Genomic DNA, 46,965 nt, shown 5'->3' with positions numbered 1-46,965 from the left:
GAGGGGTAGGGGAGTTGAATAGGCGAAGCCTATTTTTGATACCTGAATTTTGATACGGACATTTGTCCGCACCAGAAAAAGAAAAGACGGGAATGTCTGACAGAGCCGGACATTCCGAAAGAAATAAGATGAGGGGAAAAACAGCTATGAAAATGAACGGAGCGCGGATCCTGGTGGAAGAGCTGATCCATCAGGGCGTGAGAGTGATCTTCGGATATCCGGGGGGCGCAGTGCTTGATATCTATAACGAACTCTATCTTGCGTCTGACCGTATCGGACATGTCTTAGCAGCCCATGAGCAGGGAGCTGCCCATGCCGCTGACGGATATGCGAGAGCAAGCGGAAAGACCGGCGTGGTCCTGGCGACAAGCGGTCCCGGTGCTACAAATCTGGTGACAGGGATCGCAAACGCCTACCTTGATTCCGTACCGATGGTCGCGATCACAGGAAACGTCGCGGTAAACAGTCTCGGAAAGGATTCTTTCCAGGAGGTGGATATCGTCGGGATCACACAGCCGGTAGTAAAACACAACTTCATGGTCCGGGACATTAAGGATCTTCAGAAGACGATTATTGAAGCCTTCGAGATCGCGAATTCCGGACGTAAGGGACCGGTTCTCATTGATATTCCGAAGAACGTCCAGTCTGCGGAATACGAGTATGTGGAGGACTTAAAAGTCCCAAGTGTTGTAAAGAAGCCGAGAAAGTCCGAGTGCGGAGACATTGGTGAAGTTGTTGAGATGATCAAAAAGGCGAAAAAGCCGTTTATCTACGCAGGCGGCGGTGTCGTGGCAGCAGGAGCCCAGAAAGAAGTCCTGGAGCTCTCAAAACGGGTCGACGCGGCGATCGGTCTTTCGATGATGGGAATCACCTCCGTTCCGGCCTCCTATCCGCTGAATCTTGGAATGTGCGGCATGCACGGAAAATATCCGTCCATCAAGGCCCAGTCCGAATGTGATCTGCTTCTGGCAGTCGGCGTCAGATTCTCTGACCGCGCGACAGGTGACTTAAACGAGTACACAAAGAAATGTATGACGGTCCATATCGATATCGACCGCGCGGAGATCGGAAAGAATGTCAGTCCTGATGTGAGCCTCTGGGGCGATGTGAAGGAGATCCTTACGAAGATTCTGGAAGCGCTCCCGGAAGAACGGCATCCGGAGTGGGTGAGTGAGCTTGAGGGCTATAAAAACGAGATGATCCTCCCGGCACCGAAACCTTACGGACCGGAAGCCATCATCGAGGAAGTTCACAGACATTGTACCGAGGACACAGTGGTCGCTACCGACGTCGGACAGCACCAGATGTGGACCATGCAGTTCTACCCGTTTGAAAAGCCGCACACGCTTCTCACTTCCGGCGGTCTCGGAACCATGGGATACGGTCTCGGTGCAGCCATCGGCGGATGCATCGCAGCGAGAGGCAGAAGAACCGTTCTCTTCACTGGAGACGGAAGCTTCGGAATGAACTTAAACGAGATGGCAACGGCGGTGAGTCAGGAACTCCCGATCACCATTGTCATTTTCGACAATGATGTCCTCGGAATGGTAAGACAGTGGCAGACAATTTTCTACGACTGTCACTATTCCCAGACGATCCTGGACAGAAAGACGGACTTCCCGGCTCTGGCGAAAGCCTTCGGTGCTGACGGATACGCGGTCTACACGATGGAGGATCTAAAGAAAGCCCTTGATGTAGCTGACAAATCCCAGGGACCGGTTCTGATCGACTGTCACATTGATATGGATGAGAAAGTCCTGCCGATGATCCCGCCGGGACGATCTATTAAAGACATGATTGTGGAAGGATAAGGTGACCATGGAAAACAAAGTTGAAAAGTTTGCGGTCGCCATGATCGTAAACAACCGCTTCGGCGTTTTAAACCGCATCGCCGGTCTTTACGCAAAGCGCTGCTATAATATCGATAATATCTCCGCAGGTACGCTGGATGATCCGAATTATACGCGGATCACCATCGTCTCCACAGGAGATGAATATATGAAGGACCAGGTGGTCCGTCAGCTGGAAAAACTCATTGATGTCCGTGCCGTAACACTTTTGGAACCGGAAAACACCGTATTTGCCCAGCATATGTACATCAAAATGCACCTGACAGGAAGCCACAGAGGTTCCAGCAAACATCAGGTACTGGATCTGATCAACGAGTACGGCGGAAAAGTCGTAGACTTCGGTGAAGAGCATCTGACAGCCGAGATTACCGGAGACAGCAAAAAAGTTGAGTCTTTTATTGAAAAAGTCAGAGATTTTGGTATATTAGAACTTAGCCGGTCGGGAGAGATCGCGATCGGTTTAGGGATAGACAACACATTACGTGTCGATCACAATGAAGAATAAGGAGAAGAAAAACTATGGCAACCATGTATTATGAGAGAGATTGTAACTTATCACTTCTTGACGGAAAGAAAGTAGCTGTTATCGGCTACGGTTCTCAGGGTCATGCACACGCTCTGAACTTAAGAGATTCCGGTGTTGATGTAGTAGTAGGTCTTTACGAGGGCTCCAAGTCCGCAGCAAAGGCAAAAGAAGACGGCTTCACAGTTATGCTCACAGCAGACGCTGTAAAGGCAGCAGATATCATCATGATCCTTGTAAACGATGAGAAGCAGGCAGCTCTCTACAAGAAAGATATCAAGGACAACCTTTCAGCAGGCAAGACACTTGCATTCGCTCACGGCTTCAATATCCACTTCAAACAGATCGTTCCGCCGGCAGATGTAAACGTGATCATGATCGCTCCGAAGGGACCGGGCCACACCGTTCGCTCCCAGTATGTAGGCGGTAAAGGTGTTCCGTGCCTCGTAGCTGTTGAGCAGGACCCGGCTGGAAACTCCATGGAAGTTGCTAAGGCATACGCTGCAGGCATCGGCGGAGCAAGAGGCGGTATCCTCGAGACAACATTTAAGGAAGAGACAGAGACAGACCTCTTCGGTGAGCAGGCAGTTCTCTGCGGCGGCGTTTGCGCATTAATGGAAGCTGGTTTCAACACACTTGTTGAGGCTGGTTATAAGCCGGAGAACGCATACTTCGAGTGCATCCACGAGATGAAACTGATCGTAGACCTGATCTTCAACGCTGGTTTCGAGGGAATGAGATACTCCATCTCCGATACTGCTGAGTACGGTGACTATGTAAGCGGTAAGAGAATCATCGGCGATGAAGCTAGGAAGGCTATGAAGCAGGTATTAACAGAGATCCAGGATGGTACATTCGCTAAGAACTGGATTCTTGAGAACCAGGTTGGCAGAACAATGTTCAACGCAGCAAGAGCAGCACACGCTGATACACTTGCAGCTAAGACAGGCCGCGAGTTAAGAGCAAAGATGGGCTGGAAGCAGACACAGGATCTTGACGAGGCTAAATAGTCGCGATAGCAATGAGCAGTGCGAATCCGACGAGGAAAGATTCACGTTGTGCTTGCACATAAGTGAATCTTTGCCAGCGGATTCATAGGGCGAATGCCCGCGCACGAGCGGACACAAGTCCGCGAGTGTGGCACTGCGGGGCAGCGAAACCCTAAAAAAATTCTTCAGGGCCAGGCATAACCGCCTGGCTTTGGGTTTCATAAGGAGAAAAATCATGAATTCAGATAAAGTAAAAGCTGGCGTAGAGCATGCGCCGCACCGTTCCCTTTTAAAGGCAGATGGATATAACGACGAGCAGATGCGTCGCCCGTTTATCGGCGTTGTAAACTCTTTCAATGAAGTAGCACCGGGACATATGCACTTACAGACTATCGCCCGTGCCGTAAAGGACGGCGTCCTTGCAGCAGGTGGAACACCGATGGAGTTCAATACCATCGGTGTCTGCGATGGTATCGCCATGGGCCATGATGGAATGCATTTCTCTTTAAGCTCCCGTGAGCTGATCGCAGATACCATCGAATGTATGGTAAAGGCACACTGCTTCGACGCACTCGTATTCATCCCGAACTGTGATAAGATCGTTCCGGGTATGTTAATGGCAGCAATGCGTCTGAACCTTCCGTGTATCTTCGTATCCGGCGGTCCGATGCTCTCCATCAACCAGAGAGATTTAAATACTGTATTCGAGGCAGTTGGTGCCAGAAAAGCAAATCTGATCAACGACGAAGAACTCGCTGAGATCGAGGGAAGCTCCTGCCCGGGCTGCGGTTCCTGTTCCGGTATGTTCACGGCAAACTCCATGAACTGCTTAACAGAGGTTCTTGGCCTCGGTCTTCCGGGAAATGGTACGATCCCGGCTGTATACGCTGAGCGTGTCCGTCTCGCAAAGACTGCAGGTATGCAGGTTATGAAACTCTTAGCTGACGATGTTCGTCCGCGCGATATCATCACACCGGCAGCATTCGAGAATGCTTTAACAACCGATATGGCTCTCGGATGTTCCACAAACTCCGCGCTTCATCTTCTTGCAATTGCCCATGAGGCTGATATCACTCTTGATCTTCACATGATCAACGCGATCAGTGAGAAGACTCCGAACCTGTGCCACCTCGCACCGGCAGGACATCACCACATGCAGGATCTCCTGGAGGCAGGCGGAATCTCCGCAGTATTAAAAGAACTTCTCGATGCCGGTATGATCCACGGCGACTGCAAAACTGTAACAGGAAAGACTGTTGCTGAGAACGTTGCCCGTGCCGTAAACCGCAATCCGGAAGTGATCCGTCCGTTAGACAATCCATACACAAAGACCGGCGGACTTGCCGTCCTTTTCGGAAACCTGGCTCCGAACGGCGCGATCGTAAAGCGTTCCGCTGTAAAACCGGAGATGTTAGTCAACACAGGTACCGCAAAGTGCTTTGATTCCGAGGAAGAGGCGATCGCAGCGATCTACGCTGGAAAGATCGTTCCGGGCGACATCGTTGTCATCCGTTATGAGGGACCGGCAGGCGGCCCGGGTATGAGAGAAATGCTTTCTCCGACATCCGCGATCGTTGGTATGAAGCTTGACACAACCGTTGCTCTTCTTACAGACGGACGTTTTTCAGGCGCATCCTGCGGTGCAGCTATCGGACATATCTCCCCGGAGGCAGCTGCAGGCGGCCCGATCGCTTACATCAAAGACGGCGACAAGATCGCGATCGACATCCCGAACTATAGCTTAAAGCTGCTTATTTCCGATGAAGAGATGGAAGAGAGAAAGAAGACCATGAAGATCCGCGAGCCGAAGAAGCTGACGGGATACTTAAAGCGCTATGCGAAGAACGTATCCTCTGCGGATAAGGGTGCTATTGTTGAATAAGTAAATTTTTAAGGCGGCGGGCTTGTTTAGAAGCTGCGCCGTCTTTTTTGGATAACAGGAAATTCCTATGGAACATTCTGTTGTATAAAAGGTACTACGTGCCGATGATGCGCACTCGCGCTAAAATGTAGATTGCCGCAAACGACTGCGACCGGCGCGAAAATGTGCCAAGGCACATTTTTATTAAAGAGAGGAAACTATATGAACGAGATCGTATCAAACCTGCTCGTATACGGCAGCCTGCCGGAAGACTCGATCCTCTGGCAGCTTGCGGATATCTGTGAGAAATTGAAGGAGGGAACGGAGACGAAGGCGGCGCTGAGAACCCGTGTATTCCACCAGGTGAAGAATCTTCTGACGGTTGCCACAGACTACGCTTTTGACAAGAACTTATGGCACAATTACCTGACATTCATCCTGATCACGAATGAGAATCCGTTCAGCCTCGTCTGCGAGAAGATGGGGGCCCAGGAAGGAACGGTCAACAACTTTGTGACTCACGACTTCGACATGTTCAAGGAACTGTTCGATTACGATTTTTCCTGGCTGGAGAAAGAACTCTCCATCGATTGCTTCACACAGCTGACCCACTACCAGGCAATCCGCAAAAAAGAGCTGATGTACAATAAAAATGTCAGCGAGAAAGTGAGAACCTTAAGCGAGAAGCTTGAGACGGCCGAGTCAGGGGCAGATTTCTTCCAGTATGTGACAGAGTTCTACAAAGATTACGGTGTCGGCATGTTCGGACTCAACAAGGCATTCCGCATTGCTGAGAACAAGGACGGATCCATCCGCTTCCTGCCGATCAACAACATGGATACCGTTATGCTGGATGACCTCATCGGCTACGAGCTCCAAAAGAAGAAACTCGTGGAGAACACCCAGGCATTCTGTGACGGAAAAGCGGCGAACAACGTGCTGTTATTCGGCGACAGCGGTACCGGTAAATCCACCAGCATCAAGGCCATCGTCAACCAGTTCTACCCCCAGGGCCTGCGCATGATCGAGATCTACAAGCATCAGTTTAAGGATCTTTCCACGATCATCGCCCAGATCAAGAACCGCAACTACAAGTTCATCATCTACATGGATGATCTCTCCTTCGAGGAGTTTGAGATCGAGTACAAGTTCTTAAAGGCTGTTATCGAGGGCGGAGTCGAGACAAAGCCGGACAACGTGCTGATCTACGCCACATCCAACCGCCGTCACCTCATCAAGGAGACGTGGAAGGATAGAGAGGACATGGAACACAGCGAGGATCTGCACCGCTCCGACACCATGGAGGAGAAGCTCTCCCTGGTCAACCGGTTTGGCCTTTCTATCTTCTACGCGAAGCCGAACAAGGAAGGGTTCAACGAGATGGCAGTGGCTCTCGCGAGACGCGCGGGCATCACTCCGGAGGTTATGACTGATGAGGAGATCTGCTACGAGGCGAACCGTTTCGAGATGCGCGGTGGCGGACTTTCCGGCCGTACAGCGCAGCAGTTTGCGAATTACCTGCTCACGATCAAATAAAAACGACAGAATATGAGAAGACCCGGTATGGAGACATGCCGGGTCTTTTTTATGTAACGGGAAATTCCGAGGAATTCCCCGTTACATAAAAAGGCACTGACGTGCCAAAGATGCACACTCGCGCGAAGATGTAGATCGTCGCAAGCGACCGCGCGAGGCGCGAGAATGTTCCAAGGCACATTCTTTTTAACATGTTTGCTGTTAAAAAATGTTAAGAAAAGAAGATATAGTGCTAAAAATAGATACAAAGCTCGTAAAATAACGAAAAAACACAAATGATTTTGAAATTGTACACCTATTTCGGATTGGATTCGACAAGGGGGCAATACTATAATGTCTATATTCCTACCGGGGATGCTCAAAAAGAAAAATATCATGTCAGACGCCCGGCTGGAACGGGGAAAATGACCGAAAAAGAAACTTTATGTGTTACAGGAGGAGCATTATGGCAGAATTATCCATTGCGATTGCAGATGACAACAGACAGACTTTGAATTTACTTGGCGAAATTCTGGAAAAAGAGGACGGGATCCATGTAGTAGGAAAGGCGGATAATGGCGAGGATGCGTACAACATGATCGTCCGCACGAATCCGGATATTGTTCTCATGGATGTGATCATGCCGAGACTGGACGGAATTTCCGTCATGGAAAAAGTAAAAAACAACACGCAGATGAAGAACCACCCGTCTTTCATCATGGTGACGGCGGCCAGCAGCCAGGATGTGACAGAGGACGCGTTCCGGCTCGGAGCTAATTATTATATTATGAAGCCCTTCAACAGGGATATTATTCTGGATAAGATCCACAGAGTCTGTCGCGGTCGGATAAAAGCGGCAGGTGCGGTACATACGGATGTGAAGAAGGTACAGCCGTATCTTGATAAAGAGACCTATATAGAACAGAATCTCGAGACGGATGTGACCCAGATGCTGCATGAGATCGGAATTCCAGCCCATATTAAAGGATACCAGTATCTGAGAGATGCAATCATCATGTCTGTCAGGGATACAGAGATGCTGTCCTCTGTCACGAAGATCCTTTATCCGACCATCGCGAAGACCCACAAGACGACACCGAGCCGCGTGGAGCGTGCCATCCGCCATGCCATCGAGGTTGCCTGGGGCAGAGGAGAGCTTGATACCCTGAACAGCCTCTTCGGATACACGGTGAACGGCGGCAAGGGAAAACCGACAAATTCTGAATTTATTGCACTGATTGCAGACAAAATCCGACTGGATTACAAACGTATCTGAAAAATCTGAAAAAAGAAAAAGACCCACTTTCTAATTTCCGAGGGATGTGTTATACTGAATCTAATAGCGGGACATGGCATTTTTGCGGAATTTTCCCTGCCATGGAGCAAAAAGTGGAAGGATGGGTTATCATGAAGAAAATATTGTTTGTCGCTTCCGAGGCTGTACCTTTTATCAAGACAGGCGGACTTGCCGATGTTGTGGGATCCTTACCGAAATGTTTTGATAAAGAATATTTTGATGTGCGGGTCATGATCCCGAAGTATCTCTGTATCAAGGATAAATTTTTGAGCAATCTTACTTATGTAAATCATTTTTATATGGATTACCTGGGACAGAGCCGTTATGTCGGAATTCTTGAATATGTATATGAAGGGATCACCTTCTATTTTATCGATAATGAGAGTTATTTCTGGGGCGATAAGCCATATGGTGATTGGTATTACGACCTGGAAAAATTCTCATTTTTCTCACAGGCAGCGTTATCCGCACTTCCTGTGATCGGATGGAGACCGGATGTGATCCACTGCCATGACTGGCAGACTGGACTGATCCCTGTATATTTAAAGGGAAGATTCGGAGAGGGAGAGTTTTTCCGCGGAATCAAGTCCGTCATGACGATCCACAACCTGAAATTCCAGGGCGTGTGGGATGTAAAGACGATCCAGAGATTCTCGGGACTCCCGGACTACTTCTTTACACCGGATAAGTTAGAGGCATACAAAGACGGAAATATGTTGAAGGGCGGTCTTGTGTATGCCGACGCGATCACGACGGTCAGCAACACCTACGCGGAGGAGATCAAGACCCCGTTCTACGGAGAAGGGCTTGACGGACTTATGCGGGCGAGATCCGGCGATCTCCGTGGGATTGTAAACGGTATCGACTATGATGTCTTCAACCCGGAGACGGATCCGGATATCGTTCAGAATTACAACGCGAAAAATTTCAGAAAAGAGAAAGTGAAAAATAAACGCGCGCTTCAGGAAGAGCTTGGTCTCGCGAAGGACGATAAGAAGTTCATGATCGGTATCGTCTCAAGACTCACGAACCAGAAAGGTCTGGACCTGATCCAGTGCGTGATGGACGAGATCTGTACGGATGATGTGCAGCTGGTCGTTCTTGGAACCGGAGACGAGAACTATGAGAATATGTTCCGCCATTACGACTGGAAATATCATGACCGCGTATCAGCGCAGATATACTACTCCGAGCCGCTGTCCCACAAGATCTACGCGGCCTGCGACGCGTTCCTGATGCCGTCCTTATTTGAGCCGTGCGGTTTGAGCCAGCTCATGGCGCTCCGCTACGGAACGGTGCCGATCGTCCGCGAGACAGGCGGCTTAAAGGATACGGTATGGCCGTACAATGAGTTCGAGGGAACAGGAACAGGATTCTCCTTCGCGAACTACAATGCCCACGAGATGTTGAATATTATCCGCTATGCGAAGCATATTTACTACGATAAGAAGCGGGAATGGAATAAGATCGTTGACCGGGCGATGGCTGTGGACTTCTCCTGGAAGACGTCTGCCGGAAAGTATCAGGAATTATATGACTGGCTGATCGGATACTAAAATGATTTGGAAATACTGACATAAAAGAGGAAAACATGACAATGTGGAATGAATTTCTGGGAAACCAGATACTGATCAGTGCAGTGCTCGGATGGACAGTGGCACAGTTTTTAAAGACCGTGATCGATATGGTGATCAATAAGTCTTTTAATCCGGAGCGGATCTTCGGCTCCGGAGGAATGCCGAGTTCCCATTCAGCGACGGTCTGTGCGCTTACGACGGCATCCGGAATGAAGTACGGAGTGGGAAGCTTTGAATTTGCCATCAGCTTTGTTCTCTCGATGATCGTAATGTACGACGCGATGGGCGTAAGGCGGGAGACCGGAAAACAGGCAAAACTGTTGAATAGCGTTTTCTTTGAGAATATCCTGAATTTAGACGGAGTTTTTCTCCAGGAAAAACTGAAAGAATATGTGGGACATACGCCGCTACAGGTAGTTGCGGGAGCGGTTCTTGGTATCCTCCTGGCAGTGCTCACTGGTAAATTGTACTAAATTAAAAGAAAATTGTGTACAATTTTGACCAAGAAAAACGACGGAAATTTACAGAAATATGTGAAAAAATCACGAAACTTTTATAAAGGGATGTTGCAATTTTTGGCAACATCCCTTATAATATGTACAGGCCTTTTTTCCGACACTCGATTTTTTTTGTGCGATATTTCCAAACCGGAGTTACGTGATGGGGGAGCGGAAGTATTGCAGGGGAGCAAAGAGATGAGGGCAATATAGACATCTTAGTCTAAACTAAATTCTAGGAGGAATAACAACTTATGGCAAAGTGGGTTTATAAGTTTGAAGAAGGCAGCGCGGCAATGAGAAATCTTCTCGGCGGCAAAGGCTGCAACCTTGCGGAGATGACAAATCTTGGCATGCCGATCCCGCAGGGATTCACAGTAACAACAGAAGCCTGCACAGACTACTACAACAGCGGAAAACAGATCACAAAAGAGATCCAGGATCAGATCTTTGAGGCTTTAACATGGCTCGAGGGCGTGAACGGAAAGAAATTTGGTGATACCGAGGATCCGTTACTTGTATCTGTACGTTCCGGTGCGCGTGCATCTATGCCGGGTATGATGGATACCATCTTAAACCTCGGTTTAAATGATGTAGCAGTAGAAGGTTTCGCAAAGAAGACAGGTAATCCGCGTTTCGCATATGACTCCTACAGAAGATTCATCCAGATGTATTCCGACGTCGTTATGGAAGTTCCGAAGTCCTACTTCGAGAAGATCATCGACGAAATGAAGGAAGCAAAAGGCGTTCACTATGATACAGAGTTAGACGCTAACGATTTAAAGGAGCTCGCTGAGAAGTTCAAAGCTGTATACAAAGAGGCTATGAAGGGCGAAGAGTTCCCGCAGGATCCGAAGGAACAGTTAATGGGAGCTGTGAAAGCTGTATTCCGTTCCTGGGACAACCCGCGTGCAATCGTTTATCGTCGTATGAATGATATTCCGGGCGACTGGGGTACCGCAGTAAACGTACAGACCATGGTATTCGGTAACAAGGGTGAGACCTCCGGTACAGGTGTTGCCTTCACACGTAACCCGTCCACAGGTGAAAAAGGTATCTTCGGTGAGTACCTGATCAACGCACAGGGCGAGGACGTTGTTGCCGGTGTTCGTACTCCGCAGCCGATCTCTCAGCTTGAGAAAGATCTTCCGGAGTGCTACAAGCAGTTCATGGAACTGGCTATGAAACTTGAGAATCATTTCCACGACATGCAGGATATGGAGTTCACAATCGAGGAAGGTAAGCTCTACTTCTTACAGACACGTAATGGTAAGAGAACCGCTCCGGCTGCAATCCAGATCGCATGCGATTTAGTTGATGAGGGACAGATCACTCCTGAGGAAGCTGTTTGCAGAATCGAAGCAAAATCCCTTGATCAGTTATTACATCCGACCTTCGATCCGGCTGCATTAAAGGCAGGCGAAGTGATCGGACAGGCTCTTCCGGCTTCCCCGGGTGCTGCAGCTGGTAAAGTTTGCTTCACAGCAGATGACGCTAAGGCAGCTGGTATCGGCGGCAAGGGCGAGAGAGTGATCTTAGTTCGTCTTGAGACATCCCCGGAGGATATCGAGGGAATGCACGCTGCACAGGGTATCTTAACAGTCCGCGGCGGTATGACATCCCACGCAGCAGTAGTTGCACGTGGTATGGGTACCTGCTGTGTATCCGGCTGCGGCGAGATCAAGATCAACGAGGAGAAGAAGGAATTCACACTCGGCGGACATACCTTCCACGAGGGCGATTACATCTCCTTAGACGGTACAACAGGTAAGATCTACAATGGTGATATCAAGACTCAGGAAGCATCCGTAGGCGGAAACTTCAAGAGAATCATGGATTGGGCTGACTCCTTCAGAAAACTTGGTGTCCGCACAAACGCTGATACACCGGCTGATACAAAGAACGCAGTTAAGCTTGGCGCAGAGGGCATCGGCCTTTGCCGTACTGAGCATATGTTCTTCGATCCGGAGAGAATCCACAACTTAAGAAGAATGATCGTTTCTGATACAGTAGAGGCAAGAGAGGAAGCATTAAGCAAACTCCTTCCGTACCAGAAGGGCGACTTCAAGGCTATGTACAAGGCACTCGAGGGCAGACCAATGACAGTCCGCTACTTAGATCCGCCGCTGCATGAGTTCACTCCTAAGACAGAGGAAGAGATGGCTGATCTTGCAAAAGATATGGGCATCACTGTTGATGAAGTAAAGAAGAAATGCGACGAACTTCACGAGTTCAACCCGATGATGGGTCACCGTGGATGCCGTCTTGCAGTTACTTATCCGGAGCTTGCAAAGATGCAGACTCGTGCCGTTATGGAAGCTGCAATCGAAGTCCAGGAAGAAGAGGGCTATGAGATCGTTCCGGAGATCATGATTCCGCTCGTTGGCGAGAAGAAAGAGCTCAAGTTCGTGAAAGACATCGTTGTTGAAGTTGCTGAGCAGGTTAAGAAAGAGAAAGGCTCCGATATGAAGTACCACATTGGTACAATGATCGAGATCCCGCGTGCAGCCCTTACTGCAGGCCAGATCGCTGAGGAAGCTGAGTTCTTCTCCTTCGGTACAAACGACCTGACACAGATGACATTCGGCTTCTCCCGTGACGATGCCGGTAAGTTCCTTGATTCCTACTACAAGGCAAAGATCTACGAGTCTGATCCGTTCGCAAGACTTGACCAGACTGGTGTTGGCCGTCTCGTAGAGCTCGCAGTTAAGGAAGGACGTGCAACACGTCCGGAGTTGAAGTGCGGTATCTGCGGCGAGCACGGCGGAGATCCGTCTTCCGTAGAGTTCTGCCACAAGGTTGGCTTAAACTACGTAAGCTGCTCACCGTTCCGTGTACCGATCGCAAGACTTGCTGCTGCACAGGCTGCTCTTCATGAGAAAGGTTACAAATAGGATCTGACTGACGCGAAGCGTAAAGTTGAATCTTTATAAAATGTAAAAATGAGATCCCCCGGAAGTTTTTCTGGGGGATCTTTTGAAAAGGGAGAAGCAATATGAAGGTATTAAATATTGGATCTCTGAATATTGACCGTGTATACGGAGTGGATCACTTTGTAAGACCGGGAGAGACGATCAAGACGAGAACGTATGCGGAGGCCTGCGGCGGAAAAGGATTAAATCAGTCGATCGCTCTGGCACGTTCCGGGGCGGAAGTGCATCATGTGGGCGCTGTTGGAGCGGACGGGGGAATGCTCTTAGATGTTCTCAAGGCGTCCGGGGTACATACAGAAGGTACAAAGAGTCTTTCCGGAGCCAGCGGTCACGCGGTGATCCAGGTGGATCAGAATGGACAGAACAATATTATCATCTGCGGCGGAGCCAACGATTCCGTATCGAAAGAAATGATCGACGAGGCGGTAAAAGAGGTGGAAGAGGGAGATATCGTCCTTCTCCAGAACGAGATCTCCAATGTGGGATATGCAGCTGAGACGGCGAAGAAGGCCGGAGCGAAGGTCGCGCTGAATCCGTCCCCGATCAACGAGAATCTGAAGACGATCCCGATGAATCTGGTGGATTATTTTATTCTTAACGAGATCGAGGGAAAAGAGATTTCCGGAGCGGAGAGTGAGGAACCGGAAGAGATCATGGAGAAGCTGAAGACGAAATATCCGGATGCCGCTTTTGTATTGACGCTGGGTGAAAATGGGTCCTGGTATTTTGATAAGACCCGGTGCTTCAAACAGGATATTTATAAAGTTAAAGCAGTGGATACCACTGCGGCGGGAGATACCTTCTGTGGATATTTCCTGTCTGGAATCACAAAAGGAAGAGAGATTCCGGAGATCCTGAAAACGGCAAGTGCCGCCAGTGCCATCGCCGTAAGCCGGAACGGCGCAGCTCCGAGTATCCCGGAGTATGAGGAAGTGGAGAAATTTGTGGCGGAGCGCGGGTAAGAAGATAGAAAATATGAGCCAGTATTAGATAAGGCTGAATAGGAATAAAAAATTGTTGCGGCAAGACGCAAAGAACTAAAAAATGTCATGAAAGAAAGCATCTGGAAAGAAAGCTTATATTCATGACATTTTTTTATAAAACAATCTAATTTAGTATAAACAAAGTTTATTGTGATACTTGATTCGATTTAGAAAAGACCGGAGATGTTTGACGAAAAATATACGGCAAACAATTTCAGGTCTTTGGTACTCAGTCTTTCGACATACAGATCGTACCCGTCCGCTGAAGCTCCAGAATACCAAAGCTTCTTACAAGTTCAATAAAATCTGTGATCACATCCGGTGCTGCATGGAACTCGATGACCATGCTCTTTGGGGAGACGTGGACGATCTTGGCACCCATAACGCTGCAGAGTTCGATCAAAGAGCTGCGGTTTGTCGCGGAGTAGGAGACTTTGATGAGCATCATCTCCAAGAGGACGCTGCGGGTCTCCTCGAGGCGGCGGACTTTGATCACGTCCAGTTTCTTGTTTAAGTGTTTCTCAATCTGATCGACAGTGCGCTGGTCGCCGGTGGAGACGATGGTCATGCTGGAAATGTCATGGCGCTCCGTCTCGCCCACGGCCAGACTGTCGATGTTGAAGCCTCTTCTCGCGAAAAGACCGGATATCTGGGAGAGAACACCGTCTTTATTTTCTACAAGTACAGAAAAAATACCTTTCATCTTGCGTTCTCCTTATTTTGTGTTGTTGTGGCTGTCGACTTCGCAGACCATGATGCAGGCCTTGTCGCAGGCGAGGAAACGGTCGAGCTCTGCGTCGAGAGTTTCGTTGCTGTCGCAGTGGAAATAGTCCATATCGTAGGCAGCGGCGATTTCAGCATATTTCGGATAATCGTAGAGCTGAACACCGAAATAGTGTTCCTCGTAAGTCTTTTCCTGATGCTCACGGACGAGACCGAGATAGTGGTTTCTCATGACGAGGATCTTTATCGGGACCTTGTTTACCGCGATGGTTCCAAGCTCGTACATGGACATCTGGAAGGAACCGTCACCGCAGACAACGACGACCTGTTTGTCCGGCGTACACATCTTCGCTCCGATTCCGGCCGGGATTGAGTATCCCATGGTTCCCATACCGCCGCTTGTAAGGAAACGGCCGTTCTTCATCACATAGTTGTCGGCAGACCAGAGCTGGTTCTGTCCGACATCTGCAACATAGATCGCGTCATCGTCCATCTTCTCAGAGAGGTGCTGGACTAAAAGCATCGGATTTACGAGCTTATCACTGAAGACACGATGGTCTACCGTACTTTTTTTGATATCCTGAAGTGTCTCGATCCAGTTTGAGGTATCGATGGAAATATTCTCCTGCAGCAGACGATCGAAGATGCTCTTGATATCACCGACAAGCGGGATCGTAGGTCCGAGATTTTTACCGATCTCGGCGGTATCGATATCGATGTGGATGATATTGACCTGCTGTTCCAGATTTTCCGGTTTAGGAACGGCACGGTCGGCGATCCGCGCACCGGCAATGATCAGAAGGTCACTGTTTGCCACTGCACGGTTTGCATAGGGTTTTCCGTTATTTCCCAGCATTCCGAAGTACAGCGGGTGGTTTTTCGGCATAACGCCGATGCCCATCATCGTTGTTACAAGCGGGATATTGTTCTTCTCACAGAACTGGCGGACACACTCCTCGCCGTTTCCAAGGATAACACCGCCGCCGGCACAGATCAGAGGCTTTTTCGCTTTATTGATCGCAGCGACCACTTTATGCATCTGTGGGTTATTTCCCTTTGTACTTGGCTTGTATCCGCGGATATTGACCTCGGACGTGTAGTCGAAGGACTTCTTTAAGAGGTCGATCTGGACGTCACAGGGGATGTCGATGAGGACCGGTCCCTTTCTTCCGGTGGAAGCAATATAGAAAGCTTCCTTAAAGATACGCGGAATATCGTCAGCGCTCTTTACAAGATAGCTGTATTTTACGAAGGACTCGGTGGAACCACGCATATCGGCTTCCTGGAATACGTCACGTCCAAGGAGATTGGAATTGACCTGTCCGGTGATCGCGATAAGCGGAATACTGTCGGCGTAGGCCGTTGCCAGCGCCGTGATCAGATTTGTCGCGCCAGGACCGGAAGATGTGACGCAGACGGCGGCCTTTCTGGAGATGCGGGCATAGCCGCTTGCGGCGTGTCCGGCCGCCTGCTCTTGACGGACAAGGACATGCTCGATGGTTCCGGCATTATATAAGGCCTCATAAAACGGGGAGATCGCAACGCCCGGATATCCGAAGATCCTGGTTACGCCCTCCTCCTCGAGGCATTTGACCATAGCTTCTGCACCATTCATAATAACTTAAAATACCCCCTCAAGTAAGCGTTTAAAAGATGTCTGGGGGCAAAAAAAATGATGATTTTGCCCTTTAAAATCTTTGAAGATAGTTAATAAGAATTATATCGCATACTGAGAGGGGATGTCAATGTGGAAAGGACGGGAGAATGGGGGATTTTGCGGGATTTTATGGGGAAACCTGCGAACTTGAAGCGAAAAGGAAAGTATGTTATGATTGACTGGTAAAAAAAGAAAAAACAGAATAAACGGAGCAAAAATATTAAGGGAGAGAGGCCTATAATTGCTGGGCTGATCGAAAAGAATCTTATCGATAAAAGCTCTCTAAAACGAGAGAAATGAAATACATGGGGGAACATGGAAATGAACATTGCGGTATGCGATGACCAGCCGGAAGTGCTGGATGTCGTCGAAAATATGCTGAGAGAGATTCCGGAGGTGGAGCGTGTCGAAACTTACCAGGATATCCGGCATATGAGGGATGAATTTGAAGATGGAAAACGACCGGATGTCCTGATCATGGATATCTGCCATGAATATAATACAAAAATTCCGGAGACGGAAGAGCGGCAGGAGGGAATCGATTATGCCTATGAGTTGAATCAGAAATTCCCGGAGCTGCAGATCATTTACCTGACCGGATATACGACGAGATATTCCCAGCATATTTTCCTGAAGCCGGTCAATCTCGTGGGATATCTCACGAAGCCGGTGAACGCGGATATCCTTGAAAAGCTTCTTAAGATCGCAAAAGAACGACGGGCCCAAGAAGATGAAAAGCGGGTGACGATCATGTGCCGGAACCAGCAGCAGATCTTTTATCTCAATGAGATCTGGTATCTGGAGAGCAGCGCTCACCGGACCATGATTCATACATACGAAAATGTGCAGGTGTGCCATGATAAGATTTCAGATATGGAGGAGCGGATGGGTGAAACCTTTGTACGGTGTCACCAGAGCTTTCTTGTAAATATGAAGTATATCCGGCGGGTGGAGCATGACCGGTTTAAACTGGAAAACGGGGAGGAGATTCCCATCAGCAAAAAGCGGTACATGGAAGCGCGGACGAGGTATTTTCAGTATCTGGAGGACGCGGTATCATGATCGTTCTTATATTGTTTACAATCTGCCAGTTTACGCTTCTTATAATGAACCATATGCTCTTTCAGGGCATCCCGTCAGCCTGGAATCAGATAGGTATTCCGGTGGTCGCCATCAGCTTTTTTACGGAAGCAGTGCTGGTTATAAACAGTTACCGGAACAGTAAAAATAAGGTGCTGGATCAGAAAAAAGAGCGGCTGAAACATGAACTGAACAGAAAGAAAATGGAAGAGGAGAGCGCCGAAGTGCAGGCGGAGCGCCTGAACAAGAGGCGGGAAGATCTTCTGCGGATCGTGAAAGAGGCTGAAAACGATCTTCACACAGAAGACCGGGGATCTGCGGCGGCAAAGCTTCAGAAGGAGATCGAGAAGAACCGGACAGGCCAGTACTGTTCCAATATGATCCTAAATGTACTTCTTGAGGAGTACGAGATCAGATGCCAAAAGGTGAAGATCCGGTTATCCGTCGATGCGCACGTGGGGGGGCTTCCGGGAATTTCAAGGATCCACCAGTGCAGCATTCTTTCGAATCTCATGAACAATGCCATGGAGGCGGTGGAATATCTTCCGGAAAGTGCGAGATGGATCCGGGCCGATATCCAGGTGAAGGCAGACTATCTCGTGATTGCAGTGGAAAATCCGTTTGCTGAGAAGTATCTCGGAATGGAAAAAGGCGGCGAGCGCGGATATGGCAGCAGGATCCTTCGTGAGATCGCAAAGATGTATGGCGGAAACTGCAATGTGAAGATCGACAGGGAGAAAAAGATATATAAGAGCACGGTGATCCTGGACGCGGCGGGAACCGGTGCGGAAGAGGAGAGGGGGAGAACGGCATGAACACGGATGCGGTTTTGCGCATACTGATTTGCGCACTTGGCCTGATGCCCACGACCTTTTTTCTGATGCAGACACTGAAATGGCGGGGGACAATTACAAAGGTGCTGATCCTGCAGATCATTTTCAATATTCTTTCATGCAGCGCGAAAGAATATATGAATTCGCTGAGTGATCAGGAAGTGATCGGAATGACGAGCTGGGTACTGATGGGGATCTATCTGAGTGGCATCTTTCTGTGCTTTGGCGATTCCCTGAAAAGAATCATATTGATGGTGGTAATCGCGATCGGATGTACGACGGTTGCGGAGCTTATCTGCAATGCAATATTTGTAAATAATGGCTGGCTGGTCACAGGCTCATTTTGGGGGGTCTACGATTATGTACGTGCCATGACATGCGAGACCATACTTTTAAGTCTGATCCTCATGGGACTGGTTTTCCTCATAAAGTGGAGACGATCTCTGTTCCGCGAAAAAAGCCAGATAGTCACAGCGCTGATCGCAGTCAGCGTTCTCGCTGGAATGTATCCCTACATGGATTATATTACGAAAAAACAGTATGCGGTCTCCATTGGTCAGCAGTTCCTTTTTATCCTGATCATTATGATCTACATGTTCCTTCCGCTCATCGCTCAGGAGACAGAAAGACGTCAGGAAAATGAGAAACTGTTAAAAGCGCTGAATGACCAGTTTGAGATCGAAAAAAGTCACTTAAAACTCATGGAAGATTTCGAGACCGATCAGAGAAAACTCGAACACGATTTTAACAACCAGATGATGGTCGTCATGGGAATGATGGAGATGGGCGAATGGATGGCCGCGGAGGATATGCTGGGGGAGATGGAGAAGAGGATTGGGGAGGTGTAGGAAGGGGAAGAAACAAGAGAATATAGAGGGATTGGAATGTAGGAGAAATGTCTTCGGGAGAGGATATTTCTCTTTTTTTGCCGAAAAATGGGGCGATTTTGACGGCGGTGAAAACTGAAAGTCATCGTATTGTATAATCTGCAATTAGAGAATAATTATGTGAAAAAAGTGTGAAATAAAATCGCTGAATAGCGGAGAGGAGAAGATTTAGAAAGTAAAAGTATTGAAAATGTAAGGGGATATAAAATGAGAATTGCAGTGTGTGACGATCAGGCGGAAGTACTGCTCGCTGTCGAACGTATGTTTTCCAGGGGGGGGGGTAATAGCTGGCATAGAAAACGTTGATACCTATCAGGATATCAGAAAACTGAAAAAAGAATTCCAGGCTGGAAATCGACCGGATGTACTGATCATGGATATCTGTCATGAGTTTAATCCTGCACTTCTGAAAACGAAAGAGCGGCAGGAGGGAATTGACTGTGCATATGAGTTAAATCAGAGGTATCCAGAACTTCAGATCATCTATATGACGGAGGATGCAAAGAAATACTCCCAGCATATTTTTCTGAAACCGGTGAATCTCCTCGGCTACCTTACAAAGCCGGTGGATCTGATTATTTTAAAGAAACTTCTTGAAATAGCAAAAGAAAAGCAGAAACAAAATGATGAGAAACGAGTTACGATCATGTGTCGGAACCATAAACAGATATTCTATCTCGATGAGATCTTGTATCTGGAAAGCCGGGCCCACCGGACCATGATCCACACCTATGAGGGAGAAGAGGTGTGCCGCGATAAAATATCGGATCTTGAACAGAGGATGGGAGATACCTTTGTGCGCTGCCATCAGAGCTTTCTTGTCAATATGAAATATATCAGACGGATCGAGAATGAAAGCTTTAAGCTGGAAAATGGGGAGGAGATTTCGATCAGTAAGAGGAGGTATGTGGAGACGAAGAACAGGTATTTCGCATATCTGAACAGAATCGAAAAATAGAGATAATAAGCTTGTTTTTTGAACTATTAGAAGAACTTATTTCAGGAGATACGCGGATGTTAAAGAAAAAACTGATTTATTTGGAGATATTGGCCAGTCTGATTTTGTATGGATGCAGTCCATCCGTAAAATAGACACAGGCGGCAGCAGAGAAAACGACGATAGAGGCCGAGACAACTGCTGAAGCGGAGGAGCCAGAGATTCCATATCTAGAGGCAGCAGATTCATTTGCAGGCGGAAGCGGAACAGAGGAAGATCCATACCAGATCGCCACAGCAGAACAGATAGCCCTGATGGGAAAGGTAAATGACGACTGGTCGCAGGAATATAATAAGGCATATTATGTGCTCACAGCAGATATCCAGTTAAATGATGTTGAAAATTATGAAAACTGGAAAGAGACTCCACCGGAATATCAGTGGAAACCGGTTGGCAATTCTTTTAAGGGAAGTTTTGATGGTGATGGGCATGTGATCAGTGGAATGTATGTACGGTCAGTAAAAGACTGGTTTGGGATTGGTTTATTTAGAGAACTTTTTACGGGCAGTGTTTCAAATGTAAAAATTGAAAAAGGATATCTTTATATAAACGATTCCAATACGTATGCGGGAGGAGTTATCGGAAATATTGTCGGAAATGTAAAAGTTGAGAACTGTTCAGTTGATATGGCTGTCTGCTCAGAAGTTACTAATGGAACGGACTGTGTAGGAGGAATCGTTGGTTGGTGCCAAAGCGGAGCTGTGATTACTGAATGTGCATTCCACGGAGATATCAGTTATCGTGATAGCCGTGGGATATTCGGTGGAATCTGCGGATATGCAAGCAGATCCACAATTATAAACTGTGAAACAACAGGAAGTGTACGAGTCAGAGATGAAAAGGAATATCCAGCGTTCAAGGATTATGATGGGCGGTTCCTGTATGGGTGAGATTGCAGGGGAAATGAATGGTGGTTTTATCAAAAATTGTCTGGCTGCAGGCGATATACTGGTAAATGAAAATTATAGCGGGTATGCAGGTGCTATCTGTGGACAGGTATTCTTCACAGGAGATAATTCAGAAGAAAAGTGTTACATCTCCAACTGTAAATACCTGAACAAATATCCTTTTGCCGCAACGGTTCCTCTTGCCCGTGAAAATGATCAGTCGGTCCAGAATGCAGAAGGAATCAGTGAAGAGGAAGCGGAAGTACTTTTGCAGCGATGGGGGCTGTAATAGAAAACATCAAAACAGTTAAAAAGGGAAACTTCTTTTCAATAGAGAAGCTTCTCTTTTTTTGTCGAAAAGTGGGTCGATTTTGAACGCCATAATAAAAGTTAGGGAATATATGGTATTTTATTTTTAGTAAATAGGAGACATTTTGCTTCTGTTCAAATAATTACAAAAAAGAAAATAAATGGGGGACTTGGTATGAATATTTTACTTGCAATAGCAGACTCAAATAAAGAGTACCTGAGAAAAATATCCGAAGAGCTGCAGGGCTACAGCGATTTGACGATCTATGTTTATACCAGTGCAGATAAACTTGAGAATGCGATGGAAAATGAGTCCTTTGATGTTGTAATGTTTGACCCGGATCTGTCGGAATCAAGGATTAATTTTTCAAGGGTGAAAATGCCGATCTGCCTTTACAGTGAAGAGGCGGAAAATACAAGTCTTTATAAGGAATGTGTTCACATTTCAAAATACCAGAGAATCAGTAAAATATATAAGGATATGATCCGCGCATATGCAGAAAAAGCCGGATATTCCTACGAATCAGATCATGCGGGAAAAATGTCAGTCGTATCGGTATATTCTCCTATTGGAGGAAGCGGAAAGACTACGGTTGCCCTTGCAATCGCCGGTCTGGCAGCAAAAAAAGGAAAGAAACCTCTGTTTTTAAGCTTGGAGGCATTGTGCAGTGCCGATGCACTGAATCCATATCAGGAGCCGGGGATTGTAGCACTGGCTGAAGCCGCGGCAGACGAGAGTGTAAACTTCGAATTAAAAATGAAAGGCCTGATGAAACAAGGCGTCAATGATATCTGCTATGTCGAGGGATTTGAGCGGCTTGCGGATCATAAGGCTGTTTCAGGGGAGGAAATCGAGGACATTATCCATAAGATCCAGAAGAGCGGTGTGTGCGATGTTCTGGTCGTAGACCTCAACAGTGGTATTGGATCTATGGAAGCGGCGGTAATGAAAATCTCTGATACGATCGTCGTGACAGAAAAACCTGGGGAGCTGTGTTCTATGAAGATGCAGCTGTTTTTACGACAGGGAATCGTCAATGAATATAAGAAAAAAATGCTGGTAGTCCATAATTTCGCTGAAAGTAATTCCTCATACTGCAGACAAAATGCCTTTGCTGAGGCGGGACTGATCCACAATTATGGAAATTTACAGATGAAAAATATTCTGCATGCGATCGAAAAAAATGGAGAAATGGACATCGACAGAATTCTGGAATCATAATGTAAAAGGGGTTTTTTATGGCAAAAGAATATTTTATGGATGAAGTTGCCGTTTTAAAGAAGATCGTTCAGGAAGCAGGACGGATGCGGGAGTACTCGGAAAATGAAATGTCTGATCTGATCGATCATAAGATTCAGGAACGAATCGAATGGGCGAGACAGAATGATGAAGGTCTCTACTGGTACTATCAGAATCTGTCATTCAAAGATAAAAAGACACTGAAATACACAGTGACAGAATCTGTAGAAGGTCTTGGAATTCTTGGCAAGATCATTATGGACCCGGATATCACGGAGGTCATGATCAATGGATATGACACGATTTTTGTGGAGAAAAGCGGAAAATTAATGCAGCTGGAAGAGCACTTTGAGAGCAGTGAGGATCTGGAACGTATTGTAAAGCGGTTTGTCAGCAGCATGGACCGAACAGTCGATGCCAGTAACCCGATCGTTGACGCAAGACTCGATGATGGATCACGTGTTCATGTAGTTCTCCCGCCGGTTGCGCTAAACGGGGCAACCGTCACGATCCGACGGTTTTCGAAAAACCCGATGACGATCGAAAAACTTCTTTCCTACGGATCCATCACTCCGGAAGCAGCGGACTTTCTGGAAAAGGTTGTGGCGACCAGACACAATGTGTTTGTATGCGGCGGAACCGGAAGTGGTAAGACAACATTTTTAAACGCACTGTCAAATTACATACAGCCGTGGGAACGTGTAATCACGATAGAGGATTCCGCCGAACTTCAGATCAAGAATATTCCAAACCTGGTACGCATGGAGACGAAAAAGGCGAATTCGAAGGATTCCAATGAAATTACGATCCGTGATCTGATCAAAGCATCCCTGCGAATGCGACCGGATCGGATCATCGTCGGAGAGGTCCGTGGACCGGAGGCACTGGATATGCTTCAGGCCATGAACACCGGACACGATGGAAGCCTTTCCACCGGACATGCAAATTCTCCGGAAGGAATGCTTTCCCGATTGGAGACAATGGTCCTTACAGGAAGTGCAGAGCTTCCGCTTGAGGCGATCCGGCAGCAGATCGCTTCCGCTGTGGACTATATCGTACATCTGTCAAGACTGCGCGACTTCTCCAGAAAGTGTATGGAGATTACGGAAGTTACTGGCTATAAAGATGGAAGAGTAACGCTGAACTCAATCTACAAATTTAAAGAGGATGAGAAGTCAACATTAAAGAAAGTATCCGGAAGACTGGTAAGGACAGAAAACAAGATACAGAATCAGGAAAAATTCATTCTGGCCGGAGTATATGACTATCTGGAGGAAAATGATGGACGAGAAGAATAAGGTAAGGCTCAAATATTATGAGTGTAATATGACAAAGGGACAGCATGTGCTGGCATATCTGTTTTTCTCTGTGATGATCGGTGCCGTGCTGTTTATCTACTATCGGTTTATTCCGGTTGCAGTGATCGGTGGATTTATAATCGGAATCTGGCAGGAAAAGAATTATTCTCAGACTGTGACAAAGAGACGCCAGGAAAAACTGAGACTTCAATTTAAAGAATTTCTGGAAATTATTTCGATCTCCATCAGCGGAGGAAGCGGACGGTCGATGGAAAATGCAGTTGAGGATTCATTGAGAGAACTTCAGATGATCTACAATCAGGATTCCGACATTGTCCGGGAAATTGCCCTGATCGTGAGTGATTACAGACATGCTGGAATTCCCATGGTGAAGGGATTTGAGGAACTGGGTGAGCGGAGCGATATTGATGATGTGCTGAGCTTTGCCGCAATCTACAAGACGATTGAAGGAAAGACAAGCGATTTCGGATATATCATTGCCCAGACCCGCGACATTATCAAGGACAAAGTTGAGATTGCCATGGAGATCCAGACAGAGATCAACTCTGCAAAGTCTGAGGCGTACATGATGTTAGTCCTTCCATTGGTACTTGTAATTATGATGTCCACAATGGGAAGCGGCTTCATGGACTCATTATTTACAACAGCTATCGGACGCATTGCAGCAACAGTTGGTGTGGTCTGCACATTTGTATCGTATGTGATAGCAACGAGAGCCGCAGAAATTGACGTATAAACGGAGGTGGAATTTGTGGCAGCGATAATACTGATGATAGTGGCAACGGTGGGAATAGTGCTCTTTTTTGTGAAAACGGGAAAGGCAGGAAAAACATCAGCTGCTGAAATTGTTCTTTCCAGAGCCTGGTCGAACCGGTTTTCGAGAATAGATCTGGAAGATAAAAGATTGGCATATTTGAAAGAGTACGAAAAATACCGCAGAGATAAAGAAAAAAAGGCAAAGAAGAAAGTTCGCGACTGGGACAAGCAGATTGAGAACTATAGGAATCAGGAAGAAAAATATTACAGCGGATCGACATTTTCATTCTTGGATTATATCTGCCTTTTCGGGTACCAGATGCTGATCGATCTGAAGCTGGACGGAGACAATGAAGTTTTAAAGAAGTTGACAGCGAGCTGTGAACAGTCTGGTTTTATTGAACTCGAGAGAAACCAGGAGACAAGTGGAAAGAGAAATTCGGCTATTTATGCATATTTCCTTCTGGCATCATTGGTGGCATTTATGTGGATCGGTCTAATTCTGGCCTGCCTGATGGGAACACTGATGATCGCGGCAGGAAAAGAAACAGGCGGTATTTTAATGCCGATGATGGCATCATTTATAGGATGTACCCTGTATGGATACCTTCCGTATGACGGTATACTCACAAGAGCAAAAAAACGTCAGGAAGAGCTGGATCGGGATTTTCCGAATGCAGTCTCAAAAATTACACTTCTGGTAACAGCTGGAATGAATATTACCCGCGCGATCGAGGAGACAGCCCAGAGCGACACTTCCCTGATTTATCAGGAACTGACACTTGTGGTGAAGGAGATGAACCGATCTTCAACACTTCAGGGAGCGTTTACACGTATGCAGTGCAGATGCAGCAATAAATATCTGGATAAGATGATCACGGTTATCAGTAAGAGCTATGCGTCAGGTAACGCAAACCTTTCGGATGATCTGAAAGAAATTAATGACGAGTGCTGGCTGGATAAAAAACACAGCGCCAGACGAATGAGTGAAGCGGTTCAGAACCGGCTGTATATTCCGACAATGTTGATGTTTATCGGAATTCTGGTTGTGATCATTGTTCCCGCTATGGCAGGTTTTAACCTGTAATTCAGAAAAGGGAATTGATGGTAATATACAAATCAAGAGGAGGAAACGAGAATGAAAATGTTAGACAAGATCTGCATTAATGCTATGCTCAGAGCAAATGTGGCAAAAGACAAACTGGAGAGCTTTTTAGAAGAGCAGGATGGCGTTTCAAACGTAGTTGCAACACTTCTTATTTTAGTAATTGTTGTTACGTTAGTTACCACATTCTGGGGCAGACTTCAGGAGTGGACTAACAAGTTGATGGATATTATTTTCAAAACAACTATTTAATAGGTGTGAATTACTGCAAAGACGGGGGAATAGCGTATGAACAGAAAAAAAGAAAAAGGACATATTGCTGTGGAAGCAATCGTCATACTTCCAATTGCTGTGTTAAGTACATTACTGCTTCTTTATCTGGCGCTATTCCTCTTTCAGCGCGCAAGTCTTCAGGCCGCACTGGAGACAACCCTTGTCTATTATAAGAATACGGTAACGGACACTTATGTGACAAAAAATGCGGAGATGGAGTATACGGAAGGCAGCGATTATCAGGTGGGAGCGGGAAACTCATATTCCGCTTCGCGTCCTCTTTCTCCCTATAGAGGAATGTTTGGAGACGGGAACAATCTGAATTCCCAGAAGGATTTTGAAAAGTATTTTAAATCTACAGCGGAACGCATTCTGTATCGGAACGACCTTTCACTTACGATCGATTACAGCAATTATGTACTGTTAAAACAATTTGAGGCGACTGCAACGCAGACAGTCTCATCGCCGTTGGATTTCTCAATTCTTGGAATCGACAATAAGTACCAAATTTCCGCTACGGCCCGTGTTGCGGTGGTGGATCATGACAGTCTGATCCGAAATGGAGATTATGCGATCAGTCTCGTGAAAGACACAAAGCTCGGAGAGGTGGCCCGGAATTTTGCAGGAAAAATTTCTGCGGCCTACTCGAAATTAAAAGAAATTCTTGGAGCATAGAAAAGGGGAGTTTCAGGAATGAAAATAATGAAAAAAATCTGGAAAAAAGAAAACAAGAAGAAGAGAACAGGCAGTCATGGAATCATCACAGTCTTCCTGACCCTGATGATGGTGCCGGTCGTTGCAATCAGCAGTGTTATGGTTGACGTGGCACGGTTAAATCTCTATAGTTCCCAGGCTGTTATGGCGGCGGATACTTATGGTGACGCAGTTTTAAGTGAATTTGACAATCTTCTGAAAGAGTTGTATGGCTTATTTTCAGTTACACAGAATAAAGAGGGACTTGAGGCAGTCAATAAGCTTGCGGATACGGTGGGATATTCCTTCAATCCGGTTGGTGATGGAAAAGCTTTATCCGGTTTTATGCCTTACAAGGATGCCGATGTAAAGATTTCCTATGAGAAAGTGGACGGTGCCAGTCTTTCCAATAATAACGTGCTGATGACTCAGATCAGTGACTTTATGAAATACCGTATTGTGGAACAGGTTATGGACGAGAATGGTATTTTGAGTTCGCTGGGGGAATTTGAAACTGTTGATGATGATATGGATGCAATCAAAAAAAGAAAAGAAATTTCCGAAAAAAGCCAGAAGGCGATGGAAGACATCCAGGATTATTATGATACATTGAAAGCGATTGCAGCATATCCGGATTATCTTGATGGTCTGGAGAGAAGGTTTGTTGCCTACAGTGATAAGCTGGAAGCAGTTGTAAAATCGGAGGAATACGAAAAATATACTTATTATTTAGAACACCAGGAAGAAATTGAAGCTGCCCTGGAAATGTTTGACAGTGAAGAGGAAGATACAGATACAGAAAGCAGCAGTTCAGAGGATGATCCGGAGGATGCTGAAAAAGTGGCAGACATGGCGGATCTGTATGACAAATATAAAGATTTTGATGTAGATGAATACCTTGACGACCTTGAGATAGAGTTATTAGTATACGAGAACCCATTGACAGATCCGAAAGGAGAACCAATCAATTTCGATAATGCAGGCGAAGCGATTAGCGCGCTGAGGGTACAGACAGTTATGCTGGATAACACTCTCAAGACATTAAAGGAACAGGTAAGGGAATTAAAAGAGCATCTTGTCGACTGTTCTGATGACATCAGAGTGGGAATCGAAGCGGAAATAAAAGATCTGGAAGATATTTTGAAACTTTCGGATCAATTCCAGGAAGTATATGACCTGATTGAGCCGACCAATCAGGACAAATTGAAAAATGAAAGAAATAAAAGTGATCTTGCTTATGAAGTAGGTGAACTGAAAGATGTCCGGGAAAAGATCTTAAGTGGTGAAATTGAAGCGGGTACTGACCGCACGTGGAAGTCAAAAGTCTGGGGACAATGGTATGACTTCAGGGATGATAAAGGAGAGTTTTATCAGGAGCTTCAGAAATTCTGCGAAGGAGGAGCAAGTGGAAAAGGCGATAAAGATGCCGGAGATAAAAAAATAGATGAGGCAAAAAAAGCACAGGAAAAGGCGGAGGAAGAACTGAATAAGCCTGAACAAACCGAGGCAAGAAATATCCCGGAGGGGATTGCAGCACAATTAAAATCCGGCGGAGCTACGGGAGATGTTCCAGGATTCAGTGATTATTTCTCAGGAGGACTTTCCCTGAAAAACCTGTCAGCAGGCGGAGAACATGCGTTGGATAAATTTCTCGTTACCAGTTATGATTTCGGAATGTTTTCCAGCAGAGTGACAGGCGTGAAATCACCAAAGAAAAACAGTCTTGAAACGAATATGACGGAAGAAAAAAAGGATTCCAAAGAAGACATCAGCCTGACCGGATACGAAATGTCACCGGATATCAACTACCTGTATGGAGCGGAACTGGAATATCTTCTCGGCGGATATAATAATTCGGTATCAAATCTGAATAAATCGAGAAATATCATCTGTGGAGTCCGTGAGACGATGAACTTTGCAGCCAGTTACGCGATCACGGAAATAAATGAGGCAATCTGTGCAGTGGCAGATACGGCAGCGACCGCAGTAGCTGCAACAGGAGTAGGTGCAGCGGTGGCTCCCCTTGTGCGGATTTCTGTCAGCGGCGCGTTGAGACTGGCGTTTGCTTCTATAGAGACAGCGGCGGACTGGATGGAACTAAAAGAGCGGGATAAGGTAACCTTTATGAAAACGGAGATGGAAGACCTGAACGGAATTGACGGAATCGCATCTCTGCTTCATATCGACATTCCGGAGTCCTCGGAAGATAAATTCGGCCTTACCTATGAGGATTATATGTTTGTACTGCTTTGCATTTTTACAGACTCAAATACGCTTACCTCACGAACGGCCAATTTGATCACACTAAATATGAATCAGGCAAAGCATAAAGGCGGTGAATGGTCGTCTCTTGACTTTAAAATGCAGGATACCGTGACAGCGGTAAAAGCGACCTGTAAAGTGAAGGCGGATTTTGTTGTTCTTCCCGATAATTTTGCGGAGATGTTTTATTCCGGTACAAGCACAGAGTCACAGATCGAACGTCTTGAGAACCATTATTTCGGATATTCTGTTATTCGAGGTTACTAAGGAGGGAATCGGTACATGCAGTGGAAAAAAACAGGAGAAGAAGGACTACTGACTGTTGAAGCAATTCTCGGTCTTGTACCTTTTATCCTGGTGATTCTTGGAATTATTTCTTTTATTGATATTTTTGCGGTTCATAATAAGATCCAGTATGCCATGCATCAGATGGGAAATGAAATCTCAGCGTATACATATTTTTATGAGGCGTTGGGGATCCGCTCTGCCGACCTTGGTTTAAAGGCCGACATTGATGAGCAGACAGCGCCACTGGATACGACATTGGATGATTTCTCCAGCTTTCTGGAGCAGGTCGGACAATTTGAAGATGACCTTAATGGAATAAAAAGTGGTTCATCATCCCTTTCCGGAACCATTGAATCCGGAAAGAATACGATCAATAAAGGACAGCAGCTGGTAAACTCTGCGGGAGTTTTTATCAGTGACCCGAAACAGCTGCTCAGGAGCATAGTATATCTTGGGATCGAAAAAGGCGAGCAAAAGGCTAAAACGTGGCTTCTCGGATGTATCTCGAACGGCATGTTTCAGGTTTATCTGGATGAAAGCTTCGCAAAACACAGGGCGATGTCTGCGGATGAATATCTGATCCACTATGGAGTGAAGGACGGAATAAACGGCCTGAATTTCAAAAACAGCAGTTTTTTGAGCGACGATCAGTATCGGATGATCGACTTGGTGGTGGAATACGATATCGAAGTGTACTTCTTTAAGCTTTTTCGGAAGGATCCGACGATCCACGTCGTTCAGAGATGTGAGGTCCCGGCCTGGCTGGACGGAGACGGCGTGACATATTCAAAATAGCAGGGGTATGAAATGAATGAGTATTTAATATTGGCAGCGGGAATGATCTTGCTGCCGGGAATTTATATATGTCTCACATTCTGGCAGACAGAGAAATTCAACGGAATGTCTAAATTTGAAGTGATCGTCCTTGCAGCGGCAGAAATTGCGTTTCTACGGATGTGGAGAACGGACAGCGCCGGGGAAGTGCCATATATTTTATCAGAGATGAAATACGTGATGCTCGCGTTCATGACATATTTCTGTGTGGAAGACCATAAAGAGCAGCTGGTTCCAAATCGTGTATTGTTGCTTCTTTTGGTATTATTTCCCATTCTGTTGGGCGGATATGGAATCCATGATATGGACACGGTCTTAAAGATCATACCGTCGATTATCTTGGGCTTTCTGTTCTGCTTGATCTCCTTCGGATTGGGATATCTGCTGAGTCATGGAAGCATGGGAGCGGGGGATGTAAAGCTTTCTCTGATTATGGGTATTTACCTAACCGGAAACGACATTCCAGGAGCAATCTTCTACGGATGCCTTATCGCGGCGGGATATTCAATCGTTCAGTTATTAAGGAAAAAAATATCGAAAAAAGATCGGCTTCCGTTCGTCCCATTTTTATACATGGGCGTGGTTGTTCGATATATTCTGTAAATTTATACGGGGCAGGTGGAAGAGATGGCAAAAAAGAAAAATCTTGTAGGCGGAGCAAAGGTAAAAATCAGTTTAATGCTGACTGCCGGTATGATTGCAGGCTGGGGAATTTGTGGATACGCAGTGATTCTGCAGAATGGAGTCAGAAAACAGAACGCAATGGTGGAGAATGCTGAAAGTTTCTTGCCAGACAAGCTGTATATCAGGGCAGCTAATGGGTACAAAGAGGCTTTAAAAACATATTCGACGAAGAATAACCTCACATACGAAAGACGCCTTCTCGATATTTACGATGAAGCGGGCATGGAGGATGAATATGCAGACCTTGTCGACGACAGGATTGAGGCAAAGACAGCACTTGTGGATGAGTATCAGAGCCGTGCGGAAACACTGATCGGAGAAGACAACATAAAGAAAGCAATCACCATTTTAAAACAGGGAATTGAAATATATGGCGACAGTCAGCTGGTGGAGCTCTGTGAGTCTATAAAATATCAAACCCGCGAGAATGGAACGAATTATCAGGAAGGAAAACTTCCGTCGGACAACTGGATCATTCCCATGTGGAACGGGGAAAAATGGGGATACACTGGAAAGAATGGACGTACAAGCCTGGATTTTATATATGACGAAGCTACACGATTTTCCGGAAATTATGCGGTCGTAAAGCTTGATGGAGTTTACACATTGATTGACCAGAATGGCTACTGGAATGCTGTGGACAAAAATGGTCTGGACGAGGTCACTGAGATTGCAGGAACAAGGATCATTGGAGTTAAAGATGGAAAATACGGGATCTATTCAAATACCTTTATCCGCCAGAGCGAGGAAAATTATGAAGATGCCCACTTAAATGACAACGGAATGATTCTGGTGAAACAGTCTGGAAAATGGGCAATTTTGGATCAAAATTTAAAGAATGTAACAGATTTTGTATTCACAGATGTTGCGGTGAACAGTAAGAATCAGGTGTTTAGTGGAAATTATGCAGTCGTGGCAGATGAAAACGGATATTTTCTGATTGACCAGAAGGGAAAAGCCTGCTTTGAAAAGAGATTCCCGAATGCAAAGGGCATGGAAGGCGGTTACTACGCTGTAGCAGATGAGAGCGGGCAGTGGGGATTCGCGGATGAAAAGGGAGAACTTGTGGTTCCATGCCAGTATGTGGACGCATACTCATTTTCTAACCAGACGGCAGCAGTACAGTATGCCGGAAAATGGGGATATATCAATCGCTATGGCAACATGGTAATCGATGCCCAATTTTCAACCGCACTGCCTTTCTTAAACGGAAAAGCAATGGTACAGGACGATCAGGAAAATATAAAAGTGCTTGAACTGAGATATTTTGATACATTCTAAAATGGGAAAGGGGAATTTGAGATGCTGACAGATGTTTCAGACGCAAATAAAAGTTATACAAAGCTTGAGGTGGCAGAAAAAAGTGATCTGGACCTTATCGCTGTGAAAGTACTTCGGAAAGACTGCCCGGATTTTTTGTTTCCATTAAAAATGATGGAAATCGATGGAGAGACGGAAATCCGTTATGAACTGACAGATGGGGTACGGTTCTGTTATATGCCGACCCAGATGAAGAAAAGGGAATTTATTGAATTGCTCACAAATCTGATCCAGCCGTTTAAGGCATGTAGCGACTGGTTCCTTGATTACCACAATTTTGTGTTGGATGAAAATTATATTCTGGTCGGAAAGAATGAGCAGTCAGTGAAATATATTTATGTGCCGACTAAGTCACAGACTAATTCTGACCAGGAGATCATTAGCTTCTTTGCGGGTCTGATCCTGAAAATGGACATCAAGGATGATCAGAGTTATACGGTCGATCTGCTTCGTGTAATCAAGAGTTCGAATGCCAATTTAATGACGCTGTTGGAACATCTTCAGAAAGACCATGTGGAGAAAAAAGCAGCGCCTCTGGCTCCGCCAAAGCCAGCCGAGGATCATATGAAGAAGATCGTTTCATTTGTCCAGGATATTCCGGAAAAAATGGCAGAGAAGAAAGAAAAGCAGGAGCCTGTAAAGGCAGAGAAAAAGACACCTGTCCGGGAGCAGGGAACACGCCCGGGAATCAGTTCCGGCGCTTATGGAAAGAGCGATGAGGAGAACCGGCTGATCAATAACCTGTTCGGAGATGATGAGCCGGATAAAAAGAAGGACAGGAAAAAGAAGGAAAAACAGCCGAAGGAGAAGGCACCGAAAGAAAAGGGCGCTGGTCTGTTTGGCTTTTTAAAGGGAAAAAAGAAAGAGGAAGAAGAACCGGAAGATCTGCTGGCGGGATTTAAGAAGGCGGCAGAGCCGGAGAAGGTGCAGTCCACACCGAAATGGGAATCTGTACCAACACCAGCACCGGTTTCTGATCCGGCAGGAGGCGAGGATACAGTTGAAGCTTACCGTTCTTATGTTCAGGAGGAAGATGGGGATGACAGCACTGCAATAGCAGGAGACGGAGAGCTGGATGATAACCGCGTGATCCGGTTGAGACTGGAAGATTGTGCCGGATGCACATGCCCGAAATTTATCGAGATCGATCTGAGAAAAGGTCATGCGACGATTGGAAGAATGGACAAGAATGGTGAGCCATGCTCAGATTATAACTTTGATGCTGCGGTTTCGTTTGTCAGCCGCCGCCATTTCCGAATCGAGCCGAGCGGAAATGAATGGCAGATCATTGATATTGGATCTTCAAACGGTACGATCGTAAGTGGAGAAAATCTTACACCAAATATGCCGCACACCCTGAAAAGAAATGATACGATCATGATCGTGTGCAAAAAGAGATTTATGATCTATCGGGTGTGCTGAGAAAGGCAGGGGTAATGAGAAAGTATGCAGGCTGTCTTTCTGTAAAAGGAAATTACAGGAAGAAGAATCAGGACCGGGCATGCTGCCTGAGCAGTTCAAAAAAAGGAATATTATTTGCAGTGGGATGTGTGTGCGACGGAATCGGCAGTTTTGCGCAGAGTGAGATCGCGGCGGAGATGATCCGGGTAGGAATTGAACGTTGGTTTCTTGGAATGGAGCCGTTGTATCCTGAAAATATTGACGAAGAGTCCTTGATAGATGATCTGGATATGACGATTCGCGAACTGAATGAGCTGATTTGGATTTATCGAAAGGAAAACGGAATTGATATTGGATGCACGATGTCACTATTGGTTCTTTTGAATGAAAAATATCATGTATTTCATGTTGGAGACAGCAAGATCCTGCTGATAGATGATCGCGTCTCACAGATTACGAAAGACGAGGTATCGGTTGTCGAGCGGGATGGAAAGTTGAAGACATTATTGGCAAATTTTATGGGGAAGGTCGAAGAATTGTGGATGAATCAGTCAAGCGGAAGCCTTGTTCCGGGAGAGACATTTCTTGTGGGGTCCGACGGACTTTTTAAGAGACTCCGGGAAGATATTCTGTTTGATGTGATTAGAAGGAAGAATGTGCAGAGTGATACAGAGGCAGAGGACGTGCTGAAATATCTGATCCGGAATGTCATGGAGATGGGGGAGAAGGATAATATATCAGGAGTTCTGGTCCGGATTGCTTAGAGTTCCAGGTATGCCTTATATATTGGATAAGGCTGCCGGAAGCAGGTCTTGAAGACCGTCAAAGCAGCCCAAGAGCAGCATAAATGATGAGAAAAACGGCTGAATAGATGAGATGATAGCCGGTGAAGATCATGATTCCTTTTAGCGTTCCGCGAAGATGGGAACTGCAGCGGAAGAACAGGAGAACGATCACGGCAGCGATCCACAGACCGCAGAGAAAGAGCGGATGCGTGAAAAATAACAGAAATGTAATCCCGTAGAAACATGTGAAGCTGAACTCGATAAGCGGGTAGCGGAGCGGGATTTTTGTTCCGCAGTAGTGACACTTTCCACCGAGAGCGATCCAGCTGATCACAGGAATCTGGTGCAGACCGTTTAAGACATGACCGCACTCCGGACAGTAACAGTCTTTTGTGATCAGCGGCTTATCAAAACGGATCCGATACTCGGCAGTCGTAAAATAAGCGCCGATGATGCTGCCGAAGACCAGTGTGCAGATCAGAAGAACAGAAAAATAATATGTGGTCACTGGAAAGTCCTCCAAATAGGTAAATTATAAAACATTTTTATATTAAAGAGCCTGGAGGAAAAAGTCAAGGACAAAGGGGGAAGAGAGTATGAAGAAGGGCTGGAAGATCGCAGCAGTGGGATTGATTATATTATTGCTGTTTTTGATTTTTTTTAAGGAGTGTTTGTGGGAGTGGTATGACGAAGTTCTGCATCCGTGGGCGCCATGTCGTGCGGATTGGCTTTGAAAAGTTGGACAAAGTATTAACAGATATGGTTTGCTTTATTGAGCATAATGAAACTGTCATGAAAAAATCAGAGGAAAAGCAAAATGCTGAATGAACATTTATTTTACGGTGGAATTTTTCTATGCGCGTGTTCCGTCGGACTTGCGGTGATTTTGGGAAGTCTGTATACAATCCAAAAGATCAGGCTGAACAGCAAGCTGAATGAAGAGTATGGGAAAGAAATAAAAGGAAAGTAACAAAGCGGGAGGTACCAGGTGGAGGAAATTATTGCATCGACGTATCGGATCATAAGAAAACTGGGATCCGGCGGCGGCGGAAACGTATATCTCGCAGATCATCTGAGATTGAATAAGAAAGTAGTCCTGAAGGCGGACAAACGCCGGATTACGACGAAAACGGCTCTGCTTCGCCGAGAGGCAGATGTTCTGAAAAACCTGAATCATCCGAATATTCCGAAGGTATATGATTTCTTTGTTGAAGATGACACGGTATATACCGTTATGGACTATATCGAGGGAGAGAGTCTTGACCGTCCATTAAAGCGGGGAGAACATTTTTCACAGCCTCAGGTAATTCAATGGGCGAAAGAACTCTTAGACGCTCTTGATTATCTCCATAGTCCGACACACGGAGACCCGCCGCGGGGATTTGTACATAGTGATATCAAGCCGGCGAATCTGATGCGGACACCGGATAACCATATCGTTCTCATTGATTTTAATATTGCTTTATCGCTCGGCGAGGACACAGTGATCGGCTGCAGTGCCGGATACGCATCACCGGAACACTACGGACTTGATTTCTCTTCAGACAGCGATACAGTAAACGGCGAGTCAGAGACAGAGGCGGAATCAAAATCCGGACAGGATAGTGAGACAGAGGTTGATAATCCTACAGTTGAGAGGACGATCACGGAATCTGATACAGAATCCACAGAGAAGGAAGAAGGAAACAGAAAAGAGAAAAGCTTTTCTGCATCCCCGAAGAAGATCATCGTTCCGGATGTGAGATCCGATATTTATAGTACCGGAGCAACCCTATATCACCTTCTCAGTGGTTCAAAGCCGGCAAAAAATGCGAAGGCAGTCGTATCGCTTTCAGAAAAAGAATATAGTCCGCAGGTTGTAAAGATCATCAAAAAGGCGATGAATCCGAATCCGGATCTGCGATATCAGACGGCGCAGGACATGCGTTCAGATTTTTTACATCTGAGAGACCGGGATCCCCGGGTCAGACGATTGAAGGCGGTAAAACGGCTGGATATCGGTGTAGTTCTTCTGCTTCTTGCGGCAGGTGCATCCATGACATTTGTGGGATTAAAGCGGATGCAGACGACGGAGAACTGGCTGAAGCTTGCGGAATACTCGAAAAGTGCTCTTGAGTCAGGGGATGTGGACGAGGCGGTCAAGGATGCTCTTGCAGGTCTTCCCGAGGCGAAAGGAATCCTGAAACCGGAATGGCTTCCAGAATCTAAGCGGGCGCTGGCAAATGCGCTGGGAGTGTATGATCTCTCCGACAAGTTTCGGTCGAGCGGAGTTATAAAGCTTCCGTCGGCTCCTTATAAGATAAAGATGTCCCCGGACGGGAAGAAGCTTGCGGCTGTATACCAGTCCGAGGCTGCGGTTTATGATGCGGAAAGCTTAAAATCGTTAATGACCTGCCCGATGATGGATTCAGCATTAGCGGATGCGTTGTTTTCCGATGATAGTCATCTGCTGGCTGCGGGAAAAGACGGAGTTTCACTTTACAACATTGAGAGCAGAGAGCAGATGTGGAGGGCAGGAATGGCTTCGACTCTGACAATCTCTGGAGACGGACAGGTTGCGGCGGCGATGGACCGGGACAGAAATATTGTCTCATTCTATGACATGAAAGATGGTCAGCTGCTGCGGGAACGCTCTATGGGAGATAAAAAAATGCCCTCTGCATTTAATGATTCCTTTGCGGATCCGGACAATGCAATTTTCTGCCTGAATATGGACGGAACCATGTTGGCGATCAGTTTTTCGGACGGCGGACTATATGTGATGGATACAGAGCATCCGGAGGATGACCTGATCGTGTACGAGAGCTCGGATTATACAGAGTTTGCAGGCGGCTTCCATGGAGATAAATTTGCGTTTTCTGCCGGAAAGAGTGGTCACAGCATCTTTGGACTCATCAATGTGGACGAGGGAGCCTATATCGGTGATATGGAGTCGAACCTGCAGATGAAGGCAAAGGCAGATGAGAGTGGAATCTGGGTTTCAGAGGGAAATCTCCTGTCTGAGTTTGATCCGGATACGCTGGATGATAAGGAGGTCTCCTTCACAGATACATGGAACATCAGCCATTTCAGCGTTTCGGACAAGCATGTGCTTGCCGTGACGGATGAGCCGGGATTTTCCATCTTCGATCAGGGAGAGAACGCCCTGGTACATGAAAAGAGTGATGAGGAATATAGCTTTGCGGAACTCGGGACAGAGTACGCGGCGTTGGCAAACCGGAGTCAGCCGGATATCCGCGTCATGAAGGAGGAGACTCATGAGGATACATGTGTGGTGCGTTACGACGCGAAGTATTCCCATGACGAGGCCAGAGTGACGGGAGACGGGGAAAAGGCGATGCTTTTCAGTTATGATGGATTCCGGATCTATGGTAGTGACGGAACCCTGACGGCGGAAGGAAGCTTCCCAGAGGCGGAAAAGATCTACGACCAGCAGTTTAGAAGGGACGGAGAAAAGTCCTGGCTGGATGTGATCTGGTACGATGGGACAGTCCGGGCGTATAGTTCGGAGGATGGCACTCTGATCTCGGAGGAGAGAGGGGAAGCGCCTTCAAAGGATCTGGAAGAGGAATTTTCAACAGAAAAGTACCGGTTTGTGTCGGAACTTCACAGCGCTCCGAAGGTTTATGACAAGCAGAGCGGAAAGTTTGTAAAGGAACTGGAGAAGGATGATTTCCTGGCCTATGTGACAGAGGTCGGCGAGTACATACTAACAGAATATGTCCGGGCAGATGGTGAGAGATACGGTCTTTTGCTGGACCAGAACCTTGAGATACTGGCAGATCTGCCGGATCTGTGTGATATTCATATCCCGGATGAAACAATCTATTTCGATTACAAAAATGGAGAATTGAGACAGTGTCATTTGTATTCGATCCAGGAACTGATCGATCTTGGAAAGAATTACAGATAAAATTTTAAGAAAGGGGAAAAATTATGAAAAAACGCATCTTTAAACAGGGAATGGCATTGATGCTGGCAGCTGCACTGGCGCTTCCGGCTAATGTGGTTCCGGCGGAAATTCTGGATCAGCAGACGGAGACAGAGCTGCCGCATATTGTATTAAATCAGGAAACACCTGATGAAAAAGTTACTGACAGTGATGCGAAGGAGAAGGAGGAGCAGACTGGAACGCAGACAGAGACAAAGAAAAAGACAGAAGTCAATACCACAGAAACTGCGGAACAGATCATTTACAATACCGGTTCCTTCAATGTTCACGTCGTAAGCGCGGAAGATTTTGAGAACGATCTCGGCGACGCATATTTTGAGGAGGATGGCAGCTATACCATCAATATCCCAGAGGAAAACCCATTCTTCCCGTATGAGGTTCAGTTTACCTATGACGGAAAAACAGAAAATGAGTGGTTCATGAATCCGGAGGATTCCATCGAGATCGACGGACATACCTTCTATGTATCCGCAAGCTTCGACGGAACAGCCGTTACCCAGATGACCATGGATGTTGCAGGTCAGGAGGTTGTTGTTTATCCGGAGAAGAAAGAGTTTACGGACGGAGATGATGTGGCGTTGATGTCATTGCTGCCGTTGGAGGAGAGAAATCTGTCGCTTGATCTGTCGGGATTTACGCCGATTGAACTGGCATGTGTAAAACCGGCGACTGTTTTTAAGGGTGAGAACCAGATTGGAACGGAAACAGAAATTTTATGGAAACCACGTGACAGCAGAGATAATTATGAAAGCGATCCAGATTCTGTCGGAGTAGTAGCGATGGATCTTGCATTTAATACCAGTGGGGCTACAAGTACCAGCTGGGAGATGATCGTAGGTAACCCGGATCAGCTGGATGCTTCCAATATTCGCTATTATGTAGATATTGCAGTGACAGATACAGAGAATTGGTTGATTCCAACTGTGACGATTCATAATGATGATGGAACGACCAAAAATGTGACAGTAACGGATGCGTATTATTCTGATTACGCATTTAGTAGACGGATGCATGTGGATGTACCGACAGAAGAAGTAAAAGGAAATACAGAGATGACAGTTTCTCTGAAAATCAATTCTGACTTATTTGAAAGATCGGTAATATCCAAAATAGAAACTCACAGTTTGTCAAGTGAGGTATCGCCTGAAGCTGTAAAAAAGGATGATGGTTGGTATCTTGAGATAACCGGAGAAAGAAGTAGAATTAGTCATAGCGTCTTCCGCATGAATGGTTATGATAAAAATGATCAGGTACTGGGGGATGCTTTCGATTTCAAACTTTATTTGTCCTCAGAGAGCGATCATATTTATACAAGCCTTTATGACAAAACAGGTAATAGCATCTCCTATAGCACAAGCTGGGAAGAAGATGAAGAAGATCCTTGGATGGAAGAAAAACTTGTCTATAATCTGGGAGCTTCCTATGCAGACAATGACACATACAGACTTGTTTTAACATTTGAAAAAGCAGTTGCAACAAGTGAGAACCAGATAATCGGAGCATTCATAGGAAGATATGAATCGATTGATGCGGCAAAGGCAGCAGGGGCTGTGGATGTCAAGGAAAGCCTGTTTAATCAGACACAGGGATATGAAGCAGATTTCAGCAAGGGTGTATATGTAAGTGTATTCAGCGGAAAAGCCGATGATGACAGCAGAAAGCTTAAAAGATATGTTTGGCATATTTATACAAGATCGGAGGCATTCTTAGATAATTCAACAGCGGTATCATTTTATGGCATCAATGATGCACAGGGAAATTATGTTGCTTGTAAGGTTCTAAATCCGTCTTATGGAGATTATAAAGACGATTATGCGGATTTCTCATACATTACGATTCTTGTAGGCGAGGATACCGATTTAACTTCATTAGCGCCTGTATTTACCATGCAGAACGGAATGAAACTGTATACCAATAAAGAAGAAATCAGCGGACAGAGTTTGCATGACTTCTCCAATGGCCCGGTTCATTATACCGCATCAGCCGAAAACTCTAAGAATGCAAAGAACTACTGGCTGCAGATCATTAAGCCAAAACAGGGTGAAAGCTGGCTTTATATGAACAGCCTTGCAGACGAGAGCTCAGATACCAGAGAAGAAAACGGTGTTGTTTATACAACTCGTGAAGCAATGCTGAATAGTATCCATGATTATGAGCACAGAATCATTCTTGCTAATATGGGAACGAAGGCATTATCCAAATTATCAGTGGAAGCAGAAGGTGCTTTATTTGATTCGTGGGTTGTAACTCTGGATAACTATTGGACATTAAAGGGAGAGCATGATCTTTCCGGTTATCAGGGACTGGGATATGATGAACTTGCAAATCTTGCAAAACTGAAGTTGGTTTATGATGGTGATGAGATAAATGGACAGGATCTCACAGGTACACTGACAATCAAGGAAGCTGGAAAGCCAATTATGGTAATAAATCTGACGGGTGTTGTTGGTGACCCGGGTATTGTGACAACTGAGATTCCGGACGCGGTCAAATATGTCCACTACGGTTCTATGATCCAGAACAGCAATAAGTATGATTTTAATACGGTAAGCTATAAGATCACAGATGGAAAACTTCCGAGTGGAATGGAATTAAAACCAAACGGTGAGCTCTATGGAGTACCGTTAGAAACAGGTGAATTTACATTTACCGTTCAGATGAAGAACAGCTATAGTGAGTTTGCAAATGTTACAAAAGAATTCACCTTAAAGGTTGTAGACAACACCGACGCAAACGTAGATAGTGCAGTCGATCAGGGATATGATCTGAAGGAACGTGTTCCAAATATCTTACTGAGTGACAACAACGATTATACTATGACATCCATCGGTGTGATCGAGGAATGGGACAACCTTACTCTTGATGGTAAACGCCTTGTAGAGGGTGTTGATTTCGATGCAAAATCCGGAAGTACCCGTCTTACGATCAGAAGCCAGACCTTAAAGGCTAATAATCAGGTAGGAACTCATACACTGAGTGCGGAGTTCCGTGAAAAAGGAACAGGAAACTTAAAGCGTGCGGCTCAGAACTACAGAGTTGGTAGAAAATCTTCCGGTGGCAGCAGCGGCGGCGGACACAGCAGCTCCGGACGTGCAACAGTAAGAGCTGATTATGGAAATATCGGCGCAGACGGCGCATGGGTGCAGGATGCAAAGGGCTGGAAGTGCAAAGCCGCAGATGGAACATGGTATACAGACTGCTGGAAAGAACTGAATTATCAGAACGAGAAGTCATGGTATCGCTTTGATGCTCAGGGGTATCTTGTAACCGGCTGGTATCAGGATAACGGAACCTGGTATTATCTGAATCCGAAGTCCGACGGAAAGCTTGGAAAGATGATGACGGGCTGGCAGTATATCAACGATATCTGGTATTACTTTACTGAAAATGCAGGCGACAAACAGGGCGCAATGTTCTGCAAGCGATGGGCGGAAGTCCCGTATAACGGTACAGTTGAGTGGTATTATTTCGATGAAAACGGAACGATGAAAACGGATTGGCTGACACAGGATGAAAACAAATTCTATCTTTATCCGATCGCAGACGGAACAAGAGGCAGAATGCTGACCGGCTGGCAGAAGATTGGTGATAACTGGTACTATTTCCATGAAGAGTCTGATGGAAATAAGGGCGTTCTTGCGAGAAGAACAAAAATTGGCAATTACTATGTAAACTCAGACGGAGTTTGGGCGAAATAATAAGTCAGGTAATGGGGCAGGATCGTAGGAATCCTGTCCTATTACTTATTTTACTTATGGAGGAATGAAGCTATGAAGAAAAAATTGTTAGTCCTGGGGTTAAGCATGGCAGGCGTACTTATGTTGTCAAATACTGCATTTGCGGGTGAATGGAAAAGAAATAATGTCGGCTGGTGGTATCAGGAAAGTACAGGTACATACCCGATGAGCCGATGAAGCAATATAGGCGGAAAATGGTATTATTTTGATAATGTCGGATATATGGTTCATGATAAATAGATCGGAGATTATTACCTGGGATCAGATGGCACTATGCTGACCAGTATCGTTACACCGGCTGGTTATAGGGTAGATGCGTCAGGAAAATGGATTTATAGTTCTCCAGAAGAGACTATATTTGGAAATTTTATTCAAAATGGAGAGTACAAGCAGTATATAGCTGATTGGTATGCGGATCCCGCTAAGTATGGTTATTTAGATATAGATGGGGATGGAAAAAAAGAATTAATCATTACGAGTGATGGTGTTTTTTTTTATGCACTGATCTGCTCTGCAGATCTGCAAAGTGGAGAAGTGACAGTATTGGATAATGGATATTATTATGGAAGTCTGCGGTATTCAGAAAAACATCATGCATTGGTGTTGACAGATGTTCGGCCAAACTCCATGATGGGTGATTATGCGTTTGTGGAGATAAATGGTTCTGGAATGGATGTAAAATTTCATTTGGGGTGGGACGCAACAGAAGGGGAACGTTATTATAAAGATAAAACAAAAATCTCAGAGCAAGAGTTTTCAGAATATTTTAAAGATTTGAAAGAACTGGATTATATGTGACAGAATTGAGTAGAATAGCTTTTAAAAGCCCTTGAAGCTGCGGCATCGAGGGCTTTGTGCTGTAGTAGCTCTTCCGCCCCCATTTTGCCACTTTTCCATAAGAGAAGCGTAAGACTCGTCAAGTTGCATTTCGTTCGGAGATAAGCTATAATGGAATGAGTGCTAAATTTAAGTGAGGTGGATCGCTATGAAAAAATCGATCAAGACAGCTATCTTTGCCTGCATCTTCGCGGCAGCATTCCAGATCACGGCGTTTGCCGGATTTACCTGGAGAGTTGAGAGTGCGGACAGTTCCTATGTGGGGACGACGAATGTGACTGTGACAAATACATCGGGAAAGAAAGAGACGGAGGATGCGCCGATCGTGAAGAGAGGAACCGTCGTGACGTTTACGGAGGCGGCAGCGAGTGCGACTTGTACGGTAAGGGCATATGATGGGATGGGAAATCCGATCCGGGATTTCAGCGCGTCTCTCGGAACGGTAAAGAAAGGCGGTACTCTCCAGTATACACTGGACTGGAACGCGAGAAAGTCGGAAGGAAAGTCCTCCTACACAGGACAGGCCGGTGTCTTTGAAATCCAGGCGAAGGATTCCGACGGAAAGACATGGAGACAGAGATTTGTGATCAATAATGTCTGCGCGTCAGGTGTGCTCTCCAATATGTACCTCTACAGCAAAGGTGCTCTCTACCAGTGGAAGAGCAATTCCAAAGGCTGGTGGGTGGACAAAAAGTCCGGCGGCTACCTCACAAATGCCTGGTTCCAGTCGCCGGTGAGCGGACTCTGGTACTATATGGGCTCTGACGGATATATGCTGACGAATACGACAACTCCGGATGGATATAAGGTCAATGCAAGTGGTGTGTGGGTGAAATAGTACTGCACTATAAAGATTCTGGAAAAGTCATGGCAGGAAAAGCCCTGTGTTCAGATATTCTACGGATCTGAAATGCGAAATATCGGTAAAATGTCGCCATAGTGTGTGTGTAAAAAAATTGCATGTCATAAATGATAATTTACTTAAATGAGAAAAGTTCTCAATAAGAATCTTCCATTTTCTGCAAAAAGGTGTATGATAAAAATAGTTAGCAGCACCTAACAAACGGCTCGCGATCCACCCGGATCACATGAAAAACTTCCGATGGGAACGGCCGCTTTTAACGCAACTCCTGCGGGAGGGAAATGGAGCAGATCATGGGAAGATTTTATCAGCTTTCAAAGAAGATTTCGGAGCAGGAGGCATCGGAGATCATGCGGGAAGTCCTGGAACTTCCGGATATCCGGGATGCCGAGATCATTGATGACCGCAGCCGGGTCAGAGTTGAGACGAAGGACAATGTGTTTATCGATGTGATGAGTACGGTTGTAAATATTTTCCGCCGCGTGGCAGGCGGATGCGAGCTGTCCTTTGTGGGATTCGCTTATAAGGACTGAGGAGCAATAAAAAGAAAAGTGTGCGGGAAATCGCGCGCGGCAATAAAAAGCGCAGGATCATGGACTTATTGGAGTCTGTGATCGCTGCGCTTTTTTGTTGAATTGCATTTCAGACATTTTTAAGGACGTTCATAATGAAAATGGAACTTTCGAGAGAAGTTTTACATTACTCAATTCTTCGCTTCAGAAGAATATTTCTTAATATGTTCCTTGATCGCCGCAAAGCTCTCAGCACTGATATCGTGCTCGATACGGCACGCGTCATCGAGAGCTGTCTTTTCACTGACTCCGAGGTCCATCAGCCATTTGGAGAGGGCCGTGTGGCGCTCATAGATCGTCTCGGCGATCCGGCGGCCTTCGTCGGTCAGTGTAATGTGTCCCTCGTCATTTACCAGGATCAGATTGTTGACCCGGAGATTTTTCATTGCGACACTGACGCTTGGTTTCGAGAAGCCGAGCTCGGTCGCGATATCGATAGAACGCACATACGGCTGTTTTTCACTTAACATTAAAATTGTCTCAAGATAGTTTTCAGCGGATTCCTGGATTTTCAAGTAATTACCCCCATATGTTGTGTACATGGTTAGAAATAGTTCGGCGTTTTCATATACGAAAACCGTCATGAAAAAATACAACTGCGCAGAAAGATCAGCACAAGCCTGTAAACGTCGAAATATTAAAATATTGTGAGTACTCATGATCAGTTAAACAGAACTTTACTGTTCTTCTCACAAGTATAACATAATCCTGAAATTGAGTCAAAGTGTATTCTTTCTAATAAAAAAATATTTGAATTTAAAATTAGTTCAAACTAACCAAATGAGAAAATGTCTCATTTGCAGATATTGACAACAAAGTTAGCATATGCTAACCTTATATCATCAGTTAGACGAAGCTAACCCTTGGGCAAAGGAGGAACACATCATGAGCGTTGTTATTATTGGCGGACATGACCGTATGGTCAGACAGTATAAAGAAATCTGTGAAAATCATAAATATAAAGCGAAAGTTTTCACCCAGATGAAGACAGGGCTTGATAAACTGATCGGAAGACCGGATCTTCTGATCCTGTTTACCAACACCGTATCCCACAAGATGGTGCGCTGCGTATTAGATGAGGTAGATGAGAACCGTACTGATATCGTCCGCTGTCATACAAGCAGCGGCACAGCGCTTGCTGAGATTCTTGAAAAGCACAGTGCATAAACCGGAACTGCCGGTGGGATAATGTGATGAGAAAACAGGCAATAATCCGGCAGACCTGCACATTTACTGTGATGACAGTAAGAAAGCGCAGGCCGGAAGGCACGGAATCATTATGATGGAAAGGCGGTAAGACGCATGAGCGAAGAGATCTTCGGGGCAGTACAGAAGCTCCCGGTCAATGGAACGAAGAAGCAGGTCGTTTTACAGTGTGCGCCGCTTCTCACAGGCATCAAATTATCCAACCTTTTAAATGTGCGGGCAGACCAGAAAGACGAAGTGTTCAAGCTTTTTGAGGGATCAAAGATATGTTGCCGGGTTCTCTATGAATTCCGCGGCAGACTGTCGATCCTGCTTTACCGTCCGGGGATGCTTGCAGCATATCTGGAACGGGAGGACGTTCAGAAGCTGATGACGTCCTTCGGATATGGAGACCTTGAGCTGGAGGAGATATTAGACCGCATCGCGGACGGTTATCAGGAGCACATGGACGGAAAAAGGGGCTTCCCCCATGAGATTGGCCTTGTTCTCGGATATCCGCCGGTGGATGTGGAGGGATTCATCAAGAAGGAAGGCAGAGATTTTCTGTATTCCGGATATTGGAAAGTATATGGGAATCTGGAAGATACGTTAAAAACATTTGAAGCGTATGACCGGGCGAGAGATTACGTGATCTGCATGACCGGAAACGGAAATGAAATCAGGGATATTCTGGCGGCATCTTAAATACCGCCGGTTCCAATCATAAAAAACGGCGGACGGAGAAGTCCGGGTTACCGTAAAACAAATTTCAGGAGGAATTTAAAAATGGATAAGGTTATTGTTGCATACTGGTCACAGACAGGAAATACTGCTGCTATGGCTGCAGCAGTCGGCGAAGGGATCAAAGAGGCAGGCAAGGAAGCTGTTGTTACAGACATCTCCTCCGTTTCCATGGACGATTTAAAGGAAGCTTCCGCGTTCGCGCTTGGATGCCCGGCAATGGGAGCTGAGGTTCTTGAGGAAGGCGAGATGGAGCCGTTTGTAACTGAGGTTGAGGCATTTGCATCCGGCAAGAAGATCGGTCTGTTCGGTTCCTACGGATGGGGAGACGGTCAGTGGATGAGAGACTGGGAAGACAGAATGAAAGCTGCTGGCGCTACGGTTGTAGGCGGCGAGGGTGTTATCTGCCAGGAAACTCCGGATGATGAGGCTCTTGAGAACTGCAAGGCACTTGGAAAAGAGCTTGCTGCATTAGCATAAGATATATTTAAAGTAACTGTTCAGTAGGTCTGCGCACTTGCTGCGCTGACCGTAAGAAAACATAGGCTGGAGGGCAAAAATCCCATCAGCGAAGCTGATCTGGAATGGATTTTTGCGTGTAACTATGAAGGTACTGAATAGTTACTATTTAAATAAGAATGTTCTGACATAAACATAAAAGATGCCGCCGGGAAAGGATGCAGGTTCTTTCTGAGTTTTGGGTATAGCGTATAAAACATTA

At 46.0% G+C, this 46,965-nt stretch carries 41 protein-coding genes; 37 read left to right on the top strand and 4 right to left on the bottom strand.

Going from position 1 to position 46,965, the window contains the following annotated elements; genetic code table 11:
- The first annotated feature begins 146 nt into the window (after nt 1-146).
- The 10 genes from ilvB (DW826_RS13455) (at nt 147) to DW826_RS13410 (ending at nt 14,004) form a co-directional block, all read left to right on the top strand.
- Nucleotides 147-1,811, top strand: a complete 1,665-nt coding sequence (gene ilvB, locus DW826_RS13455; protein ID WP_117553004.1) for a biosynthetic-type acetolactate synthase large subunit — start codon at nt 147-149, stop codon at nt 1,809-1,811.
- 7 nt (nt 1,812-1,818) lie between these two features.
- Nucleotides 1,819-2,355, top strand: a complete 537-nt coding sequence (gene ilvN, locus DW826_RS13450) for an acetolactate synthase small subunit (protein ID WP_144364837.1) — start codon at nt 1,819-1,821, stop codon at nt 2,353-2,355.
- 14 nt (nt 2,356-2,369) lie between these two features.
- On the top strand, nt 2,370-3,383 hold the full coding sequence (gene ilvC / locus DW826_RS13445) for a ketol-acid reductoisomerase (RefSeq protein WP_117552999.1): 1,014 nt from the start codon (nt 2,370-2,372) through the stop codon (nt 3,381-3,383).
- A gap of 214 nt (nt 3,384-3,597) precedes the next feature.
- On the top strand, nt 3,598-5,244 hold the full coding sequence (gene ilvD, locus DW826_RS13440) for a dihydroxy-acid dehydratase (RefSeq protein WP_117552998.1): 1,647 nt from the start codon (nt 3,598-3,600) through the stop codon (nt 5,242-5,244).
- A gap of 201 nt (nt 5,245-5,445) precedes the next feature.
- The gene (locus DW826_RS13435) at nt 5,446-6,759 is read left to right on the top strand and encodes an ATP-binding protein (protein ID WP_117552997.1); all 1,314 of its coding nucleotides are present in this window, start codon (nt 5,446-5,448) and stop codon (nt 6,757-6,759) included.
- Between the two features lie 445 nt (nt 6,760-7,204).
- Complete coding sequence (gene spo0A, locus DW826_RS13430; protein WP_015555104.1) at nt 7,205-8,014, top strand: sporulation transcription factor Spo0A; 810 nt, start codon at nt 7,205-7,207, stop codon at nt 8,012-8,014.
- Between the two features lie 131 nt (nt 8,015-8,145).
- Nucleotides 8,146-9,591, top strand: a complete 1,446-nt coding sequence (glgA, locus tag DW826_RS13425) for a glycogen synthase GlgA (protein ID WP_117484912.1) — start codon at nt 8,146-8,148, stop codon at nt 9,589-9,591.
- Nucleotides 9,592-9,626: 35 nt separating this feature from the next.
- The gene (locus DW826_RS13420) at nt 9,627-10,085 is read left to right on the top strand and encodes a divergent PAP2 family protein (protein WP_117471056.1); all 459 of its coding nucleotides are present in this window, start codon (nt 9,627-9,629) and stop codon (nt 10,083-10,085) included.
- 278 nt (nt 10,086-10,363) lie between these two features.
- A complete protein-coding gene (ppdK, locus tag DW826_RS13415) occupies nt 10,364-13,003 on the top strand; it encodes a pyruvate, phosphate dikinase (RefSeq protein WP_117552996.1) in 2,640 nt (879 codons plus the stop codon).
- 101 nt (nt 13,004-13,104) lie between these two features.
- Nucleotides 13,105-14,004: a ribokinase gene (locus DW826_RS13410; RefSeq protein WP_117552995.1), complete on the top strand. Its 900-nt coding sequence runs from the start codon at nt 13,105-13,107 to the stop codon at nt 14,002-14,004.
- A gap of 250 nt (nt 14,005-14,254) precedes the next feature.
- On the opposite strand, the gene ilvN (DW826_RS13405) is transcribed toward DW826_RS13410, so the two are convergent.
- Nucleotides 14,255-14,728, bottom strand: a complete 474-nt coding sequence (ilvN, locus tag DW826_RS13405) for an acetolactate synthase small subunit (protein WP_117505587.1) — start codon at nt 14,726-14,728, stop codon at nt 14,255-14,257.
- Nucleotides 14,729-14,740: 12 nt separating this feature from the next.
- Entirely contained in the window at nt 14,741-16,363 is a 1,623-nt protein-coding gene (gene ilvB / locus DW826_RS13400; RefSeq protein ID WP_117552994.1) for a biosynthetic-type acetolactate synthase large subunit, read from the bottom strand.
- Nucleotides 16,364-16,720: 357 nt separating this feature from the next.
- On the opposite strand from ilvB (DW826_RS13400), the gene DW826_RS13395 reads away from it, so the two are divergent.
- The 18 genes from DW826_RS13395 (at nt 16,721) to DW826_RS13310 (ending at nt 34,337) form a co-directional block, all read left to right on the top strand.
- The gene (locus tag DW826_RS13395) at nt 16,721-17,467 is read left to right on the top strand and encodes a LytTR family DNA-binding domain-containing protein (RefSeq protein ID WP_117552993.1); all 747 of its coding nucleotides are present in this window, start codon (nt 16,721-16,723) and stop codon (nt 17,465-17,467) included.
- Nucleotides 17,464-18,300: a GHKL domain-containing protein gene (locus tag DW826_RS13390; RefSeq protein ID WP_117512880.1), complete on the top strand. Its 837-nt coding sequence runs from the start codon at nt 17,464-17,466 to the stop codon at nt 18,298-18,300. The genes DW826_RS13395 and DW826_RS13390 overlap by 4 nt, the downstream gene beginning before the upstream one ends.
- Entirely contained in the window at nt 18,297-19,166 is an 870-nt protein-coding gene (locus tag DW826_RS13385; protein ID WP_117552992.1) for a hypothetical protein, read from the top strand. The genes DW826_RS13390 and DW826_RS13385 overlap by 4 nt, the downstream gene beginning before the upstream one ends.
- 412 nt (nt 19,167-19,578) lie before the next feature.
- Complete coding sequence (locus tag DW826_RS13380) at nt 19,579-20,163, top strand: LytTR family DNA-binding domain-containing protein (protein ID WP_181968074.1); 585 nt, start codon at nt 19,579-19,581, stop codon at nt 20,161-20,163.
- A gap of 293 nt (nt 20,164-20,456) precedes the next feature.
- The gene (locus DW826_RS13375; protein ID WP_117552990.1) at nt 20,457-21,092 is read left to right on the top strand and encodes a hypothetical protein; all 636 of its coding nucleotides are present in this window, start codon (nt 20,457-20,459) and stop codon (nt 21,090-21,092) included.
- Nucleotides 21,085-21,378 carry a hypothetical protein gene (locus DW826_RS13370; RefSeq protein ID WP_117552989.1) on the top strand — a complete coding sequence of 98 codons (294 nt, stop codon included), beginning with the start codon at nt 21,085-21,087 and terminating at the stop codon, nt 21,376-21,378. Before DW826_RS13375 ends, DW826_RS13370 begins: the two co-directional genes overlap by 8 nt.
- A 195-nt stretch (nt 21,379-21,573) precedes the next feature.
- Nucleotides 21,574-22,620 carry a hypothetical protein gene (locus tag DW826_RS13365; protein WP_117552988.1) on the top strand — a complete coding sequence of 349 codons (1,047 nt, stop codon included), beginning with the start codon at nt 21,574-21,576 and terminating at the stop codon, nt 22,618-22,620.
- Between the two features lie 17 nt (nt 22,621-22,637).
- Nucleotides 22,638-23,936, top strand: a complete 1,299-nt coding sequence (locus tag DW826_RS13360; RefSeq protein ID WP_242994106.1) for a CpaF family protein — start codon at nt 22,638-22,640, stop codon at nt 23,934-23,936.
- Nucleotides 23,920-24,693, top strand: coding sequence for a hypothetical protein (locus tag DW826_RS13355; protein WP_117552987.1), 774 nt, complete (start codon nt 23,920-23,922; stop codon nt 24,691-24,693). The genes DW826_RS13360 and DW826_RS13355 overlap by 17 nt, the downstream gene beginning before the upstream one ends.
- Before the next feature lie 15 nt (nt 24,694-24,708).
- Entirely contained in the window at nt 24,709-25,800 is a 1,092-nt protein-coding gene (locus tag DW826_RS13350; protein ID WP_147327155.1) for a type II secretion system F family protein, read from the top strand.
- A 51-nt stretch (nt 25,801-25,851) separates the two neighbouring features.
- Nucleotides 25,852-26,070: a hypothetical protein gene (locus DW826_RS13345; protein ID WP_117552985.1), complete on the top strand. Its 219-nt coding sequence runs from the start codon at nt 25,852-25,854 to the stop codon at nt 26,068-26,070.
- A 36-nt stretch (nt 26,071-26,106) separates the two neighbouring features.
- The gene (locus DW826_RS13340; protein ID WP_117552984.1) at nt 26,107-26,766 is read left to right on the top strand and encodes a hypothetical protein; all 660 of its coding nucleotides are present in this window, start codon (nt 26,107-26,109) and stop codon (nt 26,764-26,766) included.
- Nucleotides 26,767-26,784: 18 nt separating this feature from the next.
- A complete protein-coding gene (locus DW826_RS13335) occupies nt 26,785-29,313 on the top strand; it encodes a DUF5702 domain-containing protein (protein ID WP_147327154.1) in 2,529 nt (842 codons plus the stop codon).
- Between the two features lie 15 nt (nt 29,314-29,328).
- Nucleotides 29,329-30,129: a hypothetical protein gene (locus DW826_RS13330; RefSeq protein WP_117552982.1), complete on the top strand. Its 801-nt coding sequence runs from the start codon at nt 29,329-29,331 to the stop codon at nt 30,127-30,129.
- A 12-nt stretch (nt 30,130-30,141) separates the two neighbouring features.
- Nucleotides 30,142-30,771 carry an A24 family peptidase gene (locus DW826_RS13325; protein WP_117552981.1) on the top strand — a complete coding sequence of 210 codons (630 nt, stop codon included), beginning with the start codon at nt 30,142-30,144 and terminating at the stop codon, nt 30,769-30,771.
- Between the two features lie 24 nt (nt 30,772-30,795).
- The gene (locus DW826_RS13320; protein WP_117552980.1) at nt 30,796-32,133 is read left to right on the top strand and encodes a WG repeat-containing protein; all 1,338 of its coding nucleotides are present in this window, start codon (nt 30,796-30,798) and stop codon (nt 32,131-32,133) included.
- 21 nt (nt 32,134-32,154) lie between these two features.
- The gene (locus DW826_RS13315) at nt 32,155-33,594 is read left to right on the top strand and encodes a DUF6382 domain-containing protein (protein WP_117552979.1); all 1,440 of its coding nucleotides are present in this window, start codon (nt 32,155-32,157) and stop codon (nt 33,592-33,594) included.
- 14 nt (nt 33,595-33,608) lie between these two features.
- Nucleotides 33,609-34,337 (top strand): PP2C family serine/threonine-protein phosphatase, encoded by a 729-nt coding sequence (locus tag DW826_RS13310; RefSeq protein WP_117552978.1) that lies wholly within the window; start codon nt 33,609-33,611, stop codon nt 34,335-34,337.
- 58 nt (nt 34,338-34,395) lie between these two features.
- Here the strand turns inward: DW826_RS13310 and DW826_RS13305 are convergent, their stop codons facing one another.
- Nucleotides 34,396-34,866, bottom strand: a complete 471-nt coding sequence (locus DW826_RS13305; protein WP_181968073.1) for a prepilin peptidase — start codon at nt 34,864-34,866, stop codon at nt 34,396-34,398.
- A 480-nt stretch (nt 34,867-35,346) separates the two neighbouring features.
- Here DW826_RS13305 and DW826_RS13300 point away from each other — a divergent pair, with 480 nt between their 5' ends.
- The 6 genes from DW826_RS13300 to DW826_RS13275 all read left to right on the top strand — a co-directional run bounded on the left by DW826_RS13300 (nt 35,347) and on the right by DW826_RS13275 (nt 44,279).
- The gene (locus tag DW826_RS13300; protein ID WP_117552976.1) at nt 35,347-38,271 is read left to right on the top strand and encodes a WD40 repeat domain-containing serine/threonine protein kinase; all 2,925 of its coding nucleotides are present in this window, start codon (nt 35,347-35,349) and stop codon (nt 38,269-38,271) included.
- Between the two features lie 23 nt (nt 38,272-38,294).
- The gene (locus tag DW826_RS13295; RefSeq protein ID WP_117552975.1) at nt 38,295-42,008 is read left to right on the top strand and encodes an Ig domain-containing protein; all 3,714 of its coding nucleotides are present in this window, start codon (nt 38,295-38,297) and stop codon (nt 42,006-42,008) included.
- 72 nt (nt 42,009-42,080) lie between these two features.
- Nucleotides 42,081-42,224 (top strand): hypothetical protein, encoded by a 144-nt coding sequence (locus tag DW826_RS18315; protein WP_181968072.1) that lies wholly within the window; start codon nt 42,081-42,083, stop codon nt 42,222-42,224.
- A gap of 63 nt (nt 42,225-42,287) precedes the next feature.
- Complete coding sequence (locus DW826_RS13285; RefSeq protein ID WP_347472379.1) at nt 42,288-42,845, top strand: hypothetical protein; 558 nt, start codon at nt 42,288-42,290, stop codon at nt 42,843-42,845.
- A gap of 187 nt (nt 42,846-43,032) precedes the next feature.
- On the top strand, nt 43,033-43,722 hold the full coding sequence (locus DW826_RS18895; protein ID WP_117552973.1) for a hypothetical protein: 690 nt from the start codon (nt 43,033-43,035) through the stop codon (nt 43,720-43,722).
- Between the two features lie 305 nt (nt 43,723-44,027).
- Entirely contained in the window at nt 44,028-44,279 is a 252-nt protein-coding gene (locus tag DW826_RS13275) for a hypothetical protein (protein WP_242994105.1), read from the top strand.
- A gap of 170 nt (nt 44,280-44,449) precedes the next feature.
- Here DW826_RS13275 and DW826_RS13270 read toward each other — a convergent pair whose 3' ends face one another.
- Nucleotides 44,450-44,833, bottom strand: a complete 384-nt coding sequence (locus DW826_RS13270) for a metal-dependent transcriptional regulator (protein ID WP_117552972.1) — start codon at nt 44,831-44,833, stop codon at nt 44,450-44,452.
- A gap of 370 nt (nt 44,834-45,203) precedes the next feature.
- On the opposite strand from DW826_RS13270, the gene DW826_RS13265 reads away from it, so the two are divergent.
- From DW826_RS13265 to DW826_RS13255, 3 genes are all read left to right on the top strand, one after another.
- Nucleotides 45,204-45,485: a DUF2325 domain-containing protein gene (locus tag DW826_RS13265; protein WP_015555087.1), complete on the top strand. Its 282-nt coding sequence runs from the start codon at nt 45,204-45,206 to the stop codon at nt 45,483-45,485.
- Between the two features lie 135 nt (nt 45,486-45,620).
- On the top strand, nt 45,621-46,208 hold the full coding sequence (locus DW826_RS13260) for a DUF3793 family protein (protein ID WP_117552971.1): 588 nt from the start codon (nt 45,621-45,623) through the stop codon (nt 46,206-46,208).
- Between the two features lie 81 nt (nt 46,209-46,289).
- Nucleotides 46,290-46,724, top strand: a complete 435-nt coding sequence (locus DW826_RS13255; RefSeq protein WP_117552970.1) for a flavodoxin — start codon at nt 46,290-46,292, stop codon at nt 46,722-46,724.
- The last annotated feature ends 241 nt before the right edge of the window (nt 46,725-46,965 follow it).

The sequence above is a fragment of the Clostridium sp. AM34-11AC genome (assembly GCF_003435375.1).
Taxonomy (GTDB): Bacteria; Bacillota; Clostridia; order Lachnospirales; family Lachnospiraceae; genus Pilosibacter; species Pilosibacter fragilis.
This window is presented reverse-complemented; position numbering and strand designations above follow the sequence as displayed.

Excerpts from the sequence above, each read along its gene's own strand:
- ilvB (WP_117553004.1), top strand. The coding sequence starts at position 147 with ATGAAAATGAACGGAGCGCGGATCCTGGTGGAAGAGCTGATCCATCAG.
- ilvN (WP_144364837.1), top strand. The coding sequence starts at position 1,819 with ATGGAAAACAAAGTTGAAAAGTTTGCGGTCGCCATGATCGTAAACAAC.
- ilvC (WP_117552999.1), top strand. The coding sequence starts at position 2,370 with ATGGCAACCATGTATTATGAGAGAGATTGTAACTTATCACTTCTTGAC.
- ilvD (WP_117552998.1), top strand. The coding sequence starts at position 3,598 with ATGAATTCAGATAAAGTAAAAGCTGGCGTAGAGCATGCGCCGCACCGT.
- DW826_RS13435 (WP_117552997.1), top strand. The coding sequence starts at position 5,446 with ATGAACGAGATCGTATCAAACCTGCTCGTATACGGCAGCCTGCCGGAA.
- spo0A (WP_015555104.1), top strand. The coding sequence starts at position 7,205 with ATGGCAGAATTATCCATTGCGATTGCAGATGACAACAGACAGACTTTG.
- glgA (WP_117484912.1), top strand. The coding sequence starts at position 8,146 with ATGAAGAAAATATTGTTTGTCGCTTCCGAGGCTGTACCTTTTATCAAG.
- DW826_RS13420 (WP_117471056.1), top strand. The coding sequence starts at position 9,627 with ATGACAATGTGGAATGAATTTCTGGGAAACCAGATACTGATCAGTGCA.
- ppdK (WP_117552996.1), top strand. The coding sequence starts at position 10,364 with ATGGCAAAGTGGGTTTATAAGTTTGAAGAAGGCAGCGCGGCAATGAGA.
- DW826_RS13410 (WP_117552995.1), top strand. The coding sequence starts at position 13,105 with ATGAAGGTATTAAATATTGGATCTCTGAATATTGACCGTGTATACGGA.
- ilvN (WP_117505587.1), bottom strand. The coding sequence starts at position 14,728 with ATGAAAGGTATTTTTTCTGTACTTGTAGAAAATAAAGACGGTGTTCTC.
- ilvB (WP_117552994.1), bottom strand. The coding sequence starts at position 16,363 with ATGAATGGTGCAGAAGCTATGGTCAAATGCCTCGAGGAGGAGGGCGTA.
- DW826_RS13395 (WP_117552993.1), top strand. The coding sequence starts at position 16,721 with ATGGAAATGAACATTGCGGTATGCGATGACCAGCCGGAAGTGCTGGAT.
- DW826_RS13390 (WP_117512880.1), top strand. The coding sequence starts at position 17,464 with ATGATCGTTCTTATATTGTTTACAATCTGCCAGTTTACGCTTCTTATA.
- DW826_RS13385 (WP_117552992.1), top strand. The coding sequence starts at position 18,297 with ATGAACACGGATGCGGTTTTGCGCATACTGATTTGCGCACTTGGCCTG.
- DW826_RS13380 (WP_181968074.1), top strand. The coding sequence starts at position 19,579 with ATGGATATCTGTCATGAGTTTAATCCTGCACTTCTGAAAACGAAAGAG.
- DW826_RS13375 (WP_117552990.1), top strand. The coding sequence starts at position 20,457 with ATGGGAAAGGTAAATGACGACTGGTCGCAGGAATATAATAAGGCATAT.
- DW826_RS13370 (WP_117552989.1), top strand. The coding sequence starts at position 21,085 with ATGGGTGAGATTGCAGGGGAAATGAATGGTGGTTTTATCAAAAATTGT.
- DW826_RS13365 (WP_117552988.1), top strand. The coding sequence starts at position 21,574 with ATGAATATTTTACTTGCAATAGCAGACTCAAATAAAGAGTACCTGAGA.
- DW826_RS13360 (WP_242994106.1), top strand. The coding sequence starts at position 22,638 with ATGGCAAAAGAATATTTTATGGATGAAGTTGCCGTTTTAAAGAAGATC.
- DW826_RS13355 (WP_117552987.1), top strand. The coding sequence starts at position 23,920 with ATGGACGAGAAGAATAAGGTAAGGCTCAAATATTATGAGTGTAATATG.
- DW826_RS13345 (WP_117552985.1), top strand. The coding sequence starts at position 25,852 with ATGAAAATGTTAGACAAGATCTGCATTAATGCTATGCTCAGAGCAAAT.
- DW826_RS13340 (WP_117552984.1), top strand. The coding sequence starts at position 26,107 with ATGAACAGAAAAAAAGAAAAAGGACATATTGCTGTGGAAGCAATCGTC.
- DW826_RS13335 (WP_147327154.1), top strand. The coding sequence starts at position 26,785 with ATGAAAATAATGAAAAAAATCTGGAAAAAAGAAAACAAGAAGAAGAGA.
- DW826_RS13330 (WP_117552982.1), top strand. The coding sequence starts at position 29,329 with ATGCAGTGGAAAAAAACAGGAGAAGAAGGACTACTGACTGTTGAAGCA.
- DW826_RS13325 (WP_117552981.1), top strand. The coding sequence starts at position 30,142 with ATGAATGAGTATTTAATATTGGCAGCGGGAATGATCTTGCTGCCGGGA.
- DW826_RS13320 (WP_117552980.1), top strand. The coding sequence starts at position 30,796 with ATGGCAAAAAAGAAAAATCTTGTAGGCGGAGCAAAGGTAAAAATCAGT.
- DW826_RS13315 (WP_117552979.1), top strand. The coding sequence starts at position 32,155 with ATGCTGACAGATGTTTCAGACGCAAATAAAAGTTATACAAAGCTTGAG.
- DW826_RS13310 (WP_117552978.1), top strand. The coding sequence starts at position 33,609 with ATGAGAAAGTATGCAGGCTGTCTTTCTGTAAAAGGAAATTACAGGAAG.
- DW826_RS13295 (WP_117552975.1), top strand. The coding sequence starts at position 38,295 with ATGAAAAAACGCATCTTTAAACAGGGAATGGCATTGATGCTGGCAGCT.
- DW826_RS18315 (WP_181968072.1), top strand. The coding sequence starts at position 42,081 with ATGAAGAAAAAATTGTTAGTCCTGGGGTTAAGCATGGCAGGCGTACTT.
- DW826_RS18895 (WP_117552973.1), top strand. The coding sequence starts at position 43,033 with ATGAAAAAATCGATCAAGACAGCTATCTTTGCCTGCATCTTCGCGGCA.
- DW826_RS13275 (WP_242994105.1), top strand. The coding sequence starts at position 44,028 with ATGGAGCAGATCATGGGAAGATTTTATCAGCTTTCAAAGAAGATTTCG.
- DW826_RS13265 (WP_015555087.1), top strand. The coding sequence starts at position 45,204 with ATGAGCGTTGTTATTATTGGCGGACATGACCGTATGGTCAGACAGTAT.
- DW826_RS13260 (WP_117552971.1), top strand. The coding sequence starts at position 45,621 with ATGAGCGAAGAGATCTTCGGGGCAGTACAGAAGCTCCCGGTCAATGGA.
- DW826_RS13255 (WP_117552970.1), top strand. The coding sequence starts at position 46,290 with ATGGATAAGGTTATTGTTGCATACTGGTCACAGACAGGAAATACTGCT.